We start from the raw sequence: 57,671 nt of genomic DNA, 5'->3' as shown, positions 1-57,671 counted from the left end.
ATAGGACTAGATATCTAGTTGGAAGAAAACAATCCCCTATCAATTCTGGTGGATTTATCATTATGGTGGGGCTGTGGGTTTCATCGTAAACGAACGTTCTTACAAGAAAATCAGGGAAAACTAGAAAAACGGGGGAAATCTAGGTGTCCCCCCGCTTCTAATTCATCATCTAGTTATCCGTTTCTTTATTGCACGCAATATACACAAACGGGCTGATAGAAATATGATCATCTGAATGCCCAAAAATACGGCAATCACCTGCATAGTGGAAAGCGATGCAATCTCCAAAATCTTGTTTCCTATTTCCCCTTCTGACCCCTCGCCTGTAATTAGGGGGATCATGTGCTTTACCGATCGGATTCCGTAGTACACCACGCAGAATGCTAAGAAAACAGCTAGCAGCAAGGGGAAAAAGAAAATATAGGAAATTTGAACTGTGATTGATTTTTGTAAATTTGGTATAGAAAAGCCGATTCGTAGTAAATTATGAAACTGTTGCTGTTGGTCTTCTATATCGGTATAAATGCGAAGCAGTAGGAAGTTACCGGCAATGGTAACAAAGACAAGGCAAATGGTCAGCATGGTGAGCAAACAGGGAAATAGGAACCATTTTAATTTGTCTTTTTGACTACCATCGTGGATTATGTGATCCATTATTCTATTTGTAGGAGTAACCGTTCCGGAATCAGATGGTTCTGTTACCTTGACCAGGGCGCGAAAAATTGGGAAATTCATTCTACCCTGCTTCGATATATAATTAACGTCTCGAAGTTTTAGGATACCGGGATCCTGTAGATCTAATAATTTTGAATACACACTATCTCCCAACACATACATTCCTTGCGCATTACCATCTGCAGAATGTTCCTGTGGGAGAACCGCAGGTACAGGGTGTTTTTCCAGACTTGGGATTGTAACCTTTGCGGCGCCTAACCCCCGCGGTAATGGATTTGAGGCCGCTCCTTGCTTCGATCCTAGTGCTACCGCCTCATTGGGTTTAAGGTGTAGTAGTTCTCCCCCATAGGCTCCCATTATCTTGTTATAGTCGTTTACAGAAACGGCTACGAACTCGGTATGCTCCTCGAGAAAAGATTGATCCCCCCTTGCTAGGGCTTCCCTCTTTTTATCCTGTATCTCCTCATATTTTTCATGCTCCTCAGGCTTCACTGGGGGTTTGATGAGGTCTGTGTTTTCCTTGTCCAAACGTACAACCGGTGTCGAATCAACACGCCTCAGACCGACGTCATTATTTAGGAGAGTCTGATCCATCCACTGCGATCTACTTTGCACCTCAGAACTGATCCTATCTTCTTCCCCTAGGCGATGGATGAGAAGGGGGGCTGGATTCTGTTGCTGATTCTCCATTCCCGTAGTGAACTCGGTAACCCCCTTCACAATGGTTACTACAACACTCACCGAGGTAAAGACGGTGAGCAGAAGCATAGAAAAAAACCAGAAGAAGCGGGAGTTGTCACGCAATCGATGGGCCATGTTCCCCATCCACAACAGACGTATTCCGTGCCAGGAAAAGGACCTATTCCAACGGAACCATTTTGCCAGGGCTACACTCCCCTGGCGATAGAAAAGGTAGGTACCCACAAAAGTCAATAGCACACAAATAGGAAAAATATATTGAATGGAATCTGGGAACTCACCGACACCTATATTCATATCCACAGGTAGGAAGAGACAAATTGCGATAATGATACCTAGGGAAAGAAATGATACCAGGGCACGTAGGGATCCTATCGCCGGTTCTGGTTTATCATCCATTCGTTTTTTGCCTTGAAGTAACTGAATTGCTTTTTGATTCTGTACGAGAAAGGGTATCGCAAGGGCAGCCAAAAGAAAAATAGCTAGGGAGGATGCCGCCGTGATTCCCAAGGATCCGAGGGAAAAGTGAAAATCCAATGCTACATACTCGAAAAGGGACTCCGCAAGGAGTCCAAGGCCCCAATTTAGAACCATACCGAGCAACACCCCGAAAACAACTGAAAAACCACCAATGATCATGGTCTCTAACCATAATATAATCCGCAACTGTTGGTATTTTATACCCATGAGTATAAAGATCCCGAATTGTTTCTGCCGTTCCCTGTAGAGCGTAGCTAGGGAATAGAAAACGGAGAAGAAGGAACAGAACATGAGGATATAAAACATGGTCCGAAAAAGGGATTTCATCAGTTCCTGATATTCCCTTGACGGGGGCAACTGGGGATGGAACATGAAGGATGCAAAAGAAAAGATGACTGCTGAAATGATAATCGAGTTCAACAGCAGACCTATGTAGGCCTGCGGACGACGCCGGATCATACGAGCTACACACGAAAACAATGTCATGATTCTACCGGCCTCCTAATCCTTTCGGCACATCTTCGCCTACATTGTACCATAGCTTTATTTGGTGGCATCTCTTTTTTGACTGTAATCTTCCCTATCCCCCACTACATACATCCCTAGCGGTCTTATCCCATTCCCAATAGGAATCGCAGTTACAGGTCGGTTTTCCAGGATTGGAACTGTAACCCCTGTAGTCCCTAATCCCCGCGGCAATGGATTCAAGTCCGTTTCTTGCCCCGATCCTAATGCTGCTGTCTCATTGGGTGTAAGGGACAGTAGTTTCCCACCATATGCCTCCATGATCCTGTTATAATCATTCACAGAAATGGCTATGAATTCGGCATGCTTCTCGAGAAAAGATCGATCTCCCTTTGCCAGGGCTTCCCCCTTTTTCTCCCAGGGATTTTCATATGCTTCATACTTCTCGGGTTTCGCTTGGGGTTGGACAGAGTAGGGGTTTTCTTTATCCGAACGTACAATCGGTGTTGAATCAATACGTTTTGGACCGCTATCACTATGGGGGAGAATCTGATCCATCTACTATGATCTATTTTGCGCCTCAGGACTGATCCTATCCTCTTCTCCCAGGCGATGGATGAGAAGGGGTGCTGGATTCTGTCGCTGATCCGCCCTTTCTAGGGAGGGCTCGGTGATCTCCTTCATAAAGGTTACTGCACCAATCGCTAAGATAAAAACAGAAAACAAAAGCATAGAAAAAAACCAAAAGAAGCGGGAGTTGTCACGCAACCGGTGGGCCATGTTCCCCATCCATAACAAACGTATGCCGTGCCAGGAAGAGGACCTATTCTAACGGAACCATTTTGCTAGGGCTACGCTCCCATGGCGATAGAAAAAGTAGGCACCCACAAAAGTCAATATCGTACAAATGTCGGTAATATATGGAATTCCTAGACTTATAACCTCTATCGTTGATATGTTTGTAGGTAAGAAGAGACGAATTGCGATAACGATTCCCAAGAGGAGAAATGATACGAGAACACGAAGGGTCTCTACCGATGGTTCTGGTTGATCATCCATCCGCTTTTTGCCCTGAAGTAATTGAATGACTCTTTGATTTTGTATGAGGAAGGATAGCACAAGGGCAACCAAAAGAAAAATGGCTAGGAAGGAGTGATTCCTAGGGCTTCAGGAGAAAGGTGAAAATCCCATACTGCATACCCGAAAAGGGACTCTGTAAGAGGCCCAAGGCCCCAACTCAGAATCATACTACCCAACAACACCCCAGAAACTACCGAAAAACTACCAATGCCTATGGTCCCTAATGATAACATAATCCACAACATAATCCACAACTGTTGGGATTTTATACCTAAGAGTACAAGGGTCCCGAATTGTTTCTGTCGTTCCTTGTAGAGAATAACCATAGAGTAGAAAACGGGGAAGAAGGAACAGAATAATGAAAAATATGGTCCCAACCCCTCCTAACAGGGGCAACCGGGGATGGAACAGGAATGATGCAAAGGCAAAGAGGACGGATGAAGTAATGATCGAGTTCAACAGCAGACCTATATAGGCTTTCGGACGACGTTGGATCATATGATCTATACATGGGAACAATGTCACGATTCTACAGCCAGCCTTCTAACTAAACCTTTCTTGCATACCTTCGTCTATATTGTACCATGACTTCATTTTATGGCTATGGTGTCATTTCGGAAAAGAATGACCTGACACTCCCCGCCTTGAACATCGTCGGGTAGGTTCGGCAATCTCAGCCAACCCTCTCACAGAACCATACGTAATACTCTTGCATTATGCGGTTCTTATGGTCCATAGGGGAAAGATTCATCCAACTAGACGCCAATGCGCAAGCAACTTCCTATGCCTGGAACGGGTACAAGATATCCATCTGCTAGCCCTTTCCTATTACTAAAAATATAATAATTTTTATATTATTTATGGTATTGAATTCCATATATTTATCATATTCCATCATGAGTCTAGAAAGGAATCAAATTCTATAAACGAATATTCTGGAATCATATGGTTGGGCCAATTTTTCCATAGCAGCACCATTCCTGTACGCATATCATCGATTCGTCCTGGAGACCTTGCTATGGTACAATGTGGATCGATCATGCGAAGATATTTGGGGGATATGGAATTCATGACATTTCTTTCGTGTGTAACTCATATGATCCAGCGTCGTCCACAGGCCTATATTGGTTTACTGTTGAATTCAATCATTACTTCATCTGTCCTCTTTGCTTTTGCTTCTTTCATATTTCATCCCCAGCTGGAAATGTTTCGGGAGTTTTCAGAGTCCTCCTTTTGGGGCATGTTTTATATTCTTATGTCCTGTTCCTTTTTCTCCATTTTCTATTCCATGGCTACGCTTTATAGAGGTCGGCAGAGACAGTTTGGAATTTTCCTGCTCTTGGGTATGAGACCTCAACAGTTGCGGGTTTTGTTATCCATAGAAACCATGATTGTTGGTGGTTTTTCGATTGTTTTCGGGGTGCTGTTCGGTGTGGTTCTGAATTTGGGCTTTGTGTCCTTCACCCGGTCTTTTTTTGAGTATGTACCATTGAGTTTTCACTTTTCCTTTGGTTCTTTGGGGATCACAGCGGCATCCTCCCTAGCTATTTTTCTTTTGGCCGCTCTCGTGATGCCTTTTTTCGTACGGAACCAGAAGGTGGTTCAGTTACTCCAGGGCGAAAAACGAGTGGATGATCAACCGGAGCCATTGGTGGGGCTTTTTCGCGTTCTAGTGTCGTTTTTTTCCTTGGGGATCGTTGTCGCAATTTGTCTCTTCTCATCTGTGGATGCGAGTAGGTACTACGAGATTCTAAATATTTTCCTCATTTGTGTTGCATTGACTTTTGTGGGTGTTTACTTTTTCTATCGCCAGGGGAGCGTAGCTTTAGCAAAATGGTTCCGCCGGAATAGGTCCTTTTCCTGGCGCGGCATACGTTTGTTATGGATGGGGAGCATGGCTCATCGGTTGCGTGACAACTCCCGCTTCCTTTGGTTTTTTTCTATGCTCTTGCTCACTGTCTTTATCTTGGTGAGTGTTGTAGTAGCCGTTACTGGGTTCAGTGCGAGGATGGAGGAGAAGCAACGTGATCCAGCCTCTCTTCTCATCCATCGCCTGGGGGAAGAGGATAGGATCAGTCCTGAGGTGCAAAGTAGATCGAGGTGGATGGATCTGATTCTCCTAAACAAGGACAGCGGTCTGAGGCGTGTGGATTCGACACCGGTTGTACGTTTGGATAAGGAAAACACAGACCTCATCAAACCCCCAGTGAAGCCTGAGGAGCATGAAAAATATGAGGAGATACAGGATAAAAAGGTGGAAGCCCTGGCGAAGAGGGACCGATCCTTTCTCGAGGAGCATACCGAGTTCATGGCTGTCTCTGTGAGTGATTACAATAGGATCATGGGAGCATATGGTGGGAAACTACTGTCCCTTGCACCTAGTGAGATGGTGGTAGTAGGACCGAAGCAAGCGGCGGCCTTGAATCCATTACCGCGGGGGTTGGGGGTTGTGAGGGTTACAGTCCCCAACCTGGATCAACAGCCCGCTCTTTTCCCACCGCTAGGTCCTGTAGGGTATGGGCGGATAGGGGCGTATGTACTGGGGGAGGAAGCATATTCGAAACTGCTAGCTTCATGGGATCCTAGCATTCGAAAGTTTCGGGATGCCCATTACGTGTCAAAGCAGGGTGAAATGAACTTCCAGATTTTTCGGGCTCTGGGCCAGGCGAGTTTATTGTATTCCAACGACGAATACACCCCCGACAAAATAGGGAGTCATATCGTCTACGATAGTATGAATAAGTATAGAGGGAAATGGGAATTTTTTTTCCCCCTGTTTACCGTACTGATCCTTTCCCTTGTATTTGTTATCATTACTGGTAACTTCTTGTTGCTTCGTATTTATACTGACGTGGAAGACCAGCGGCAACAATTTCATAATCTGCTACGGATTGGTTTTTCTGTCCGACATCTACAGAAGTCGATCACGGTTCAAATGTCTTATGTTTTCTTTCTCCCTTTTCTGGTGGCTGTTCTTCTAACATTCTGTGCATTGTATTATGGGATCCGGTTTGCAAGGCACTCCTTTCTCGTGGGAAAGGGTAAGGAGATGGGGGATGAGATTTTATCGGTTGCATTGTTCTCTTCCTCGCAGGTGATTGTGGTATTTTTGGGTGTCCAAGCGATTATGTTTTTTCTGGCCCGTTTGTGGGTATTGCGTGCAATGGGGGAACGGAGGACGGGATGATGGGTACGGAAACAGGGAAGGGTTGATTCAAGATTTTTATGTAAATTTTTAGGAGGGGAAGACCCGAGGGATCTCGACATTCTTTATACTATGCTTGTATCCCAAGGAGAGTTCCTTTTATGTCCATTCCTGTTCTTGTGTGCGGAACATCCCTTAGGGGAACCGGGGATATCCATGGTCCCAACAATCCACACTGGGCTCCACGAATCCTTTCCTTTTTGCACTATTGAACCCAATGTGGGTACGGTTTCCGTTCCTGATCCACGTCTGGATGCACTCGCCCTTTCCATCCAGTCTCGATCGGTTGTACCCACTGCGGTGCAATTTGTGGATATAGCAGGATCGTAAAGGGGGCGAGTCGTGGTGAGGGGCTGGGCAACGCTTTCCTAGGGCATATTCGTACGGTGGACACGGTGGTTCAGGTAGTTCGTTGTTTTACGGATGATTCCGTGATTCATGTTTCTGGGAAGGTAGATCCTATTGGGGATGCCCAGACCATTGGGTTAGAATTGGTGCTTGCCGATATTGAGGTTGTGGAGCGGCGGTTTATCCAAGGTGGGTTCCCATGCTAAATCAGGTGATAGGGGGGCACGTCATGAGTTAGCGGTCCTCCACGATGTGGAGGGCACATCTGGAGGAAGGGGAATGGATCCGAACGCTAGATATGCCCCAGGATTCCCTCTCTCTTTTGTCACCGCTCGATTTACTCACTCAGAAGAAAATGATTTATATAGCCAATGTGGGCGAAACGGATATCGGAAATCCGGGGGAGAGCGAGTACGTACAGAGTCTTGTGACCCATGCATCCCGATTGAAAGCACAGGTGGTTCCCCTGTGTGCGCAATTGGAATCAGAAATTGCTTTGCTGGAATCAGAGGAACAGGGAGACTTTCTGCGCGAATTGGGTTTTGTGGAACCAGCGCTCCATTGCCTTGTGCGAACGACGTATGATCTTTTGGGTTACCGTTCCTTCTTTACGGCGGGTGAAAAGGGGGTGCGTGCCTGGACTATAGTCAGCGGTCAAACGGCCGTGGAGGCTGCCGCTAAGATTCATAGTGATATTGCCCGTGGGTTCATAGCTGCTGAGGTTATCCCATGGAAGGAATTGGTGGATTTCGGGGGGTCTTGGGCACGGGCACGCGAGCAGGGGCGTTGCGTTGTCGTTTGGAGGGAAAACAATATGTGGTTCAGGACGGTGATGTGGTGCTCTTCAGGCATAATCAGTAACGATTCACTGTGGGGGATTTTTTGTGCGATGCATTTGGGATGCAATCCCAAATGCGGTATAAATTCCATGGATTAGGTGATTTTGTTATGTAAATTTATTCCTAAGGGTGTAGGGTCAAAAGTATGAGATAGTACCGGCCGATCGTTTATACACGACCACTCCAGTTTTCGTACCTGCTATCGTACAATCATAACATACTGTTTACTAACAAATACATGCAATGGGTATTCTCATTAATAAATAAATATATTCTATTAAAAAATACAAGATAGTTCCTGAAGACTTAAAGAGTCCTGCGGGGGATTTTTGACTCTATGCCCCTAGAAAATCAAAGGAAACAACATCATGATTTCCGCTCCGCCTATCATCTTCACAGTAGAAGATTTTAGTCTTCTCAGGATGCAGTTCCAGCCCGCATTCCGCCATCCTTTGCTGAATTTCTGAGAGAAGATATTCAGCCTGCGTCTTGTTCCGACAGTGAACGATGATATCATCCACATACCTCGCAAAACGTATATCGGGATGCTGCGCGTTTCGATCCACTGATCGAATGCGCAGTGCAGGAACAGATTGGCCAGGAGAGGACTTATGGCTCCACCTTGTGGCGTGTGCCCTTACTCCTCTCCTGACTCAACCCATCAGGTAATAACACCAGTGCCTTGAGCTATCTCTTGCAATAGAGTAACGTTGCTTTATCCGCCCTAAAGTGCTTAAGGGTTGCATCCCAAATTTGGTGTCACCCCCCAGAAAAGTGATTTTAGGTTTCTTGTCCTTGCCCACGAATCGCTCCCCTGGGGATATTTTTTAACCAATAATATTGTTTATAAAAAAATATAAAAGTTGAAATGCACGGAGGCTATGATCCTTAATTGAGTAAATTTTGTAAATATTTTGAATCTATATAGAACGACTGCCCTGATACCCATTTTTGGCATCACCTAAGAAGCTTCGGTTTATATATTCATTAACAAAATATTGTTATATAAATTAGAAATATAAACAATATATAAAAAAATTTATACTATTATAGCCAACCCGTCTTTTGCATGGCTTTTTCCCGTTGTTTCCTGCTGTGTTTTAGGACGCAAAGACCCTCTGTTTGATGAAGGGAACCCGAGGTCGGATGGTAGCGAACCTTTTTTGTGAAACGTTTGATTTCTCCATTCCATCGTTCCGTGATGTTGGTGGTACGACAGGCCACGCGATCGTTTTTATCGTGGCGAAGATGAATTGTAATCTGAGGCAACCCCCTTCGAAAAATCCTCATGGCACGAGGCGCAAGAGAGCGGTATTCATGATCGATCTCCATGGCCGCCTTATGGGCCACTTCCTGGTTGGGGGCTTCCCAAACCTCCTCACGAATTCTTTCCGAGAGAGATCCCTACTCCGCGATAGGGAGATGATCCCTCTTTAGAGCTGCCTTCCGCAGATTTCGGGTCCAATGAGCTATACAACGTTGCCAATCAGACAGAGGGTACTCCTCTTGTATGGCCTGTATGAGGCCGTCGTGGGCATCTGTAGTGATCAGGGGTATTGTATGTAAACCGCGTGAACGGAGGTTTTGAAAGACCTTGCGCCAGGTCTGAATACATTCTGGCTGATCGATCCCATAGTACAAAATGTCTTGAATGCGAACACCATTTCGGTTGCTGAATCCCATGACGATGTATACGGCTACGGATCCCCTACCACGAACATAAGTGTAGGTGGCATCTGCCTGGACAAAGCTATAGCTGTTACCTTGTAGGGAACGTTGATTCCATACACTTAGATGGGAATCATAATAGCGTCTAAACCGGCGAGAAAGAGTGGAGCGCGGGATATCACTATGGCATCATAACAACAGGGATTGTCTCGACAAATCCTGCAGGGATACACAATCAGCACGGAGGGGGTACAATTTCTCCAACCAATAGTGGGTATATCTCTGATAACGCTCCACAAGAACGGATTCGAATCCCCCTTATATTTTGTTACATATTAGATTGAAATAATTAATAAAAAAAATAGATTCAGAGATGGGTCATCAAACGACGCGGGGAGGACAAAAAAGGGCCCTCGCGGGGTCCTGACACCAAATTTGGGATGCAACCTTGAATTCCATATATTTATCATATTCCATCATGAGTCTAGAAAGGAATCAAATTCCATAAACGAATATTCTGAAATCACATGGTTGGGCCAATTTTTCCATAGCAGCACCATCCCTGTACGCATATCATCGATTCGTCCTGAAGACCCCGCTATGGTACAATGTAGATTGATCATGCGAAGATATTTGGAGGATATAGAATTTATGACATTTCTTTCGTGTGTAATTCACATGATCCAACGTCGCCCACAGGCCTATATTAGTTTATTGTTGAATTCGATCATTATTTCGTCCGTCCTCTTTGCTTTTTCTTCCTTTATATTTCATCCTCAATTGGAAATTTTTCGGTTTTTTTCGGAGTTTTCCCTTTTGGTCTTTTGGGTCATGTTTTACATCCTTATGTTCTGTTCCTTCTTCTCCATTTTCTATTCCATGGCTACGCTCTATAGGGGTCGGCAGAGACAGTTTGGGATTTTTCTGCTCCTGGGTATGAGACCCCAACAGTTGCGGGTTTTGTTATCCATAGAAACCATGATTGTTGGTGGTTTTTCGATTGTTTTTGGGGTGCTGTTCGGTGTGGTTCTGAATTTGGGCCTTGTGTCCTTTATTCGGTCTTTTCTTGAGTATGTACCATTGGGTTTTCACTTTTCCTTTGGTTCTTTGGGGATTACGACGGCATCCTCCCTGGCTATTTTTCTTTTGGCCGCTCTTGTGATGCCTTTTTTTGTACGGAGCCAGAAGGTGGTTCAGTTACTCCAGGGCGAAAAACGAGTGGATGATCGACCGGAGCCATTGGTGGGGCTTTTTCGCGTCTTAGCGTCGTTTTTTTCCTTGGGGATCGTTGTCGCAATTTGTCTCTTCTCACCTGTGGATGCGGGGTTCAATGAGTTTCCGAATTCCATTCAATATATTTTCCCTATTTGTGTGATATTGACTTTTGTGGGTGTTTACTTTTTCTATTGCCAGGGAAGCGTAGCTCTAGCAAAATGGTTCCGTTGGAATAGGTCTTTTTCCTGGCGTGGCATGCGTTTGTTATGGATAGGGAACATGGCCTACCGGTTGCGTGACAATTCCCGCTTCCTTTGGTTTTTTTCTATGCTTTTGCTCACTGTCTTTACCTCGGTGAGTGTTGTAGTAGCTGTTGTGAGGGTGTGGATTCCCTATTCTACTGTGGGAGGGGGGAAACAGCAACAGAATCTAGCGTCTCTTCTCATCCATCGTCACCTGGTGGAAGAGGGTCGGATCGGTTCTGAGGCGCAGCGCAGGTCGTGGCGGATGGATCAGATTCTTCTTCATAGTGATAGCGGTCTGAAACGTGTGGATTCGACACCGATTGTACGTTTGGACAAGAAAAACACAGGCCTCATCAAACCCCCAGTGAAGCCTGAAGAGCATGAAAAATATAAGGAGATACAGGATAAAAAGAGGGGAGCCCTAGCAAGGGGGGATCGATCTTTTCTCGAGGAGCATACCGAATTCATAGCCATTTCTGTGAATGATTATAACAGGATCATGGAGGCATATGGTGGAAAACTACTGTCCCTTACACCCAATGAGGCAGCAGCATTGGGATCGAGGCAAGAAAAGAACTTGAATCCATTACCGTGGGGGTTAGGGACTGCGAGGATTACAGTTCCCGATCTGGATCAACAACCCTCGGTTCTTTTTCCACCGCTAGGTTATGGTACACATGGTGAAATGGGGGTGTATGTACTGGGGGAGGGGGTGTATTCGAAATTGCTAGCTTCACGGGATCCTAGCATTCGAAAGTTTTGGGATGCTCATTACGTGTCGAGGCAGGGTGAAATGAACTCCCGAATTTTTAAGGCTTTGGGCCAAGCAGGTTTATTGTATCCTAACGACAAATACCCTCCCGAAAAAATAAGGGGGAGTTCTATCGTTTACAATGGTATGAATAAGCATAGTGATGAATGGATAGTGTTTTTTTCTCTGTCTGCTGTACTGATCCTTTCCCTCGTATTTGTTATCATTGCTGGTAACTTTCTATTGCTTCGTATTTATACTGACGTGGAAGAACAGAGGCAACAATTTCATAATCTACTACGGATTGGTTTTTCTGTCCGACATCTACAGAAGTCGATCACGGTTCAGATGTCTTGTGTTTTCTTTTTTCCTTTGCTGTTGGCTGTTCTCCTAACATCCTGTGCATTGTATTATGGGGTTCGGTTTGCAAGGCACTCCTTTCCCGTGGGAAAGGGTAAGGAAATGGGGGATGAGATTTTATCGGTTGCATTGTTCCCTTCCTTGCAGGTGATTGTGGTATTTTTGGGTGTCCAAGCGATCATGTTTTTTTTAGCCCGTTTGTGGGTATTGCGTGCGATGGGGGAACGGAGGACGGGATGAAGGGTACGGAAACAGGGAATGTTTGTTTTAGAATTTGTATGTAAATTTTTAGAGGAGCAAGGGGATCTGAGGGATCTTGACACCCTTTATACTGTATCTATATCCCAAAGGGAGCCCCTTTTGTGTCCATAATACCCATTTTTGTGCGCGGAAAATTCCATAGGGGAAGGGAATTGGGGGTATCTCCATGGTCACAACACCTCACACTGGTTTTCACGGGTCCCTTCCTTCGGATCCAAGTGTAGGACGATATGGGTTCGTATCGTTCCCCACCCGATTTATGGACCTCTGGGGACCCAGCACGATCCAGGGGGACTATACAGGAAGATGGTAGATGTTCTCTAGATCCAAGGAGGATCGCTGATTTTTGTCTACTGGTAATTCTTCACCCCTGGGGAGCACAGGTTGGGGGTTTGAAATCTGTGATCTACACAACGGGTTCCAGTGGTGGAGCATCCCTCCTCATTCCCTGGCTTTTCCCTTTGTACGGAATCCACCAGGAACGACAAGGGGTGCGGACAAGGGATTGCGGCGGGGGAAGGGACCTGTTACTGCTATACTAGGTGGGCTTTGGCCTATAGGGATCCAACTTTGGGATGAATGGGCGGGGCTTTTTACATGCTGATAGGGGACGATTCCTGTGCCGGTTTGTGCTATGCTAAGGATGGTTTTGTACATGAGATATGGATTAGCCGCAGGCCGTCGAGGGGGCGGTTTTCGGCAGGAGTGATTGCAGGATCCCTTCGGCAATGACTTCTGCCATTCTGGCGATCAACCGTAGGCGTACACGATGCAGGGAGGATAGGGAATTTTCCCCCCTACATTCTCCCACAATGCCTAGAATATGCAGATCACCTACTGCAGGTAGGGATTTATATACCCCTGTCCCAGGGTAGAGGGGCCCTGAGTTTACCTGGATCTGGCCGATTTCGTGTGTTTTCCCCAAACAAGCATCGATAGCTAGTATGTGGGCCTGGGGATGGATGGATACGAGATCCGAGAGTAGGGAAGAGAGGTTCTTGGCATGGATAGGTTGTTGTAGCGTACCGTGGACCCTCAATCCCCGTGAATGGGTGCGCTCTAATAGTGACCCTATGAAGGGGCCCAGGGCATCCCCAAGGATACCGTCGGAACCTATACAGACGCATACAAGCGGGGTCTGCTCGGTCCCTGTCCGTATCCCCTGTCGTTGGGTACGTATATGGTCCCTGATGGAAAGTATGGTCCTCCCATCGTTCATGGGGAGAAGGGCACCTTTTCCGGCACAGTGGGTTGCAGGGGGTACATCCCCTAAGGAGAGTTGTTTCATCAGCGTCCGTATCAGCCTCCCCTTTTCTCCATCCGTATATATCTCCTAGGGATGGTTTTTTTGATCTACTGAGGCCCAGTATAGGCAGCATTTCCCCTATTTATGCCTGTTCTTGTACAAAAGGGGATTCCCGTTTTTGGGGGTGGATGGTCCTGTTATCCTTTGGGGTTTCGCTCATCAGGACGGGATGGCTTTTTTTCCCCCTGTGGGGAATAGGTTTATAGTGGATGGTTTTGTGTTGTTCCTCACGTGTCTTTTTTCTGTTTCATAGGTATTCATGTTTTGGTGGTTTGTGGGTTATGAGAATGAAATGAATCCCCGATTTTTTGGGGGGTTGTGGATGGAATAGCATGATGAATTGAATAGGATTTATGTTGGAAACGGGGTTATGAGTGTGTGGGCAGCTGGCATGATAGGTCTTCCTAATGTGGGAAAATCAACACTATTCAATGCGGTGACACGGGCGGGAGCGGCAGCGGCTAACTATCCCTTCTGTACTATTGAACCCAATGTGGGTACGGTTCCTGTTCCTGATCCACGTTTGGATGCGCTTGCTCGTTCCATCCAGCCCCGATCAGTTGTACCCACTGTGGTGCAATTTGTGGATATAGCAGGGATCGTAAAGGGAGCAAGTCGTGGTGAGGGGCTGGGCAACGCTTTCTTGGGGCATATTCGTACGGTGGACACGGTGGTTCAGGTAGTTCGTTGTTTTACGGATGATTCCGTGATTCATGTTTCTGGAAAGGTGGATCCTGTTGAGGATGTTCGAACCATTGAGTTAGAATTGGTGCTTGCCGATATTGAGGTTGTGGAGCGGCGTTTATCCAAGGTGGGTTCCCATGCTAAATCAGGTGATAGAGGAGCACGTCATGAGTTAGCGGTTCTTCACGATGTGAGGGCACATCTAGAGGAGGGGGAATGGATTCGAACGCTAGATATGCCCTACGATTCCCTCTCCCTTTTGTCACCGCTTGATTTACTTACCCAGAAAAAAATGATTTATATAGCCAATGTGGGCGAAGCGGATATTGGAAATCCGGGGGAGAGCGAGTATGTACAGAGTCTTGTGACCCATGCATCCCGATTGAAAGCACAGGTGGTTCCCCTGTGTGCGCAATTGGAATCAGAAATTGCTTTGCTGGAATCAGACGAACAGGGAGATTTTCTGCGCGAATTGGGTCTTGTAGAACCAGCGCTCCATCGTCTTGTGCGAACGACGTATGATCTTTTGGGTTACCGTTCCTTCTTTACAGCGGGTGAAAAGGAGGTGCGTGCCTGGACTATAGTCAGCGGTCAAACGGCTGTGGAGGCTGCTGCTAAGATTCATAGTGATATTGCCCGCGGGTTCATAGCTGCTGAGGTCATCCCATGGAAGGAATTGGTGGATTTCGGGGGGTCTTGGGCACGGGCACGTGAGCAAGGGCGTTGTCGTTTGGAGGGAAAACAGTATGTGGTTCAGGACGGTGATGTGGTACTCTTCAGGCATAATCAGTAACGATCCACTGTGTTTTTTTGTGCGACGCATTTGGGATGCAATCCCAAATGCGGTGTAAATTCCATAGATTAGGTGATTTTCTTATGTAAATTTCCTTCTGGGGTGTGTTCAACCCATCATAGTACCCATAACGGGCATAATAAGGAAAAATAAACAGGTCGTTGAAGTTCCCTTAATTAAGAGAATTTAATGTTTGTCAATACTTTAAAAATTATGCAAGGTGACTGACCTTCTATTTTCTTTCCGATATCGTTTAAGAATCCTTTTTTGTGTATTTATATAATTTTATTTTATAAAATTATAATTAGGATATATAGGATTGCTATGGTAGTATAGTACAAAACAATGAATCCACCCTTCGTATTGCTCCTTTTTCCGCTGTTTCCTGGTGTGTTCAGGGGTGTCAAGCCCCGTTGTTGGATGGGGAGAATGGATAACGTTTGGATTCCTCCCTTCGATTTTTCTGTGATTTCCGGAGTTCCCAAGAGGAGGACTGGAAATCCCTTCACGGGAATGTGCCTGTCCGTTTTGGGTGCTGTTCGCTCTGCTTCTACCCCTATGGTACGGTTCTAGTATCCATCCATCCGTTCCTGTCTAATGAAAATCCTTGGCAGGTTATGGAACTCGGCCCTTTCTGTCTCTTGGTTATGATCGTTACCGGAACCCTGACTGTGTGGGACCCTCCAATGATTACCTTCCCTGTGGATGAACCATGTTGTCCTTTGGCTACGTCGTCCTCAACAGCAAGTGCTTCCGAATAGTCCAACAAAAGGGTGTACATCTATAGGGTATAGGTGGGGATTGGGTTGGTTTTTGCTCACAATGGCTGTATGGTTGTGGATACGGACATTCTCCCTAATGCTGACGTTAGTGGTTGCAGGATGGGTTACCGTTTCCAAAGGGTAGATCGATCGTGAAAAACGTTGGTGCGGAGAAAGGGGGGGCAGAACAACAAGGATCCATGCTGTAGATCTGCTGATGTTACCCTGTTCTCCTTTGCGTTTGCGTTTGGGTAAAAATATCGATCAAGTATTTGGGTAGGAATAGGGAAGACATAAGCATTCATTTGTGTCCCCTTCTTTGTTTACTCCGATATGCCACCCATTTCCCCCATTTCCTCTGCCCCTTCCTAGGCAAACTAGTCTTTTTCACAGAAATAGGGTATAGTAAGGAATTGTTATGAAAACGGTAAAGGGGATCCATCCATGTTCCTCGGAGGCCTGATTCATTTATGTTGATTTTGGCGGGAGGATGCAATCCATAGGACATTCAGGGGGGAAAATAAAGGGAATTATGGCCATCATCGTTATAGAATTTGGAATTCTGTTGAAGGCCACCCAATGGTAGTTTAGGTCTGGGGTTGGGCCAAGGGCCGGTTTACATACGGATGATGATCGTGGTACAACCGGGCGTGTTCGTTGTTGAGTGACAATTCAAATATATAGACGAAAAGAGATCATATTATAGATTCATTTACTAGTATGAGGGAGGGGTTATAGCATGTCTGATGTGAGAGCGAATAGGGGATCTTTGTTGTCTATCCAACGGTTGCGTTGTGTTCTATACCCTATGGTATATGGTTTTTGCTTATCTGTCGCATTTCTAGAATCTCCTTCTACTGTTTTTGCCTCGGGTGAGCAACCCGAGGGAATCATGCAGGGACGATGGAAAGATTCACAGCCAGAACGGCAACAACAGTTCCAACAACATGAGTCATCGGGCAGGTATGGGTCTATACCTATAACGAAACCCGGGGCGTTGCTGGAAGAAATTTCTCCCAAGGATAGGAGAGTCCATACCTATGGCGACGGACCGCGGCGCCAGCAGCTAGAAGAAGAGCGTCGATGGGTAGAAGGGCTTCAACGACAAGAGCAACAACTGGAGCAACAACAGTGGCAGCAGTGGCAACCGCTGTGGAAACAACAATGGCAGCAGTGGCAACCACTGCAGCAACAATTGCAGCAAAAGCCATGGTATCAGGAGTGGAGGCAATGGGAGGAACGGCGACAACAACTGCATCAACAACTGTTCCGGTTACGAAAGCAAAGGGAGGGAGTGCACCCACTGCGGCAGCAACAGGAGCAACAACTGGATCAACATATGGAAGAATTGAAGCAACAGTCGTGGTACCCAGAGTTTGAACAACTGTGGGAACAAAGTACGCCACAACAGAAAGAACAGTGGGTACAACGGATACAACAACGGGACGAACAGTGGTTACAACTGGCAGAGAAACAGCGCAAACAGTGGTTACAACTGGCGGAGCAACAGTACAAACAGTGGATACAACGGATGCAGTCATAATAGCGGGGGGGATGGACCATTCCCTCTCCGACGGTTGTCTTAGAAAACTGAGCCGCAGTATCTCTATTTCTCTCTTATCACAAGATTGTGGTTTGTCAGATGGCTAAATTTGCTCTCCTTCTGCCTTCTGAACGGGTAAATATTTTTGTAATATGATTATAGGATGGCAGATGGTAACGGAAGCCTATTCTTCATAGGTCCTTTCCCCTCTCTCCGGCGGATGATACAACGGACAAGATGCAACAGAGCTGCTAGAGGTTGGCCTGGACCCTCGAACATCCTTTGGGAAACTAGGGGTTTCGATCTACTCTAGCTTACGTGCGGTTGCAGTAGGTGGATTAGGAGAGCAAACAGAGAGGTGGGGAAGGGCAATAGGATAGGCTTACCATGGGCCCCGGGTCATCCGTTATCCCCAAAAAAGATCAGGGGGAGGATCGTGTCCCTATTCCTGTGGGATGTACTATATAAATTCAATAAAGAATGATATTTGGGGTTGGTTTGGCGTGCGCAAAAGGGGGGAAATAGAAACCAGCTGCCCTTACCCCTCATTGATTTTGGGGGTTCAGAAAAAGGATCGATAGTGATGAATTTTTGGGTGTATCCTTCTATAAAGTGATGATTTTCATCTATAACTTATTTATGCTAGCCCTCTCTACGTAGACTTTTGTATATCATTAATAATGAAAACGTTTACAAAATATATTATTTAATTATAACAATAATATTTTTATATCATTTTCTGTGGTAGCATCTATCATAATGTACTTACAATAGGGTAGGGGTGGTTTTCATAGTATGTCTGATGCAGAAACGAATAGAGGATCCTTGTTGTCTATCCAACGGTTGCGTTGTGTTCTACATTCTACAGTATATGTTTTTTGTTTATCCGTCGTATGTATAGAATTTCCTTCTATCGTTTTTGCTTTGGGTGAACAACCTGGGGGGGAAATACGGGGACCACGGAATGATGCACATCAGTTACAACAACATGAATCACTGGGCAGGTATGGGTTTATACCCATAACGCAACCGGATGCATTGTTGAAGGAAATTTCCTCTGAGGGCGAGAGAGTCTACACCTATGACGAACCGTGGCGCCAACGGCAAGAGGAGGAGCGTCAACTGAAAAAAGGGTTCCGACAACAGAAGTACCAACTGATGCAACAACAGTGGGAACAATGGCAACCACTGTGGAAAAAACAGTGGGAACAGTGGCAACCACTACAGCAACAACTGCAGCAGGAGCCATGGTACCAGGAGTGGAAGCCATGGGAGGAACGACGACAACAACTGTGGCAACAACTGTGGCAACCTCAGTTACGACAGCAAGGGGAAGGAGTGCGACAACTACAACAACAACTGTGGCAGCAACTGATGCAACATTTGGAAGAATCGGAGCAACAGACATGGTACCCACGGTTGGAACAACTATGGGAACAAAGGACGCCAGAACAGAGGGAACAGTGGGACCAACTGGTGCGACAACAGGACGAACAGTGGGACCAACTGGTACGACAACAGGACGAGCAGTGGGACCAATTGGTACGACAACAGGACGAGCAGTGGGACCAATTGGTACGACAATAGGACGAGCAGAGCAGTGGGACCCCATTGATGCGACACAACAGGACGAACGGTGGAACCCAACTGGTGCAATAACAGTGGCATGAAGAGGATGGACAGTGCCCTTCTATTTGTGCTTCCATGAGTATTACGATCCCAAACTCAATGCATGGTCGTTGGCATTTTGTGGTCATATTTATAGATGGTGCTGTTGTGGGAGAGGACGATCGGACAAGTTCCGTTCAGAACATTCGTTCCCGGAATTTGGTTCTCCCCCTAGGCCAGCACTAAAATTCAATAAATACATTAAGATTATTTGATAGTAATGGTCCTTTGATCCATATCCCCCCGGGAATACATCGGCATGATATTGTAATAGACAGTTCATTCACATTATTATGCGTCAATCCATGATGGTTAGTTACCTCTTTTCAAGATCATGGAAGAGGGCTTGGTACTCAGGCCCATAGAATTTAACATGTATAAAAAATATTATATAAAAAATAAAATTAGGCTTTATATCGGATTTGGTTGGCGTGAGCAAAAGAGGGCGGAATTAGGAACTATCTACCCTTATTCCCCCGCTTTTTTGGGGTTTCAATAAAAAATAACCGTGTGGGTACTAAATTTTCACGTGTACTATTCTTGGGAATAAGTAAATTTAAACTATAAATTACTTAACAATATATTTACATAGTTTATTTTTATACTTATTGATATTTTTTCCTGTGGTAGAACCATTCTTATATTGATATTGTTGATTAGTTTTGAGGACATCCTGCCATGATACAATGTGAATATGGATCAATCGTTGAGCAGGGATGGTATCTCAGCTGGCTCTTTCATAGAACCGTATCCAATTCCTATTGTATGGAAGATTGTACCAGGGGAGTAACCCTGATTTTGTATTGTTATGTTCATCCCAATGAAATACATTTATTTTCTATTTATATTATTATGAAATATCAATACCAATAAATAAAGTTTTGGATAGTAATACTTATAGACATAAATGATGGAAGGGGTTTGTTTGCATTACTCATGCGGAATGGGAAAAAGCGATACGAACCTTCCCCATCTCCCATACCGCAGAATAGGAAAAATGAAAATACAGAATTATTTGCATGGCCGGTAACCATGGGGTACAATTTTCATCATCCCCTCTGGAGAAGGAGGATGGTTGGGTAATGAGGGATTCCCCCATACTCTGGTTTTCACCACGAAGGAAAAACGTGGCAATAGGTACCCTGATAAGATTTTTTATATTAGCCTTTTCATTCCAAACCATGATGCTGTTTCACTCCTACCTCTACGGTACGGGCCTAGTATCCATCCGTCTGTTTCTACCTGACGGGAATCCCTGGCAGGTTGTGGAACTTAGCCTTTTTTGTCTCTTATTTGTGATTGTTCTCAGAGTCTTGACTGTATTTGACACATTCCATGATTACCTTCTCTATGTAACGGATCGTGTCCTTTGGCTACATCACTATCGACAGCGGTGTTCCCGAATGGTCCAACAAAAGGGTGTATCCAAATGGAGTTGGGGTGTCTTACGTTGGTTAGGATTGGGTTGGTTTTTGTTTACAATGGCCGTATTTTTGTGGATATGGGAATCTTCTCTGATGCTGACGCTGGGGGTTGCAGGGTGGGTTACCGTTCTTATATGGCAGATCCATTGCGAAAAACGTTGGTGCAGAAAAGAAAGCCAGAATAAAACGGATCCACGTTTCGTAACCGTAGGTCTACTGCTGTTCCTCTGTTATCCTTTACCCTTGCATTTATATCAAATATCGGTTAAATATTTAGGTATGAGTAGTGAAGACGTCAGTTCCTACTTACTTTCCCTTCTTTGTCTGTTTTATATGCAACTAGTCTTCCCCCTTTGGTTTCACCTGCTCCTGGGCAAGCGGGCTCTTTTTACAGAATATGGTATAAGGGATCGTTATCATAAAAACAATAAAGGGTATCAACCTATGTTTCCGGGGGGCTGATCTACTACGATGATTTCGGTGGAATGTTGGAGTCAATAAGACATCCGAAGGGTAAAATCAAGGAAATTATGGTCATGACAGTTATCATAATTTACATTCTGTTTCTTCTTGTGCTAACATTTAGGCAAGTAATAAAATTTAAAATTTTTTCCGAAAAAATATTTTAAAAAAAAACTGTAGATGTCGAGTAGGGCTGGCATCTCAGTCAACCCTCTCATAGAACCATATGTAGTACTTTCGCAATTAATAAGGAGCTTGAGGAAGGTGTGCGCCAAGCTAGGCGCAGAAAAGATGAAGGTAGGTTCTTCAGAACCGACCGATAGATGATGCTGATGGTAAGAGGAGGTCTGAAGACCCATCGAGGGAAGCCGGGGGCCGTGTGGGGCACCAGCTACTTGTTTTGCGATTCGCGAGGAGGATTGACTTTAATTTGTCCAATAAGTTAGAATTTTGCGGATGGTTTATTCCTCCTTCGGGGCGAGGTAAGATTTGATCTTGACCGATACCGACTAGATTTTTGACTCGGGTCCCCTGTCCCCTGTCCCTTGGTAGGATGTCCAGATACTAGTGTGTGAGGGGTGGTTGAGTTTAATGTTTAGCAAAGGTACCTGTATTAGAAAGACGGTTATCACTGTTGCATGTTTTTCTGCTATGCTGGGGTCGTTTACAACAAATGTTGGGCCGGTGTCTGCCGTGGAAGAAACTATCGGTATAGGATCTATGACAGGGGAAAATCGTCAGGAAAACGTTTTGTCGGGTTCTGAACAGCCCTTTACTGGTATATCTGTAGAGAATCCGGAAGAAAAAACGCATAAACACGTTCTAAGCGATTGGTACCATTACTTCTTGTAGGAGCGGCAGTTTCTCTCTGGGTCGCCGGTTGTGAGGGTGAGATAGAGAAGAAAAATCCGGATGGTTCATCCACAAAGTATCGTTTCAAGGGCGAGTATAGCCAGTAATCCTAAAGTCTTCTGAAGAGGGGGCAGTTCCCAAAGCAAAGTGGGAGGCCGTTCATGTAGTTGGGGGGTGCGCCCCCCTCCATCCACATTTGTAAGTGTTATTACCCAAAACTTTGTTTTATTGACGTTTATATTTAGTAATAATATTTATAAAAATAAAATATACATATATTTTATTAGGATGAACATAACAATCCAAAAAACAGGGTACTTTCTTAAATAAAATATTCAATATTCGATTACGACAACCATAGGACGGGATTGTTATATCAACTTTTTTAAATAAAAATTCATCTCTCTGTCGTTAGCCACCCTCTAGTTGTATGGGATTCTTAGAAATGTGGAGCTGTTATCGAAGTAAAGGTAGTGGCCCCGTGATTTTCGTTTATCTTCGGGTTCGCAACATTGATTGTTTCCGCTCTATGCGGTTTATATATCGTTGTTTGGGTCTAGTGCGTCTCTTTGTAGCGTGAGGGATCCATGTAGAATACCATTTCTTTATGATTAGGGGAGCTGTGTGTTGAGTAGTCTGTACAGGCGATGAGGGTCGTAATTGGTTCTTTCTAGGCGTTTATACGAAACCTGGGGATCCGTCGTACGGACACCTGACAACGGCCAGGCGTAATGAAAAAGCCAAAGATAACCGAAGAACATCGTGCACGAAGTCGAATCAGTCCATAGTAGCTGATGGAAACATTGTAATGAGGGTGGAGCGGAGGGGTTGAAGGGTTCGCCTGGACCAGTCAACGCACAATTTGAAATAAAGGGGTGATCGTGGGTTAGACCGAGATCCGACGGGTCTAACTGAGTGCACAATTTGAGATAAGGAGATGATCGTAAGTTGGACCGGGCAATATCGGATTGAAACTCGGTAGGACACAGCAGAGGAAGGTACGGAGAACGTGACACCAGACTGGGGTTCTGAATGGGCAAAATCCTACGGGAAAATAAGAATCGCATGATGCGGTAGTAGTTACGTGTGGTTTTATGAGAGGGTTAGCTGAAATGCTAGCCCTACTCGGCGTAAGGGGATTGGCTGAGATGCCAGTCCTACTCGATACCAGGGCTGAGGACCATTGTGTTTTTTTACCATTTTCTATTTTGGGGGGTCTAGAGACCTGGTCCGAGGTTGAAAAGGGATTAAATTTGGAAGAACTATGCAGAAGGGGGGGAGGTTTGATAATGTCTCAGCATGTTACAATGGTTTTTTTAGGAAAAATGTTGCTTAGGGTGTTACTTGTTTTACTTGTTGTAAGATTTGATCATGTTTACTATCAGCATACAGTGGTGTTGAAAGATAGTTCTCGCAAGGAATTACTTCAAGGCTGGGGTAGGATAGTGGACGCTTTCTTAGCAGTACTGTATGGCGTTTGGGCGGTAGACCATGTATTCAACAAGTTTATACCTGTTGTTGAGAAATGGTAATCACCTGCACATTTTTTCTATTTATCAATATTAGAGCAGATTTCCCTCTGTGGTCTCATGATTCTGTACTCATCATTAGGTATATTTTTTGTGTGGCCCGCGTTTCGATTGTACATCTTATCCAAATTACGACTTGATCCCCGACGATACCTTCATCGCATATTGGTATGGTGGATGTTCTCCTGTTTCATTGGTTTTATATTCTCGAAGTCTTTCCGTCCCAATATCGCATACGAACATTTCAATTGGATGGCGGATGGTTGGGCTGTATTACTTATACATTGTGAAGACATATTGATTGTTGCATTTGCTATAGGTGGTGGTGTTACTCGTAACTGGAAGGAAATGCTAGTTCGATTAGGACTGGACAGGAAACCCACAGTGATAGATTTGGGGTGGGCCTGGATTTCTAATATAGGGTATGATTTTATAAAATCGAATATTATATATAAATTTTTATTTTTATATTTATCCTTATCTGAATCTAGTGATCCCCCGCCTCCACCGTTGGATTGGCCGGCCCGTATGGCAATAATAATGGCACCGTCGATTGGAGAAGAGTTGTTCTTTCGGGGTGCTCTCCAACCACGTGTGGGTATTTGGATTACCAGTATTTTGTTTACTCTGGTACACCCACAGTATGATTGGTATGGTCTTCTCATTATTTTTTTAGATTCACTATTACTTGGATGGATTGCACGTCGTTATTCTATATGGTTGTCTATAGGATTTCATATGCACAATAATTTCATAGTTTCTTTGCAATGATTATAATATTCAGTTGCATCCCCAATCAGGGATGCAACCCACAGGGAATAGATAAAGTATCTATTGTCGTCGAGTAGACCCGGCATTTCAGCCGAGTCCCTCACAGATCCGGACGTGATACTCTCGCATCATCCGGCTCTTCTCATCCCATCCCAATCTTCAGACCCCAGACGTCTAACGGCTGATCATTGCTAGATCGTAAAATTTGGGAGATATCGAGGAGCTCTGCACACAGGGGCGGACTGGTTCGTAGTAGTCATGAAGCCCCGTAATGGGAGTGGAGCAAAGGGACCAGCTCACCTGACTGGGCTCATGCAAAACGAGGATCACACCGGTCCTGCAGTCAACACAATCATCCTAGTGGACATACGTTGTGCGTTGTTGATTTATGTGGGGTGGGAAGAGCCGGATAAGGCATGAGTGTTGAGTCTGGTTCTATGCGGGTCTCGATTGGGATGCCGAGTCTACTAGATAATTTATTTTGTATAATTTCATGCCCAACATATGCTAATTTCTGGAATCACCCCTTACTTTCGACCCTGAAGATCGTGGGAACTTTCTTGGACACGAGCCCATATAGTAATAGCGTTTATTCAATCACAAACCCAGTCGCAAGTCTTCCTTACACCCCATGCTCCCCTAACCCTACTTGGAACAGATTGGGGCGCAGCATCATCAACCCCAATTCGGGCGGCATAGGTAGGTCTGTCGCTGATTCGTAGGTTCCTCCCCAATGGATGAACATATGCTTGAAATTCCTGATGAGGGTTTTCAACAATACCCCTAGACAGATCAATCCGATCGAATACCAATCAGTTGGGTATCTGATCGGTAAACTCTTCGCGGGAAGGGTTTATTGCCTTATGCTTATGGGATTCCCCCCAACGAAATCTTGATTTGCGTTTTTGAAAACAACCCCTTCCCCCTTACTTTCATAAGCCAGGGTATGAGGAGGAGTTTAAGGATGTCGTAACCAGCGAAACGAAACTTATCCCCGATAGAAAATGACGACCCCAATCCCTCATAAAAAACAAAAATATCATCCCCCTTATCCATAATTTATTACATTTTTACCTTCCGGATTTTGCACTAGATTATGTTCAAAATATTTCGATAGTACAAGCGCTTGTTCCTCATAAAATTCCCCTTATCCTAAATCTCCCTAATCTGTGAATTTGGGAGGACGCAACCCAACAGGAGCAGTGTGTGGTGCGGGATGGTGTGGGAATTTCTTTTACAAATTGTATGTTGTATAAAAAATATAGTATAATATAATTTTAGTATAACCAGGGTGGGACAAACTTGTTGTCTCGTGCCCGTTGTGTTACAATGTTCCTACTCTGTGCATTTTGGGGTACTAGGTGGTCGTGTGTCCCGTTTTCTGGAAAAAAATTTTATGGGTGGTATGGGGGATTATGGTTGCAAAGGGGTGAAGATGATTGGGTGAGACAAGTGTGGCAAATCAAAGGGATACCCAGGTGGAATACGAAACCATGTTCATTCTCCGACCCGACCTGAAGGAATCGGATGTCGAAGAGATAAGGACGAGGATTTCTGCTGCGATTACGGGCCATGGTGGGAAGATTGTAGATCTATCCCTTGTGGGGAAGCGTCGTTTTGCCTACGCCATTCACAAGTTTCGTGAGGGTGCTTATTACTTGTGTAGGTTTTATGGTGATGGGGAGACAGTTCGTGAATTGAATCGTTACCTGTCCATTAGTAAGGAGAACGTTTTGCGTCATCTAACCATCAAGGTGGAGAAATAGACGAGTTTCATGGACCGTAGGGAGGGGTTTCAGACCGTGTTGAATCGCGTAGTTCTCATAGGGCGAGTCACGCGCGATCTCGAACTTCGTAGGACCGCTACGGATATAGCGGTGGTACGTTTCACAGTGGCTGTCGATCGACGTTATACTAACGCACAAGGGGAAAGGGAAGCTGATTTCATTTCCGTAACCGCTTGGCGTGGCTTGGCAGAATCATGTGCAAACTACGTGCGCCTGTGCAGGTCTCATCTTGTTGTCCCATGGACACAACGCTCACCTTACCTGTGCCAGGGAAACCTGGCGGGGACCATAGCATGGTGATTCCTTTTTACAAAGGAGAATGTCTTGTGCGATGTGGTCCGCCCTATAGAACATCGACCTCGGCAGGTGTTGCTAGATCCTAAGGCCAAGGCTGAATTGCTTGAACCCTAATTCCGAGGTGGTTCGCACAACCCCTACCCTGGGAGGCGGTGGGTAGGCAAATTCCCCCACGGTGTTTAGGTAGTTGGCTCTGTGGGTACATCCCGCGTAGGATGATGGAGGATTTGGCCAATTGGATGAAGATCCAAGAAAAGGAATGAATGGGGGGCCTAAGGGGTTTGTGAAGGGCAAGTTGAGGCAACGCAGGGATTGTCTACGTCACGATGATTGATTTTGGATCGTTGGGATAGGACAACGGAGTTCCCATAGTAGTCAGAGCGCGGGAAAGCCGCGAACGAGGCAAAGGGGAACAGGTCATCGGGGGGTGTCTTTGTCCGTTGGGCGTGAGGCCTATAGGGGGCAAGGGATCGTTTTCCCCTTTTTTCGCAGGTCCATATTTTGCGGCCCTTGCGGTGATGACTGGCGAGCCGTATATGCTGAAAGGTATCTGTACGGTTCTGGGAAGAGACAATCAGTTCCCATAGCGGGGATGGATTGGGCTTGATTCCACCTGAAGAAGGGATCGTTGGTAGCAGTTGAGGGAAGAATTCAGACAGGGAAATATGAGAAGGATGGAAGAACCGTATACACCACCGATGTGGTGGCCGATGATGTTCGCTTTTTGGATACCCGATCCCAGCGTTCAATGGGTGGGGATGACGAGCGGCGGCAGGGGTCAGAAGGCGTACAGGCGACGCAGGAATCAGCGGCAGTTGCATCGTCGCCAGGTCAGGATCCTTTTAGCGAAGAGGGAAAGCCTGTGACAATTTCGGATGATGACCTGCCCTTCTAAATTTGTGTAACCAGTAGGGGGGATGAAGGAGAAAATGGCAGCAGCGAGGCGAAGGAGTCATAAACGGCGTAAGGTTTGCTATTTTACTGCCAACAAGATTGAAGTGATTGACTACAAGGATGTTGGTTTGTTGAGTAAGTTCATCAGTGACCGTGGTAAGGTTTTGCCACGCCGTGTTACGGGTACCTGTGCCAAGTATCAGCGTAGGCTCACCTGTGCCATTAAGCGGGCGCGGCAAATGGCTTTACTTCCTTATACTACGGATTGAATGTATACTACGGATTGAATGAGATGTATGTTGGATTTCGGCAGGGGGGCTTCGTGGATGCTACGTTGCGCCTCTGTTCTTTACGTTTTCCTCCATGGAGGTTGTGGGCTGAAGGGGATGAGTTGGTGGGGGAGGGGAAAGGGTATTGGGATCGGAACAGAAAAAGGGGTTGTCTAGTTCTTCCCCATGGGTTTTCCTGGCATTTATTGTGGCTATTTTTTCTTGTTTTTTCTCTGTCTTTGTCTTTTTCATTCCCCTCCCTATGTTGATGTTGTCCCTCCGCGCGTCGTGGGGAAGGACCCTGGCGGGTCTGTTTTTGCTTAGTGTTCCTTGCATTCTTTTTTTCCTTCCTCTCTTTCCTTTTTTCCTGTTTCTATGGATGTTGGGTATCATCATGGGCAAATTATACTTGTCTCCCCGTTATCGTTCTATGGACGTACTCTTGGTGAGTTGTGGGATCGCTTGTCTGGGGTGTGTGCTCTTTTTTGTTTGGGCAAGTCAGGCAACATGGTTCATCGATTTTTGGAAGGGGTTGTTATCCCCCTCTCTTTTCCAGTTCCCTGAAGGTTGGGGAAGGCTATTGGGAGTAGATGATCCCCAACAGTTTGCTCGTTTCGTGAACGAATCTCTTCAGAAAGCCATGCAACAGGCCCATCTCTGGGTTCCCGGTTTCGTTGTTCTTTTTTTGTCTCTCGTCGTTCTTATCAATTATCATGTGGCCACCCGTTGGTCCCAAAGGCTTGGTGGTGTGAGTAAACCTCTGCCGCCCTTTCGAACGTGGGTGCTACCGCGTTCCTTTGTAGTGGCTGGTACGATTGTCCCGGCAGCGATTCTGGCGTTGGGGGAGAAGGATTTATTTCTAGGGTTTATTCAAATTTTCCTTCCGCTGATTGTCGTGCAAGGCTTTTCCTTTTTATCCCAGGGTCTCTTTTATGGGATGAAGAGGGGATGGTATCCGGGTGCGTTTCGTTGGTTGGTGATCGTGCCCCTTGCTTTTGCCTGTTTGTTTTGGTGGTCCTTACTTCTCATGATGACGGTCTTGGGTTTTATGGATTGCCTACTGCCGATGATTCGGGATCGGTGGAGGACATAGGACAGTTTGAATTTCCCCCCTGGTGTTCAGAGGTTATAAAGGGGGATTTAGGATCGTTTTTTGTGGTACAATAGGGTTTCTAATGCTAGTGGAATGTATCGTGAAAACCCTGGGGAGATGCGCGGTATGCCGAGATGGGTGGGGAAGCGTTGGCCGGGGTATCGGATGTTGGCAATGGCCGGCTTGTTATCCTCCCTTTTCCTTTTTTTTCTATCGGAACGGATCGGGGTTGTTGTGTTCATTGGGTGCATGTTGTGTGCCTTGGCGGTTGTGCAATATATTTTGGATCGTGTCTTCGAGCGATCGCAGTTCCAGTACATACTATCGTTGGGCGAAAAAGTACGTGAATCAGCTTGTTATGCCCTAGACCATTTGCCGGTGGGTGTTTTGTTGTACAATGAGGATAGGAAGATCATTTGGCACAATTCCTTCCTCCATCAATTGGATAGGGTGAAGGAATCCCATCCCCCAAAAACGGGCGTTTGGTTGGGTAAGCCCATTACGGATCTATTTCCCAATTGGCGGGGGGATGAGCGTCGTATGTTGCTTCGGCGTGGTGATCGTTTGTTCCAGGTGGAAAACGATATCGATCGCCGAATCCTGTTGGTACGCGACCATACCCACCTAGAGAGGTTGAAGCAGCGTTATCGTGATGAGAGGGTGGCGTTGGGCCTGCTTCACATTGATAATTGTGATGAGGCGAAGCAGACGCTTCCGGATCAGGAGAGTGCCCTTTTGCTTACCAGCGTCTTGGGTTCTGTTTCCCAATGGGCGGAGGAAAATGATGTAGTGATCAAGAGTATCGATACCGATCACATGTTCTTTGTCCTCCGGCAGCGTTCCATGCAGCGGTTGATGGCTTCCCGTTTCCATATTCTTGATCAGATACGTGATTTGACCCGTTCCTGTCGAGTTCCCATTACGCTGAGCCTTGGGATTGCCAGCATGGGGAAGACATTGTCGGAGCGTTCCCGTCATGCCAGGGAGGCTCTGGATATGGCCTTGGTACGTGGAGGGGACCAGGTGGCCGTTCAAGTGGGAGAAAAGATGCGTTTTTATGGTGGCCAGAGTAACGCGGTCGAAAAGCGAACGCGTGTACGTGCGCGTACGGTTGCGCGCAGTTTGGCTCATCTTGTCTGTAAAAGCCAGCGTGTCCTTGTGATGGGCCATGTACAGCCGGACCTAGATTCATTGGGGGCTTGCCTAGGGGTGTCACGACTGGCCGAGTTACACGGTCGTAAGGCCCACATTATATCCGATTCCTCCTCACCAGCGGTTCATCGTCTTCAGGGGATGATTGATGACCACGAGGTTCTGTCTAAGCGCTTTGTTGGCGCAAATCAGGCCAGAATCTGGGCACAGGAAGAGGATACCTTGGTACTGTTGGTAGATACTCATCTTCCCAGTCTATCACAGGAACCGGAGGTATTGGCTGCAGCGAAAAGGGTTGTGGTGATTGATCATCATCGGCGGGGAGAGGAGTTTGTATGCGATCCCGTACTTGTTTATCTCGAGCCCTCTGCTTCTTCCACATGTGAGCTTGTGGCGGAGTTGTTGCAGTACCAAAACACCCGATTGTCCCTGGATCCCTTGGAGGCCACGGCTTTGTTGGCAGGTATTGTTATGGACACGCGCCATTTTTCTGTTCGTACCGGTGCCCGTACCTTTGATGCGGCTTCTTTTTTGCGCCGCTATGGTGCTGATTTGGCGCTTGTACAAAGTTTTTTGGAGGAAGATTGGGATCGTTATATACAACGAACTGCCCTGGTTCGGCGGGCCTATTTTTTGCATAAAGATTTGGCTATTGCGGTGGCACCCGAGGACTTTTTTGGGGATCAGGTGGTGATTGCCCAGGTAGCGGATACGCTTTTGTCCATGCATGGCGTTGAGGCCTCTTTTGCTATTGCGCGACGTATGGATGGTGTGGTGTCCATTAGTGCCCGTTCGTCGGGGCGTTACAATGTACAATTGTTTATGGAGGGGATGGGGGGTGGTGGTCATCTTACCCATGCTGCTTGTCAGTTGGAGGATGTTTCATTAGAGGAGGCCCATCAACGGTTGCTTCTTTGTTTGCAGGGAGAGCAATCGTGAGTCTATGGAATTAGGGAAGAAGAGGGAGTGTGGTTGCCGGTGCAACTTATTTTGCTTGATGATGTGAGGGGTCTGGGGAAAAAAGGAGAGGTTAAGGAAGTATCGAATGGGTATGGTCGTAATTTTCTTTTGCCTCGCAAGTTAGCCGCTAAGGCAACGCGGGCCAATTTGGCCATGTTGCGTCAGCGGAAGCAGCGTGAGGAGGAGAGATCCCAAGAGGAAGTTTCCCAGGCCGAGCGTTTGGCAAAGCAACTCGATGGTTCTAAAGTGGAAGTGACCTTGCGAGTGGGTCGGGAGGGGAGAACGTTTGGTTCTATTACAGCGGCTCATATCTGTGAAGCCATCGCGTCCCAATATGGTGTCCAACTCGATAAGAGGGTGGTTCGTTTGAAGGATCCTATTCGCGGTATTGGGAGAAAGGATTTGGTACTGAAGTTGCATCCGGCGTATACAGCAAAGGTGGTTCTGGATGTGGTGGCAGAGAAGGGATAGATTCCTGTTTATGGAGGGGGGTTCGGTCTAGCAGGATGCGGGGGGGTGTCTTTAGACCGGACCTGTCCTTGTGGGTGAAACAGGGGGAATGAGGAAGGGGATATAGGTATGGTCGTAGCTGTGTCCGCACCGGATCGGGTTCCTCCCCATGACGTTGGGGCAGAGCAGGCGGTTTTGGGTTCCATTCTCCTTGATCCCAGTGTGTTTTCGGTTGTAGAAGATCGGTTGAAGTCGGATGATTTTTATGTAAATGCACATAAGGTATTATTCGCGGCCATGGAACGAATGGCAGCTCAGGCAAGGGCTATCGACCCCACCACACTGCTCTCCTGGTTACGGGACCGGGATCAAGTGGAGGAGGCTGGGGGTGTGGAGTACCTCTCCCAGGTGGTTGGTTGCATGCCGACAACAGCACACGTGGATCACTATGCGCGACGTGTCGAGGAGTTGGCGCTGGTTCGTCGTTTGATCGCGACAGGCACGGGGATTGTGAGATCGGCCTACGAGCCCTTTGATGATGCGACCCATTTGTTGGATACAGCCGAGCAGGCAATCATGAATTTGTCACGCCATACGGGTCGTGGGGGATTGGTGCCCCTGCATGAAGTTCTCGTTACGTCCTATGCACAGATCGAGGAGCTCCAGGAGGATCCCATGGGCTTACGTGGGACGCCAACAGGATTCATTGATCTTGATCAAATGGTTTCGGGTCTGAAGGTTTCTGATTTGTTGGTATTGGCAGCGCGACCCAGCATGGGAAAAACGGCATTGGCTCTCAATGTGGCACAGAATGTGGCGGTTCGCTCCGGTAAGACGGTAGCCATTTTTACGTTGGAGATGTCGGCTCCTCAACTGGCTCTCCGAATGTTGTCGGCCGAGGGAACCATTGATGCAGGTGTTTTTCGAACAGGGAAGCTGACGGATGAGGACTGGGTGAAACTGGCGATGGCAATCGGTGTGCTTTCGGAGGCACCCGTATTCATTGATGATACGCCTGGGGTGACGGTTTTCGATATCCGTGCCAAGTTACGTCGTTTGCAGGCAAAGCGTGGTGTCGATTTGGTCATCATCGATTATTTGCAACTCATTACTGGGCGTGGTGGTGATAATCGCCAACAAGAAATTTCTGAGATTTCGCGCTCTTTGAAACTCATGGCGCGGGAATTCAATGTCCCCGTTATGGCACTTTCGCAATTATCGAGGGCGGTGGAGCAACGACAGAATAAGCATCCCATGTTATCTGATTTGCGGGAATCAGGCTCCATCGAGCAGGATGCGGATATTGTGGCTTTTTTATATCGAGAGGACTACTACGATCCCGATACGGAAAGGAAAAATATTGTTGAAATTATCATTGGTAAGCAGCGGAATGGTCCTACGGGGATGATAGAGCTGTTATTTTTAAAAAAATACAATAAATTTCTCAGCTTGGAGACCTCGCATTCCTAGGTGGGTGTCCAGCTGATAAGGATGTGCTTTTTTTGGTGACAACCGTGGCTGTTGTGGGGATGCAGTGGGGTGATGAGGGTAAGGGCAAGATTACGGATTTTCTGGCACAGCATGCGGAGATGGTGGTACGTTGTCAGGGAGGGAACAACGCGGGACATACGGTACATACACCGGATGGTATGTATAAATTACATCTCTTGCCGGCAGGGGTCCTCCATTCCCGTGTGCGGTGTTTGATTGGTAATGGTGTAGTTTTGGACCCGTTGGCTCTTGTGGAGGAAATCATGATTATGGAGGGAGCACTGGGTAAGCCCATCGACAACCTGTTCATTTCGGAACGTGCGCATTTGATTTTGTCTACCCATTGTTGGATGGACAGCGCGGAGGAGAAAATTCGTTCCCAGGATCGGATTGGGACTACAGGGCGGGGTATTGGTCCTGCCTATGGTGATAAGGTGGCTCGGGTTGGATTGCGTGCGGCGGATATGCAAGATGTGGATTCTTTTCTCCAGAAGTTGAGGATAGCCTGGCAGACACACGTGGCAAAGCAGTCCCTGTATGGTTGTTCAGCCCCCCCCCCTGTGTTGGATGATAGGGTGGAAGAGGCGTACCGGCAAGCAGCGCATCGTTTGTCCCCCCATTTGACTGATGTTTCTTGGTTGCTTCACCAGGGGCTCAAGGAGGGGAGGGATATTCTCTTTGAGGGGGCCCAGGGTGCGATGTTGGATTTGGACCATGGTACGTATCCCTTTGTGACCTCATCGCATCCATCCGTCGGTGGTATTTGTGTAGGTGCTGGGGTGGGGCTACAATGCATTCAGCGCGTGTTGGGGGTAGTGAAGGCCTATACCACACGGGTAGGGGACGGGCCCTTTCCTACGGAGCTGCAGGGGGGGATTGCAGAACATATCCGTGAGGTGGGTAAGGAGTATGGGGCCACTACGGGGAGACCACGTCGTGTGGGCTGGTTTGATGCGTTTGCTGCACAACATGCCTGTCGTGTCAATGGTATCACGGATTTGGCCGTTCATTGTTTGGATGTGTTGACAGGTTTGGATGAGATCGGTATTTGTGTGGGTTATGGGCAGAGGGGCCGTTCCCTAGTTTCGTATCCTGCTCGTTGTGAGCAAATTGCGGAGTGTGAGCCTGTTTATGAGATGTGGCCTGGTTGGCATGAACCCATTGATCAGGCTCGTTCACTTGCAGAGTTACCGGTGGCTGCACAGCGCTATTTGGGACGTTTATCGGAGTTGCTACAGGTCCCCTTGACTACGCTGTCAGTGGGTTCGTACCGTGAAGCGACCTTGGTATTGCGTCCCTTATTCTCCTCTATGGATCCCCTATTCTCTCCTGTGGAGGGATGATAGGGGGTTTCTTTTTTTGCCGTTGTTCTGATGGGAGGCGCTACGATGGGCGTAGAAGGGAAGGGATGGAGGTAGGGTACTTCGAACCGACCGGTGGGTGGTGGGGTCTGAACGGTTCTAGCGTGGCTGATGGTAGGAGCATAAGTGGTGAGCGTCTACGGATGTTTTACAATATCGTTTATCAACATGTTACAATGATTCCCATGGTGGTAATTTATTGTTATAAACACCATAGTATATACTATAAAGGGAGTTGTTGTTTGAATGGTGCATAGGTACAGAAAGAATCCGATTTTGAAACTGGTTGTGTTATTTGCTGCAGGTGGTATGACTGTGGTGTCTTCACCTTTTACGTTAGCGGAAGGTGTAGATGGGGGACAGGCAGAACCAGCAGTGGGAGGGAAGCAGCCACAGCAGGTGGCACCCGTAGCAGTAGGGGAGAAGCAGGTGGTACCCTCCTCAGAGGGAGCAGAGCAGCAGCACCATCGGGCGGTACCAGCAGAAGGAGGGCGACAGCAGGCGGCATCGGTGGTAAGAGAACAGAGGGATGGGCAGCGGAGACAGGAGCGGTACCGGGCGGATGAAAATATACGGATATTGCAAGGTTTGAAGGATGAGCTTATGGATGAGGCTAGAAAGAGGGGACCTAAGGGGGTAGGTTTGGGGATTGTTTCTGATGATGATAAAGCTGAAGTACTTTTTCGTTTGATCCGTGAGGTTAAAGATATTAAAAATAGAATGGGAATACCAACCGAGCAATTTGCAGATTTTTGGGATCATGAGATAAAAAAAGCATCAAACGATAAGAGTTCTGAGCGTCTTCGGTCAGTGAATCAAATTGCTGAGAAACTGTTTGCTGAGAAGTCGTTAGGGGCTGGAACATAGGGGGATTAGGAAAAAAGGAGAAGATAGATGGGTAAGAGGATTCTATTGTTCCTTTCCCCGGCAAGAAGACATAGGGGATCGTTCCCTTTTTTCTGTAGGTAGCCTTTGGAATAGTAGGATCTGTCCTTGAAGGGGACAGGTCTTTTATTTTTTTATGAAATAAGGAGTAAGGGACTATTGCAGGGAGACCACGTTGTGTGGGCTGGTTCGATGCGTTTGCCACACAACATGTCTGTCGTGTCCATGGTGTAACGGATTGGGTTGTTCATTATTTGGGAGAGTGGCTAACGACAGGAGGATACATTCGATCAGACCCACTCACTTGCAGAGTTACCGGCCGGTGGTGGTTGTACAGTGCGGAGGGGGCTATTTTCGCACCCCTCATGAGGTAAGGGGGCAGCCGCGGAACGTTTCATCGATATACACACGATCGGATAGGACGAGGCGGAAGGAAAATCTCCGTAAAAAAGGGGTGAGTTGGGTGAGGATGGAAAGATCAATCGGTGCCCTGTTGGCAGGACTACCGATTCATCCACATACCAACCTGGGAAGAATGGCAAAGATAAGATGGTAGCCCACTTCCATGAGGGAACCTGTGAGGGATGCAAATTTGCCGGGTAATGTGCTGCTAAACTCCTAAAGAGAGATGGGGAAGGTTCCCGCGTACCACGGATAAGTCTTATTCAACAGCAAAACAACGGGACAAAACGGGAGTACAAGGGGGAGGGTAATCATCGTGCGGCTGCAGAGGACTGGTTTTTCATATAGAGGAGAATCGTTTTCAGGCTGCCAAGATGAAGGTACGCGGTAAGATAGGGGTGACACGGGCCATGATGGCAAAGGGATCAGCTTATTATTGATCCCAGATCGCTTGTTATCTTGTTATCTGCAGAAGAGGATCTGGGGGAGGATTGAAATAGGAACGATCCACTATGATTGTAGGGGTTCAAAAAAATAGACGATAGTAATAAGGTTTAACATGCTATAGATGTTTACATAGACTTTTTTATATTAATTAACAATGAAATATTTTATTAAACATATTGTTTAATTTTATCTAAATATTATAATTAGTTTTATACTATTTTTCGCGGTAGCATCATGCTTTACCAGGTCATATCCCACTTTCCGCTGTAAGATTCAAGAGCGGGTAGTCTGTGGTCCCTAAAAATTCCCTATTTGCGTCTTTTCGATTAACAATTGTTTTTATGTTTTTAATAAATAGATAGAAATTTATTGTTAAATCATATTGTAAATAGCACAAAAGGCGTTATAGGGGTGCTTTTTCTCGGAATCGTGGTTAGATATATCTTCAGAATAATTTTATTTTAATCAGGGGGTTCCCTCTGGAGGAATCCATAGGTCAGCAAAACGTCCCTCCTACACGAAACGGGAATCTCAGTAGAACCTAAAGCTCTCCCTCCCCCTGTTTTTGGTCTCTGTTTTTGCCTTTAGTCCCTTGATCTTTTGTTTTGATTCCCTTGTGTTTTTGTTCTTTTCCCCTTGCCCCCTGGCCTAGGCCAGGGGGTTTTCGCGCCCCTACCCCTCCTCCCCCCAACTCACCATTGTTGTTTGTGTTGGCCTGGCCCATTGTGTAATGGCGCCTGGCTTCTCCATCGTGGGGGCTCCAGAATGGCGCTGCTGCATGGCCTTCCTTTATCCCTCTCCCTTGTGGGGAAGGGGGGTTCTTCTATGACTGTCGTTGCCCTTATGTAGCCCTATGCGACCCTATAGTCCTTCTCACTTTTACATACGCAATTCCCGCTATTGCCCTTGGGAAACAGTCGATCCTCTACTCAAAAACTCTGTTCCATGATCCCTTCTGGATCCTCCGCGATATGCATGATGATCAACAGGGTTAGGTGAGATAAAAAAGGGAAATACAAGACAAGAGTGGGGAAATGTATAGAGGACAACCGCTTGGTTTCTGAAATGAAAAACTTAATATAGGAAAGGTTGGTTTTATGATTCCAATTGACTTGGATATAGACAGAATGGAAAAAAGGATAGAAGAACGTATACAACATTACGAACAGAAAGGATTATCGCTTCAGGAATCCATCCCCCATGTAGTGGAAGAGATCGAGGAAGATTCTGAATGGGCTCCTGGTCCCATGGGGAGGGCTTATACTTTTATAGCCAATTATCAGTTTAAAAAACAAATTTTAGGTGGCCGGGAGAAACACCAAAGGGGTCCCGATTTCCCAAAAGTAGACCGAAATGGTTATAAAAAACGTAAAAAAAGCACCAGCAAAGGAATTGTGGTTTACTATGACCCCCAGCCAAGGAAAGGGCATTTCCGATCTGCGGTTACTAAACCCTACAAAAAATATACGAAGTCGTGTATAGATATTCTTTCCTCCTTACGTAAGGCCGGTATGTCCATAAAAAAAATATCCGAATTGTCGAATGATATTCTGCGATCAAAAATCTCACGCTCCACTGTGTCAAGATTACTTATGGGACATCTAAAGGAAGAGAATAGAGGATTCAATGAGGAACCCATAAGAAACCCGCATGAAATTAGGACCGTAAAGGTGGATGCTTACTACAAACCCGTTCGTGGATTCGGGAAAGTAGCTGTCTATGTCATAAAAGCGAGTAGGAAAAATACATCAGGGATAAAAACAGATGAGGTTTTATCAAGTTTGGTAAATCCCCCCGAAACAGCTGAAACTTGGTATGAAGCCCTCCAAAATGTTTACGACCGTGGTTTACGGATGGGTCCTGATACCCTTTTCATTGCTGATGGTCATAAGGGAATCAGAAAGGCGCTAAGCCAAGTATATCCCGAAGCAGGTTTTCAAGGGTGTCAATTCCACAAAATGGTGAATCTTTACCAGGCCTTCAGAAAGGATAGACCGAGAAAAAAAGGAGTGAAGTGGGAACCCATCCGAAGCCGGATTTATCAAGACATTTTTCATGTTCTTGACAAAAAAGAAGCCCTTCATGGCTTGATACGCTTTAGTGATGACTATCAATCCAAGTTGCCCAAGCTCGTTGAAGGTCTATGGGCTTCCTTTGATGATGTGACAACGTATCTCGATTACGACCTAGCGGATGCTGTTCAAAATCGTACAACGGGTTCCTTAGAGAGAAATCACAGAGAGGCCAGACGTTATACGAATGGAGTGAGCTGTTATCCTACCCTTGATTCATTCCAAAGGGTGATTGATTCCGTGTATAAAAATTTCAACTTAGAGCAGGCAAAGAAACTTAGTGGGATGGATAATCACTCTGTGTCCGCATGGGGACTGGGAGAATTCGCTATCCCTGCCATGTATCCCCTATCTTCACACTAAAAAAAGAATATTCTTACATTTATTTTCAGGAAAACCAAACTACCCTGGGTATGGGTATGGCTTCCATTTTTTTACATAGTTGCCATTTACAGTAATTTTTTATGTTTTATCATAATTTTTAAATTATTGTGTAATTTTAACTTTTATTATGTATGTCAATGGTTATAATTCATTACGATGATATGATTTCCGAAGGATGGGGAACCCAAGAAAGTCAACCAGGGGGAGATTACAACCGAAAAAGGGATATCACCCTTTACCACCGTTTATCAACATGCTACAATGACTTCGGTGGTGGTAATTTATTGCTATGAACGCAATTTATGTCATACCATCCTGATGGGATGCGCCAGGCTAGGTGCAGAGGGGATAACGTGTTCCGAACTATTCTAGCTCGGTTGGTGATAGGGGTATAGGTCATAGGCAGAGCTATGAATGTTTTGTTATTGTTTATCAACGTGCTATGGTGACCCTCGCAGTGGTAGTTTATTGCTGTAAATACCATAATATATATTTAGATTAGGAGTGTGTATATTTAAAAATGTTGCCTAAATACAGAAAAAACTCAACTTCAAAACTGGCCGTGTTACTTGTTACAGGTGGTATGATTTCGTTGTCTTCACCCCTTGTATCAGTAGCAGAAGAAGCAGAAGAGAGAGGTCAGAAGCAACAGCAGGCGGAACCAGCACCGGAACCGGCACCAGTACTGGCAGGAGGTGGAGCATCAACGTCAGCAGGCGGCGCGGATCTTGTGCCTGCGTTGAGTAGTGCAGCATCGGGTGTGAAAGCACTGTTGGAGGATAAGCAGCAGCAGGTGGCAACCCATGCGGGAGAGCAATCAAAAACAGAAAACCAGGATCTTGTGCCTGCGTTGAGTAGTGCGGCATCGGGTGTGAAAGCACTGTTGGAGGATAAGCAGCAGGTGGCAACCCATGCGGAAGAGCAATCAAAAGCAGAAAATCAGGATCTTGTGCCTGCGTTGAGTAGTGTAGCATCAGGTGTGAAAGCACTGTTGGAGGATAAGCAGCAGCAGGTGGCAACCCATGCGGGAGAGCAATCAAAAACAGAAAACCAGGATCTTGTGCCTGCGTTGAGTAGTGCGGCATCGGGTGTGAAAGCACTGTTGGAGGATAAGCAGCAGGTGGCAACCCATGCGGAAGAGCAATCAAAAGCAGAAAATCAGGATCTTGTGCCTGCGTTGAGTAGTGTAGCATCGGGTGTGAAAGCACTGTTGGAGGATAAGCAGCAGCAGGTGGCAACCCATGCGGGAGAGCAATCAAAAACAGAAAACCAGGATCTTGTGCCTGCGTTGAGTAGTGCGGCATCGGGTGTGAAAGCACTGTTGGAGGATAAGCAGCAGCAGGTGGCAACCCATGCGGGAGAGCAATCAAAAACAGAAAACCAGGATCTTGTGCCTGCGTTGAGTAGTGCGGCATCGGGTGTGAAAGCACTGTTGGAGGATAAGCAGCAGCAGGTGGCAACCCATGCGGGAGAGCAATCAAAAACAGAAAACCAGGATCTTGTGCCTGCGTTGAGTAGTGCGGCATCGGGTGTGAAAGCACTGTTGGAGGATAAGCAGCAGGTGGCAACCCATGCGGAAGAGCAATCAAAAGCAGAAAATCAGGATCTTGTGCCTGCGTTGAGTAGTGTAGCATCGGGTGTGAAAGCACTGTTGGAGGATAAGCAGCAGCAGGTGGCAACCCATGCGGGAGAGCAATCAAAAACAGAAAACCAGGATCTTGTGCCTGCGTTGAGTAGTGTAGCATCGGGTGTGAAAGCACTGTTGGAGGATAAGCAGCAGCAGGTGACAACCCATGCGGGAGAGCAATCAAAAACAGAAAACCAGGATCTTGTGCCTGCGTTGAGTAGTGTAGCATCGGGTGTGAAAGCACTGTTGGAGGATAAGCAGCAGCAGGTGGCAACCCATGCGGGAGAGCAATCAAAAACAGAAAACCAGGATCTTGTGCCTGCGTTGAGTAGTGCGGCATCGGGTGTGAAAGCACTGTTGGAGGATAAGCAGCAGCAGGTGGCAACCCATGCGGAAGAGCAATCAAAAGCAGAAAATCAGGATCTTGTGCCTGCGTTGAGTAGTGCGGCATCGGGTGTGAAAGCACTGTTGGAGGATAAGCAGCAGGTGGCAACCCATGCGGAAGAGCAATCAAAAGCAGAAAATCAGGATCTTGTGCCTGCGTTGAGTAGTGCGGCATCGGGTGTGAAAGCACTGTTGGAGGATAAGCAGCAGGTGGCAACCCATGCGGGAGAGCAATCAAAAACAGAAAATCAGGATCTTGTGCCTGCGTTGAGTAGTGCGGCATCGGGTGTGAAAGCACTGTTGGAGGATAAGCAGCAGGTGGCAACCCATGCGGAAGAGCAATCAAAAGCAGAAAATCAGGATCTTGTGCCTGCGTTGAGTAGTGTAGCATCGGGTGCGAAAGCACTGTTGGAGGATAAGCAGCAGGTGGCAACCCATGCGGGAGAGCAATCAAAAACAGAAGCAGGTGAAGACACGGCAGGACAAAATCTGGGGTATCATCGTCAGCAATGGAGGAAAATGGCATCAGAGATAGTAAGTGAGTTCATTGAGGGGATTAATAAAGATACTGTTGAATATAAAAATCTTTCTAAGAAGGGTCGTTTTGGAGTTTTAGCTGAAAATATGAGTGGTAAAAAGGAAAATGTAATAGAAAAAATACTAAAAAAGTGGGGATATAGTAGTACGAAAGAAATAGATGAGATACTAGAAAGACGAGAACTTTTGGAGGAGCTGAAAGCCAGACTGTCTGAGATTAATGATGCGATACAGAGAAATGAAGAGGCTAAGGCTAGAGGGAGTGCGGTAAATAGAAATGCCGAAAGGGAGAAAGTGCTTTATTTACTTAATGAGGTGAGAGCGATTAATGAAAAGGGGAGGCAAGCTAAGGCATATGAAGATGAGATTAATCAATTTAAAACAGATGGGATATATAATTTAAGAATTCTTCAAATGATAGGTATCATAGGACCTACTGATACTGAGGAAACTGAGGAAGTTAAAGAAACTGAGGAAGTTAAAGAAACTGAGGAGATGGACGAAATGCTACTAGAGGAAATAAAGGAATTGTGGGGTGTTGAAAGTATAGATATATTATTTTCTTCCGTTCCTGGCCGAACCTAACTGATAGATTGGTTGCATCCTAAATTTGGTGTCTGGGCTCCTTCGGGGGCCCTTTGGTTGCGTCCGATCAAGTGCGTAAATTATCCGGGGGGTTGTTTATGTCTAAGATGGGTCTCCGCTTCCATCAACCAATTTCCAATTCTTTACTGCCCAGGAGTCTCTTTAAATTATCAATCTCCTTCTGCAGAAACCGGAAGGACGAGGAATTCATCGGACGATGACCCTTCGAGGAGGAGAATGAGCTGGCTAATACGCCCTCCCTGTCCTCCTTTATCCAACGGTTAATCGTGCTAACAGCAAGGTCGTGCTGTCTAGATACCTGGACAACATGTTGCCCACCCCTGACCTGTTCAATTGCCTTCTGCTTGAATTCCAACGAAAATTTTCTCCGTGCCATTTCCGTGTTCACCCCTTACGGGGAACCAGCTCCCATTATACCCACTTGGACCTATTATAACAGGGGGCTTAATAGTCACAAACCAGTAAGCTTTCTCCAAATGGGACCAAGAGGAAGTATACTCAAAAACCCTTTTTACGAAGGCTCTCACCTGTGAATCCATGGTTTCCCAACAACGGTTTTTCAAGGCCCCACGGATTGCCTGCTTTATTTTTAAAAAACAATTCTTTTTCTTGTTTTTAGGCATATTTTTGTATCCTGATATGAGGTGTTCATACATATTGAGAATATATGATATGCATTCATCAACATCATCTTTAGATAACATAGATTTTTCATACTGTTCCCGAAAACGGGAGCGGGTTTTCTCTATTTTCTCGTATTGGAGTTTGAGGTCAGGAAAGTATTTGAGTAGCTCCTGCAGCGCCAGTTCATCCTGGGGAGGGGGCTGTTCGCACCCCTCATAACGGCAGCTGGTTTCAGCTCAAGCAATTTCGGGTGGAACTCCTTGATATTCTTTTAAAGTTCCTCTTGACTTCTCCCCTTGATCACGGCCAATACGGTCTTATGAATTGGATCATGAAAGAGGGTTACGTACTCATTCCCTTTACGTATGGCGGTATCATCGATGCAAATGATACCATATGTACACAGGGCACAGAGCCGTTTCAGCTCCTGAGGGGATAACACCACACCTCTCCCTTCTTCATCGTACATAATGATATTTTTCTGATTACGATACATCAGCGGGAGTTCGTCCGAACTATCAATTTTATCAAGATCTGTTGATTTTACTATATTTTTGTTCCCTGTCTCGATGATCAAATGCAAAAGTTTTTGCATTTTTTCTGGACTGACTTCCCGGTTTTGATATCTTTTCAGGGCCTCCTCTTCCAGCTTCTGTCCCTGTTCAGGAAGGGATCCCTCAAACAGCATTCCATAAGCCGTCTTCTCTGGGATCCCATGATACCTCGCAGAAGCTTTTGCTGTCGAAACGCTTGCCATATCGGCAACTGATTTTTTACATGCCTTTGTGTACGTGTTCTTAGGTTCAATTATGGAATACACATGGGTAATATCTTCTTTCCCGCACACCGGGCACTCCCATCTCTGTGTACGCATAATCGATAAACAAACCCAGTCATTGATGATTCCGTTTTTTATAATTCTGGGTTTATCCTGAAAACCGGCTTTGTTTACCCGGTATCCCGTTTCCGCCAGACAACACCCGCAGGCAGCACACTTTGTTTCAGGTGAGGGTTGCTTTGCGCGGGATTCAAGTATGGTTAGTGACACCCTCTTCCCAACAGGTCCGTGCTTTTCCGGGAGGTGTGCTTCCACCAAACCTATCACCTCTACCTCGGATATCCCATGAGCGGGGAGGGAAATGCCGGGTTTTGTTATATTGTGATTGAACTCCCTTATTGCTACCGCATCCTTCAAATTTTGGGGCATGGGTCTCATGAGCGGCTTGAGCGCTTATATGGATGCTTTACTATTGTTTATCAACATGCCGTAGTAGTCCTGTGGTTGTGATTTATTGTTTATGAATGCCATTCATAGCTATCCCGACTGGATGCGTCAAGCTAGGCGCAGAAGGGGGGTGGTGTTGTGTTCCGAACTATTCTTTAGTGTGGTTTATGCTAGGGGCATAGGTCGCGTAAGCGGGCTATGGATGTTTTGTTATTGTTGATCAATGTGCTATAGTGACCTTTACAGTGGCAGTTTATTATTGTAAATATCATAAATATAATAGCAAGTCAGGAGTTGTGTATCTAAGATGTTGCCTAAATACAGAATAAATTTAATTTCGAAACTGGCTGTGTTGCTCGTTACAGGTGGTATGATTGCGGTGTCTTCACCCTTCACATTAGCGGAAGACGGAGGAAATACCCTTGGCCAGGGGTCATTAGTAGGCAGTTTAGCTGATGGTGCTTCTTCAGTAGCAGCAGAAGAAGCTAAGCCGGACACAGAGATCTTAGGGAACCCAGTGAGCAGCCATGATCTGTGGATGGAGCAGCAGGAGAAGGAGCAGCAGCGGCTAAGCGAGTGGCAGAGGCAGATGGAGGAACGGCAGCAGCCGAAGTTCCTGTGAAAGTGATTCGATGGCAAAGGCGGGTGACTCATCTAACTAGGGTCAGAAAACCGTAATTTGGTGGGGGGACCTGGAAACAGGTGTAGAGCCCCACGGCCAGAATTTCTGATCATGGTTTTGGGGGCATGAGGGGACGTAAAGCCAAGTTTTTTAATCAGATCGGGATCATGGAAAGGGGTCTTAGTCCTAATCCAATGGGTCCATGGCGATCATTCAAAACGCAGTGTCTTCAGCAGTACAACAAGGACGTTCATTCGTAAAGTGCCTATGGTAAAAGGACCATTTCTCTTGAGGGTGAATAACTCCGAAAAATGTTGCAGAAACAAGGAATGTCATGAACCCGATGGGCTATTATGTATTGATATTTTTTCGATATGAACGTATGGGTTATGTGGTTTCCATTCCCCTGCGGAGGTAAATTAATGAAAAATACAAATGAAATGTTGCATGGATATAAATTTTTTATCTTTGGTTTTTTAGGTTTTTTTTCCATTCTATGATGGTTTTTCACTCCTTTTCTTATATTGCCCTTGAATTAGATTTTTCAAACTTTATTCCAGAAGAAACTATATCGGGTGTAGAAATAGAGTGCGCGTTGATTCTAGGTGTTAGCTTATCCTTGTATTTTTCGTCTTGGTTGGCACCCCGATCTGTACGTTTAAAAAATTTCCAAGAACATGTTCGTTGTTTCAATAAGGATCTTGTGAATTTGCGAACTTATCGAAAAAAATGCAATCAAATTGTACAGGAAAAGGGTATTGCTGCTTGGTTGTGGTATATAGCTCCTTGGTTGGGTATGTGTTGGTTTTTAGTGACTTTGGGTGGGTTTTGGGTGGTGTGGCGATCACCATGGTTGCTGACGCTGGGCATCATAGGTTGGTGTTTCAGTTTTTTGTGGAGAGTATACTGTTTGCAGCGTTGGCGTATGGCAATAGTGTGTACTATGGATACTAAGTTCGTTTGGAGGGTGGTTCTCTGTTTCCTCTCCTCTTATGTGGTTTTGTGTCATGGTTCCTATTTACTTCTTTTGTTTGCGAAAGAGGGAGGTTTTTCTGAAGGATATCAGTCTATATTAATGGCCATAGTCTTAACTCTTTACACTGCGGTTGCGATTGGTCATAGCGTGAGTGCATGGCCAGCATGGGCCCATATTTTGCTAGGTAAACATTTGCCTTATCGAGATCGCAGCGGTAATTCGCTCTATTTTCTTCGGGATATTTTTAAGTTCAAGTATTGTATTGACTACGGTAGTTTTTCTAGTTTTTACTTGTCGTGGTCCCCTGATTTGCGTTGGCAAAAACAGATCCATATGAGGATCTTGATGATATTCATTCCGATGTTTATTATTATGTTTTATTTATATATTAAAATTTTCAGATACTAGTCTCCTTCAGTGGCAGCATCCGAACGGGTATGTGTATTTTCCGGGGGGGATTTTTAGTCCCACTTTTTTGCCTCCTTGGGTGACTTTTTCCTATATTTTTTTAAGCATAATTATCTTATTAATTTGTATAGATAGAAAAATTCGTTCCTGTCCTCTGGTCCCCTCTCGTCCATTTTTATTATGAATCCTATAGGGATTGGGAAAAGTCTATTCTTACTTTACCAAATTTTCGATCTAAATCGCAAAAACACACGATTCCATACTACTTCTGCTTTCTTCCCAATCCCTATGGTTCATGCTGTCTTCTGGTCCGGATCTGTTGGGCATCTGTGGAATCAGATTTTCAAAAATCTTTGTCCATGCGAGGGTTTACCATCCGTTTCCTTGATAGGTTACCGACGCCATTCTAGCCCCAGGATAAGCCATTCGTATGAATTGATCCCGCCCATAATCGCATTCCCATCAGGGCCGTAAGTAGGTCCGTCCCCTTGGTTCATTCCGATGTAGTACATCGGCATCGGTTTGGACGTAGATCTCGTTGATCTCTCTGATTTCCACCAGACACAGAATCATGCCCTGCCTTCCCCCAGCCCGCGCTCACTACCAGGGGCCCTTTTACCCCAGCGGTGCTAGGCAGTTTGAAACCTACCACCTACCAGTCCGTTCCGAAGGGCCCCTATCTCTTGTACAACCCCTTGACATACAGGTACGCGATGGAATGCCACCTGTGGTTCATGGGGGGATATGCTGTTTTCCCCTGTTGGTTCCAGGTACTGATTCCGTGTCCCTATGAATAGAATGTAAGATGAATTCTGTGGTTTCGTTTTACAGTGGAGCAAGCACGCGGGGCGTATGTACGGAATAGGATGCGATGCGAGTCCCCCCGAACCAAGAATCTCGTCGGTGGGAGTTTTGCATCCCATGTATAGGGGCCACCACGGGTGGGACGAATCTGCTCCCCTCTGGTCATAGGAATCTGTATTCGATTGCAGGAAAGGAATGAGGTAGGATGAGGTTTTATACCTTCAAGGTCCCTAGACTGATCGGCGGTCTGATTAGGGCGCTTTTGAGTTCACGGAGGAAAAAGCATTAGTGTTAGAAAAATTCAGTTGTAGTCGCCGGCTGTGCCGAAGGTCTCACATTCAGCACAGACTGGTGTTCTTTTTTATTTCATAATAATCATTAAAAATAACTATTTTTATAAACTTTCTGTATTCATATTTTCTACATAATGGTAGTTTGGGCGGGTATACGAGAGAGGGCCACTATGGTTCCACGTGTTTGTGATCTGGGTAGCCAACCCATTCTATTTTGACTTGGGGTAAACGGAGCATGTATTTTTTATAGTAGGGACAGGGGGCGGGGGAATATCCTTTTAAAAGCAACAGGGTAACAAGCCTGCAAAAAAGGAATGCTATCTCTATCCTAAGGGTGGGTGAGGTAGCATTCCCCTTTTTCGTTTCTTCAGAACTTATCGTGTCTTGGCAGCTTTCTCGATCAGGCCAGATCGGATGGCGCGTGTACTTACCAGAATACGCTTACGGCGCGTACCGTCCCAAACTCGGACTGGTTGTAGATTGACCTTGAAGGTGCGCTTACTCTTTCTGTTGGAGTGACTGATCTTATGGCCCATTCTTTGGCGTTTTCCTGTTACATGACAACGTGCCATGGTTCTCTGCCCCCCTCCTTCTGGAGAATCTCACATTGGTTGATTTGTTGAATCCCATGATTTTTCACCCAACAAAAAACAGGCCCATCCAGTACTGGATTGGGAGTTGTTATAATACATATGCGGAGAATTTCCTGACCCGAACCCCAGACATTGTAGCATAGATCGGTAAGGGGCAACAAGACACGCGATCGAGGGGCCATAATGGTGGAGTGCCTTGCGATTGGTATGTGGATCCCCCCTACAAGTGGTATCGCTCATCATAAGTTGACTTTTCTTCCCAATCGGGCTGGTGTACAATGGAGATAAGCTCGAGTGCGCGTGGAGTTTGGGACGGGGGGTAATCTAGATGAGCCTCGAAGTATCAACCGAATTAGGACGAATCGAAGTGTCTAGTGATGTGATTGCTACCATAGCCGGAGCTGCGGCTATGGATTGCTATGGGTTAGTAGGTATGGCCTCCCTCAGCCATCTCAGGGACGGGATTACGGAGTTGTTGGGTCAGGAAAACCTCAGTAGGGGGATAGAGGTCCGTACAGAGGATGGTGAGCTTTGCGTCAATATGCATGTCATTGTGGGGTATGGGACCAAAATTTCCGAAGTAGCTCATAACATTCAATCCAAGGTGGTATATACACTCGATCAAATGGTAGGCGTAAAGGCAGGTCAGGTCAACATTTATGTACAGGGTGTTCGCCCGGGTCATAATGAGGAGCGCTAGCATGAAGAGAAAGGGGCAAGGGACGAGTGCCTACCGTTGATCAGAAGCTCTTGCTTCGTATGTTGCGTGGGGGGGAGCAGTGTCTTCGTGAAAATGTGGATCAGGTCAATTCGCTCAATGTTTTCCCTGTTCCCGATGGAGACACAGGTACGAATATGCATCTAACTCTGCGTGCAGGGTTGCAGGCGCTGGGGGCTAATTGCTCCGCGACAGTGGGCGGTGTAAGCTCTTCCTTTGCTCGTGGCTTGCTGATGGGGGCGAGGGGGAACTCGGGCGTCATCCTGTCACAGCTCTTTCGTGGTTTTGCCGATGCGGTAAGTGGGAAATTTACGGTCACCGTACGGCAGTTTTCGTCTGCCCTGCAGCGCGGTGTGGGTACGGCCTATCAGGCGGTTCTTAAGCCCGTGGAGGGCACGATGCTCACAGTGGCTAGGGAGTCCGTTCGTGCCGCCATGCAAGTGTCGCACACCGCGGAGGATGTCAAGGTGGTTCTGAGGGCCCTAGTACAGGCTTCTGAGCAATCGGTAGCGAAAACGATTTCTTTGCTTCAGGTGTTGCGCGAGGCTGGTGTGGTGGACGCAGGTGGATATGGTTTGCTTTGCGTTTATAAGGGTATGCTGTCCGCTCTGTTGGATGGGGAGGATGAACTGTCGAAAATTGGACTTTCCCTTCCTGGGATAGGGGAACCAGCCGGGGGTTCATACGGGATCTGTGATCAGAAGGAGTCCCCCTCCCGTGTTGGCAAGTTCAGCTATTGTGTCAATTATTTGATTGATTTGTCAATTCGTCGTCGTTCCTTGAAAAGATTGGATGAGAGGGTATTGCGTCGTGCATTGGAGCAGTGGGGGGACTCCATTGTCGTCGTTCGTGATAGGGATCTACTCAAGGTTCATTTACATACGGAGGAGGTACCAGCCGTTCTCGAGAACTCCCTAGGATATGGGGATCTGGTACATGTAAAAGTCGAGAATATGCGTTTACAGAACCATAAGGTTCGATTGGAGGGTACGTCGCCCCCGTCCTCGCAGGGCGGCGGGAGAACGGGTACCTTACCTCCGCAAGGGGCCCTCTCCCCCCGCGTTGTGGCTCCTATTTCTGCGGCGCATGCTGTAGATAAGCCCTACGCTATTGTAGTGGTAGCAGCTGGGGAGGGCTTGGGACAACTTTTCCGAAGCATAGGCGCTGCTTCTGTGGTGGAGGCAGGACAGACTTGTAACCCTAGTTCCTCAGAGATTGCGGAGGCTATTGATGCAACGCGGGCCTCCTGCGTTTTTGTGCTTCCCAACAATGGAAATGTAGTTCTCCCCGCCCAACAGGCAGCTGAGTTGGCAAAGACTCCCCATGTGGTGGTACTTCCTGTTCGTACCGTACCCCAAGGCTTGGCTGCGGCACTTGCCTTTTCGCCGGATGAGGACCAGGATACCAACAGGCAATATATGATGGCTGCCGCGGCACGTGTGCGATCCGGTGAGGTGGTGCGGGCTGCCAGAGCTACCCATGTCAATGGACGGCGTGTACAACCGGGTGACATGTTGGGAATTTGCGAGAGTAAGATTGTTCGAGTGGGCAGCCAATCGGTGGAAGTTGCGATGGAGTTATTGAGTTATATGCTGGCAATGGGTGGTAGCGTGGTGACGATTCTAACTGGTGCGGATGCGGATCAGAAGGGAACGGAAATTCTACGGCATCATATGAAGGAAAAGCATCCGGATGTGGAGTTGGAAATTCATGAGGGGGGACAACCTCTGTATGAATATACGTTGGCAGTGGAGTGAGTGGATCCAATGGGGGGGGGATCATGGTACTGCATATAGTTACCGATAGCACCGCGGATTTGCCCTTGACCCTGGATCCATCGTTACCTATATCTGTGGTACCCCTGAGCGTCGAATGGGGGGGGGCGGTGCAGGACGATGACGATCGAATGGATCGGGGGGCTTTTTATGCGCAGCTGGTTCAGTCTGATATCATGCCCCGCACCTCACAGCCCTCGCCACAGCGTTTCCAGGATGTATACCGACGGGTTATAGAGCAGGGTGCGACCCAGATTTTGTCGTTGCATTTATCGTCGTCCATGAGCGGTACCTATCGAGCTGCTCATATTGCAAGGGAATCGATCCAGCGGGAATATAGTGAAGCTGTCATTGAAATCGTGGATTCGCGTGTACTTACCTATTCATTGGGACTGGGCGTTCTGTTGGCAGCTCAGGCTGCTCAATCTGGTCATTCCCTATCCCTTTGCCGTTCGTTGGCGCAGCGGGCGTTTTCCACAGCCTCCCTTCTGTTCACTGTCGACGATTTTTCCTATTTGCAGCGGGGGGGGAGAATCGGTAAGGCTTCTTCCATGTTGGGTTCCCTCCTGCGCATTTCCCCCATTCTTTCCGTTGTAGACGGACAAGTGGTAGGATTGGAACGGGTTCGGGGGCGAACTCATTTGGTAGAACGGATGTTGCATCATTTTGAGACTGCTATTCCCAGGAATACTGAGGTGGCCGGGGTCCTATTATCGGGTGGGAATCCCGCCCCGGAGGCGTTGTCCTTTTTTGAGGCGATTCGTTCCCGATATGATTTGGGCAAGGTAGAGCCAATTCTAGTAACACCTTGTGTGGTTGCCCACGTAGGCCCCTCCTCGTGGGGTGCTGTTTTGATGCCAACGAAATGGATACACGAGGAGCGTGTCTACTCTCAGGTACCGTACCGTCTTTGATACGAATAAGGGTCCCTCCATGGCAGATTTTCTTCCGTGTTCGCATGGTGTAGGGACGGTACAGATTCGGAAGTTCTGTACCTGCTTGCTTGTGTCCTTGGGGGTGTATATGCACGGGAGGGTGCATGGATCGTTACCTATCTCAGGGATGCGGGGGAATCCTGCCCTTTGGCACCCTCCTTGGGTTACAGCGGGATGATTCCCGTACCAGGGATGTGTGGGGTTTGGTGGATGGAGAGCGGGGTATTCCGAATTGGGATCTGTGGGTTTATGACCGTTTTTCTTTGGTGGAGAAGGTGCTCTCGAGTGGTGGGAGCACCCTAGGGGGAAGAAATGATCCCTTAGGAAGAGTGAGAAACGCAGAGATTGCATCAGGTAGGTCCACGGACGCTCTCGTAGCGAGGCCCCGCGGATGGGTACGATACTCGTTTTTGGGATGATGAGGGATACGTTGATCGGATGTAAGTACGGGAGAAACTCGGGCTATATGGGGAACCAATGCCCCCTATGGGGTGAGATAGCAGTTGCATCAACGATTGTGGTGTGCGGCATATCCTGTCAGGGGTGTCTCCTTCTCGATTGGGGGTTGTTCCCCTTATCCATGGGTCCACGTTCTTATTGCGGATGCGATAGGTTTTTTGTCTTCAAGCAATGCTTTCATTTCTGATAGGGGTCTATCAAGGCCGAATTGGGTACGGGTAAAGGGACAGGGGGGAGCCAGCAATGTTTGCACAGGCTTTTGCTATTACCTTGAAGGGTTTGTTGGGTTGGGTTTGTGGTCCTATTGCTGGTTGGGTTGTGGTCCCTTGGGTGAATAGGATTGGTTCCTCATGGGCACCTGTTGCGATGGATAGGGCAGAGGTAACGAGAGCCCCTTCGGGTGTGATGGCCGGGGCCATGTACTCCGGGGTTATGCCGGTGTCGTTCCCACGCGGGGTCCCCTCGGATGCCACTTTGCGGACAGGGCGGTGCTTGCGCCGACGAATTTCTGGTGATTTCAGGCAGGGGTGTAAGGGTGCGGATGAGGAATGTTGACGACGGGTCTTCCCCTATCCCCTTTGTCCACCTTTACGATATTGAAACCTTCTGAATTCAAACGTTTGTCTACATTGGGTCTTGAAACGGTAGCCGATCTTTTATTGTATTGTCCTTTACGATATGAGGATCATCGTCCAAGGACTTCCTGTCAATTCCGTGATGGTGAGGTAGTGGCTATACGGGGAAAGGTGGGGGGAACGAGTAGCTTACGTTGGTTCGCCCGGCGTCGTTGTCGGTTGTCTGTCAAGATACAGGTGGACCCTCCCCCCGGGGCCGATGGCGGTGCCGATGAGATGGCGGAACATGTTGTGGAAGCAGTGTGGTTCAATCAGCCCTATTGGGGTAGGAAGTTCTCCAAGGGGCGTTCCATCCAAGTGATAGGACGTTGGAATGCGGAGCGTTCCCAGGTCACGGTGCAGCAGACCGTCTTGGATTGCAAGGAGGGTACGGGAGACCATTTGTTGCCGATTTATTCCTCCACACAGGGTCTTCCCTCAGCCTCCATAGAAAAATTGGTACGTGCGGTTTGGGAACGACACCAGGGGGAGGTGCAGGAGCTTTTGCCGCAAGCTTTGCGGGAAAAGTATAGTTTGTTGCCCCGTGGGCAGTCCATCTCCCAGTTGCATCATCCCAGCACCTCGCAGGAAGCAAGGCACGCACGTCGGCGATTGGCCTATGAAGAGTTGTTGATCCATCAGCTCTGTTTGGCCGCGCGGCGTGCCCAGCGTAGGAAGCAGCCGGGGATTGCACGTGTGTGGGATGAAGGGCTCCTGAAATCTTTTTTTTCTGTCCTCCCTTGGTCTCTGACACCAGGTCAGGAGGAGGCTGTGTCCGTCATTCTAGAGGATCTACGTTCCCCCCATCCTATGCACCGTCTTCTCCAAGGGGATGTAGGTACAGGGAAGACGGTTGTTGCGGCATTTGCTTTATATGCCAATGTGCTCAGCGGTTATCAGGGTGCCTGTATGGTACCGACGGAGATCTTGGCGTGCCAGCATTACAACGCCCTGACGCAGTGGATGGTACCCTTGGGGGTTCGCCTCGTTTTGTTGACCAGTCGGATGTCGGCACGAGCTAAACGTGAGGCACTGGGTCGCCTGGCGGATGGTTCAGCGGATGTAGTGGTGGGGACACATGCTTTGATTCAGGATCATGTGGAATTTACCAAATTGGGGCTTGTAGTGACGGATGAGCAGCATCGTTTTGGTGTCAACCAGCGTGCCGCTTTGTATGCCAAGGGAACCTATCCGGACATGTTGTGTATGACTGCGACACCCATTCCCCGCACCCTGACGGTAACAGCCTTTGGGGAACAGGATATATCCTTGTTACGGGAGCGTCCGAAGGGGAGAAAGCCTGTGGATACCTATTGGGTACGGTCCGCAAAATGGCCGCAGCTTGTCAAACATTTACGGGTTGTATGCGAACGAGGTGAGCAAGCTTACGTAGTTTGTCCGAGGATTGAGGCTATGCATGAGGAGGATGTCAACCATGCAGAGCAGCGGTACCAGAAGTTAAAAAAACAGCTTGTCCCCCACAGGGTGGGCTTATTACATAGTCGCCTGGATCCCTTGCAAAAGGAAGAGGAGATGCAGGCTTTTGTGTCGGGTGATGTACAGGTGATGGTGGCCACGACTGTGATCGAGGTGGGTGTGGATGTTCCCAATGCGACGATGATGATCATTGAAGCGGCTGATTGTTTTGGATTGGCACAGTTGCATCAATTGCGGGGTCGTGTGGGCCGCGGGGAAAGGTCCTCTGTATGTGTACTTGTTGCTGATCCGTCCACGGAGCAGGGTGTGGAGAGAATGGGGATTTTAAAATCCACCCAAGATGGATTTGTGATTGCGGAAAAGGATTTGGAGTTACGGGGACCGGGAGAGTTCTTAGGTGTTCGCCAAAGCGGTCTGCCGCGCTTTCATTTTGCTGATTTGCAGAGGGATAAGCGGATGTTGGAAATGGCGAGAGAGGATGCTATTGGCTTGTTGCCGGAATTGGAGCAAAACAAGGAGTGGGCTCTTGTCGCAGAGATAGTAAGGGGGGAGAGGGAAAGGGTACGGTCCGTATAGGTTATGATTACCTTATTTGTGTAAATAATTTGTATAGTACAGGGGGCGGAAAGCCCCCTTTCCTTTGAGACCCCCCACCCGGGTTCTACAAACTCTGCATGGAAGAGGTTTGGGAAATCCTTCCAGGTCTACTGAACAGTACAATCGGCACAACGGCCTCGTCGTCCTACATGTTCTTTCTTCCCCCCATCCCCTAGACCTTCTTGTACGTTCCCAGATAGTGGGCACTGACGTTCCCCCTCCGTTGTTGCCTCCTGATTCCCCTCAGGACCCACATCCAATACCTTCGAAGAGTTGGCATAGTTCTCCTCCACTTTTCCCTCTAGAGGGGGTGCTCCTGAAGCATCAGCATGAGAAAAGAGGGGTGTGAAAGGGAAATATAAACCCAATATAGTAACACCGATAAAAAATAGGGATCGTAAGAAAAATGATCTTGTTAACATATATAATCAGGTGCTACCGCGGAAAAAGATATCAAAATTATTAGACTATTTTTTCAGGTCAAATGATGTGTTTGGGAAATGTTTATATTGTTAATGAATATAAAAACAGTCTGTTCAAGTATTTCCAGCGTAAGTGCTTGGGGGTGGAAAGGTACCCCTTTTTTGGGGATTGTACCTGAAAATTTCGTGCGATCGGTTATTTTTTTTTGAACCATCGAAATCGCCGTGGGATCATAGGAACCGATTCCTATCTCGCCCCCTTTTGCGCACACCAAAGAAACCGACATAAAGTCGAATTTTATTTTTACTTAAATAGTATTATATATTAAACTCTATGTAGTTATGGGTGATCTTATCCTTCTCTTCCTGATCTTCTTTTGAAGATAACAAACAACCTGGGATAAATTATAAGCAGATCTTTTTGCCATCATGGCCCGTGCCACCCTCATCTTACCACGCACCTTCATTCGGGCGGCCTGAAAACGATTCTTCATAGAAGAACAAACCCCCTCCACAGCTGCATGACGATTCCCCTTCTCTTTGTACCCCGGTTGCTCTATTTTGTCTTGTTGTTCCGCCGTTGAATAGGACTGATCTGTGGTGCGCAGGATCCTTCCCCCCTTTTCAGAGGTTTGGCGGCACATTGCTCGGCAAATTTACATTCCCCGCAGGGTACCCTAGTACATTCTTTAGCCGCCTCCCTTACCTCATGGCAGTTGTACCCTCCGTTCTGGTGCATGGTTGGATCTATAGTCAACTCCGAAATCCTTATCGGAATGAAGTGCCCCTTGGGTATTTACATGGGCGACTAAACTCAATCCCTTCTCCTCATCACGGACCTCGACAAGGTTACAAACATATCCTCTACACAATTACTTACCTTTGATACGACATTGGGCGTTTGGATTAAAGGGGCTTTGCAGACTGCTTGATGGCAAGGTGGAACGCACCATGAGTCTCTTTTGCCCTTCTTGTTCAGCCCTCTCTGTTTGCCCTCTTATCATCCTTTGCAACAGCATATGGACTGGGGTGGATTGAAACTCCTTGTACTGGTTCCCAAAGTGCTCGAGGGCTAGGCAAATCTCTAGCAGTGTTGCTCTCCGTTTCACCTTGTCCGTTAGGTGATTCGCTGGTAGAAGGAGGAGGGAACCAAATTTTGGAAAACAGTGTTCTGGGCGGCAATTGTAAGGTTGTTTCTTTCCGCTACAGCATCCTATGTTTATTTCATAATAGGGTACAAATTTTGGTTCCATTAAATTATATATATTTATTAAATTATATATTATAATTTATTTATTAATTATATACTTCATTCATGATTGCGAACAGGGATGTTGCATAATCAATAGAGTAACAGAAGTTTTCATTTAAGGGGGGCATGGTATCCCAATGGATGTGTGAACCAACGACCAGAGACCTATAATGTTTTCGTATCTCTTTTCTTTGTTATTTTGATATCTGTTCTCACTTCAGATATTCATTTTTCTCATATCTATCCAATCAATGTCCAAGTTTTTTTCAATATTGGAATGTTTCCGATTCGCATTGTAATAGGGTCAAGTATCCATCCGTTGGGCTGGCTTGTTTCGTTGATATCCCTAATTTTTGTATAATATTGCGAATGATATAGAATATGGTCCTCTATCTTTATAAAAAATAAGATAAATTTACAGGTATCTTGGGACTTCACTGGTGTCCTTTGACCCTGTGTTTTCATGGGACATTTCTTAATTTTTTTATAGAAACAATAAGGAAAAAAGGAGGGGGATATCATGAATGAAAAATACAAAAAAATAATAAAATACTTTTCCTTAATTTCAAGTTTATCTATGCTAAGTTTTTCTGCTCTCCCATCATCTACCGAAAGAGTAAAGGCGGAGGCTAATTCGTCGTCTGAAAAACAGGATCCTTCCTCGAACACAATAAAGAAGCTCGTTGAACTATTAACTCAGTTGTTTGGTGGATCATCTGACAAGTCGTCCCGTTTATCAGGTTCACAATCCCATCCTTCCAACGATGGACCGGGACCAGGAAATGATGTGGGAAAGGTCCAACCGGACCAAAGTAATAGGTCGGGGACAGAAGATAATAAAGATAATACCTCGGATGGGAAGACCCTTCTTGCCGCTATCTATGCCACCCCCTCCTATAACCAAGAGAAGGGGAAGGATCGGGCCAATCAATCGATTAAGGATGCAAGTGATATTTTATCCCGGCAAATAGGTTTTAAGGTAAAAATGGTTAGCTATCAAACTTTGGGTGATAATATTACAACAAGCGCAGAATCTCCGGCGGGTCTCCAACGATTCAAAAAAGTCCCTAAAAAGAGTTCTCCCCGTGTACATCTCAGGATCTGTTTTGCAAAGGGTAATAATAACTCGGTGAGTGGGTATTCTGACGATGGAGGAGATCCAAATCGACTACCTTACCATACTATTTTTGCTCCGGGGGGCGGTAGTGGCGGGGCTGTTCTAGCGCACGAAATTGGCCATACTCTCGGACTTGGGCATGTGGAAAATACCACCAATCTGATGAATCATAATCATCGTAGTGGCCCCATGGCTTCTAAAATGTTACCTAGTCAAAAAACAAAGGCCAAGAAGGCAGCAGAAAGGTTTGTTAATAAAATCAAATAAGTATTGGGCGCACGTCGGGAACCCCCTGTCATTATACCCACCTGGACCTATTATACCAAGTGGCCTAATAGTTTGAACGAATGAAGTGGGTTCTGATCCAATGTTTTTTCCTTAAAAATTAACATTTTATTTTAAAATTTATTTATTGATAATTATATTATATTATATTATAATTTTAATATAATTTAATTGATTGATTCATTAACGATAATAAATGAGGGGGGTAATTAATTATGAAGAAAAATATAGAAAACAAAAATATGGTAATAGGTGTTGTTTTTACAAGTGCACTACTCCTCAGCCCCATAGGCACACCACCAGGAAATTTGTTAGCCAACAACGATGGCAATACGGGTGGTAACATGGGCAATAACATGGGCAATAACATGGGCAATAACATGGGCAATAACATGGGCAATAACGTGAGTGGTAACGTGAATGGTAACAGGAATGGTAACAGGAATGGTAACGTAAATGGGATGGGTAATAAATTGGGTGATGTGGTTAATTTCCCGGGTGGTCCGGGTGGTCTAAAATCGGGTTTTAGTGGTTTGCAAAGTGGCCTAAAATCAGGTACTGATAATAAACAAAATGCAAAATCAGGTTTTGGTGGTTTGCAAAGTGGTTCAAAATCGGGTACCGATACTAAACAAAACAACACGAAAAAGGGCAACAGCGATGTAATGGATGGAAATAAACAAAACAACACGAAAAAGAGCAACAGTAATACAGTGGATGGACAAAAAAAATCCGGAAACAAGGGCATCATCGAACAGCTTCCTGGGCCTATTCGGGAAGTCGTGAAAAAGGTGGGGGAGGTGCTTGGAGTAAACCAAGGGGCAAATAGTAAAGATGGAGAAAAGAATTCAACAATAAAAACCGTGCAAGATAAAAACAATGGGGGTAAAGACGGAGAAAAGAATTCAACAACTAAAACCACGCAAGATAAAAACAATGGAGATGGGGAGAATTCAAGCAAAAGTGAGGGGGATAATAAGGTAACGGCAAAGACCGATGAGGGTACAAGCGAAAAGATACAATCCGGGGGAACTGAGGATTCCTGTAAAAAGAGTTGTGGATCAGATGAGGAAACAGTTAAGGCAGATGAACCAGACAACAACAATAATGAGACAAGCACTGACAACAGCACCAAAGATGATTCGAAGGAAAGCAATTCTTCTGGAGGGGGGACAGCAGAAAACAGGTATTATATTGTAAAAAAGTCAGATCTGAACAAGGGTAAAGGTATCACGGTTATAAGGCAAAATGGGCAGAGAGCAACAGCGGATCCAAAATCTCTGAAATCACCAACAACAAAATAATAATTCCTTTTTTCAGAAACGGTTGGTTG

At 46.5% G+C, this 57,671-nt stretch carries 59 protein-coding genes and 1 pseudogene; 41 read left to right on the top strand and 19 right to left on the bottom strand.

The genetic code is table 11. The features are described from left to right. Positions 1-165: 165 nt before the first annotated feature. The 6 genes from PPRES148_RS01210 to PPRES148_RS12175 all read right to left on the bottom strand — a co-directional run bounded on the left by PPRES148_RS01210 (position 166) and on the right by PPRES148_RS12175 (position 3,924). Positions 166-2,340: an FtsX-like permease family protein gene (locus PPRES148_RS01210; RefSeq protein WP_149452864.1), complete on the bottom strand. Its 2,175-nt coding sequence runs from the start codon at positions 2,338-2,340 to the stop codon at positions 166-168. Between the two features lie 57 nt (positions 2,341-2,397). Further along, complete coding sequence (locus PPRES148_RS01205) at positions 2,398-2,877, bottom strand: hypothetical protein (protein WP_149452863.1); 480 nt, start codon at positions 2,875-2,877, stop codon at positions 2,398-2,400. A 3-nt stretch (positions 2,878-2,880) separates the two neighbouring features. Beyond that, positions 2,881-3,099, bottom strand: a complete 219-nt coding sequence (locus PPRES148_RS01200; protein WP_149452862.1) for a hypothetical protein — start codon at positions 3,097-3,099, stop codon at positions 2,881-2,883. A 48-nt stretch (positions 3,100-3,147) separates the two neighbouring features. Further along, positions 3,148-3,378 (bottom strand): hypothetical protein, encoded by a 231-nt coding sequence (locus PPRES148_RS01195; protein ID WP_149452861.1) that lies wholly within the window; start codon positions 3,376-3,378, stop codon positions 3,148-3,150. An 83-nt stretch (positions 3,379-3,461) separates the two neighbouring features. After that, positions 3,462-3,719, bottom strand: a complete 258-nt coding sequence (locus PPRES148_RS13215) for an FtsX-like permease family protein (protein WP_425468256.1) — start codon at positions 3,717-3,719, stop codon at positions 3,462-3,464. Continuing rightward, a complete protein-coding gene (locus PPRES148_RS12175) occupies positions 3,601-3,924 on the bottom strand; it encodes a hypothetical protein (RefSeq protein WP_223127904.1) in 324 nt (107 codons plus the stop codon). Before PPRES148_RS12175 ends, PPRES148_RS13215 begins: the two co-directional genes overlap by 119 nt. A gap of 544 nt (positions 3,925-4,468) precedes the next feature. Here PPRES148_RS12175 and PPRES148_RS01185 point away from each other — a divergent pair. The 4 genes from PPRES148_RS01185 (at position 4,469) to PPRES148_RS01180 (ending at position 7,889) form a co-directional block, all read left to right on the top strand. After that, positions 4,469-6,586 (top strand): ABC transporter permease, encoded by a 2,118-nt coding sequence (locus PPRES148_RS01185; protein ID WP_223127903.1) that lies wholly within the window; start codon positions 4,469-4,471, stop codon positions 6,584-6,586. Between the two features lie 174 nt (positions 6,587-6,760). Then, complete coding sequence (locus tag PPRES148_RS13210; protein ID WP_223127902.1) at positions 6,761-6,934, top strand: hypothetical protein; 174 nt, start codon at positions 6,761-6,763, stop codon at positions 6,932-6,934. A 65-nt stretch (positions 6,935-6,999) separates the two neighbouring features. Next, positions 7,000-7,158, top strand: a complete 159-nt coding sequence (locus PPRES148_RS13205) for a hypothetical protein (protein ID WP_223127901.1) — start codon at positions 7,000-7,002, stop codon at positions 7,156-7,158. A gap of 44 nt (positions 7,159-7,202) precedes the next feature. Continuing rightward, positions 7,203-7,889: a DUF933 domain-containing protein gene (locus tag PPRES148_RS01180; protein WP_149452858.1), complete on the top strand. Its 687-nt coding sequence runs from the start codon at positions 7,203-7,205 to the stop codon at positions 7,887-7,889. A gap of 237 nt (positions 7,890-8,126) precedes the next feature. On the opposite strand, the gene PPRES148_RS01175 is transcribed toward PPRES148_RS01180, so the two are convergent. After that, entirely contained in the window at positions 8,127-8,357 is a 231-nt protein-coding gene (locus tag PPRES148_RS01175) for a reverse transcriptase domain-containing protein (protein ID WP_187820326.1), read from the bottom strand. Positions 8,358-8,838: 481 nt separating this feature from the next. Next, positions 8,839-9,777: pseudogene (locus PPRES148_RS13200) on the bottom strand (IS256 family transposase); the annotation flags it as partial. Positions 9,778-10,110: 333 nt separating this feature from the next. On the opposite strand from PPRES148_RS13200, the gene PPRES148_RS01160 reads away from it, so the two are divergent. Together PPRES148_RS01160 and PPRES148_RS12170 are read left to right on the top strand one after the other, a co-directional pair. Further along, positions 10,111-12,270, top strand: coding sequence for an ABC transporter permease (locus tag PPRES148_RS01160; RefSeq protein ID WP_223127899.1), 2,160 nt, complete (start codon positions 10,111-10,113; stop codon positions 12,268-12,270). 422 nt (positions 12,271-12,692) lie between these two features. Continuing rightward, positions 12,693-12,833: a hypothetical protein gene (locus tag PPRES148_RS12170; protein ID WP_223127898.1), complete on the top strand. Its 141-nt coding sequence runs from the start codon at positions 12,693-12,695 to the stop codon at positions 12,831-12,833. A 125-nt stretch (positions 12,834-12,958) separates the two neighbouring features. Here PPRES148_RS12170 and yyaC read toward each other — a convergent pair whose 3' ends face one another. After that, positions 12,959-13,579, bottom strand: a complete 621-nt coding sequence (yyaC, locus tag PPRES148_RS01155) for a spore protease YyaC (protein ID WP_149452853.1) — start codon at positions 13,577-13,579, stop codon at positions 12,959-12,961. 388 nt (positions 13,580-13,967) lie between these two features. On the opposite strand from yyaC, the gene ychF reads away from it, so the two are divergent. Beyond that, complete coding sequence (gene ychF / locus PPRES148_RS01150) at positions 13,968-15,074, top strand: redox-regulated ATPase YchF (protein WP_149452852.1); 1,107 nt, start codon at positions 13,968-13,970, stop codon at positions 15,072-15,074. 556 nt (positions 15,075-15,630) lie between these two features. On the opposite strand, the gene PPRES148_RS01145 is transcribed toward ychF, so the two are convergent. Next, entirely contained in the window at positions 15,631-15,843 is a 213-nt protein-coding gene (locus tag PPRES148_RS01145; protein WP_149452851.1) for a hypothetical protein, read from the bottom strand. Positions 15,844-16,574: 731 nt separating this feature from the next. Between PPRES148_RS01145 and PPRES148_RS10355 the strand changes: the two genes are divergently transcribed. From PPRES148_RS10355 to PPRES148_RS01125, 4 genes are all read left to right on the top strand, one after another. After that, a complete protein-coding gene (locus PPRES148_RS10355; protein WP_223127897.1) occupies positions 16,575-17,378 on the top strand; it encodes a hypothetical protein in 804 nt (267 codons plus the stop codon). A gap of 795 nt (positions 17,379-18,173) precedes the next feature. Then, positions 18,174-18,965 carry a hypothetical protein gene (locus PPRES148_RS01135; protein WP_149452849.1) on the top strand — a complete coding sequence of 264 codons (792 nt, stop codon included), beginning with the start codon at positions 18,174-18,176 and terminating at the stop codon, positions 18,963-18,965. Positions 18,966-20,128: 1,163 nt separating this feature from the next. Next, the gene (locus tag PPRES148_RS01130) at positions 20,129-20,932 is read left to right on the top strand and encodes a hypothetical protein (protein WP_149452848.1); all 804 of its coding nucleotides are present in this window, start codon (positions 20,129-20,131) and stop codon (positions 20,930-20,932) included. 591 nt (positions 20,933-21,523) lie between these two features. Continuing rightward, positions 21,524-21,784, top strand: a complete 261-nt coding sequence (locus PPRES148_RS01125) for a hypothetical protein (protein WP_149452847.1) — start codon at positions 21,524-21,526, stop codon at positions 21,782-21,784. A 611-nt stretch (positions 21,785-22,395) separates the two neighbouring features. Here the strand turns inward: PPRES148_RS01125 and PPRES148_RS01120 are convergent. Beyond that, a complete protein-coding gene (locus tag PPRES148_RS01120) occupies positions 22,396-22,824 on the bottom strand; it encodes a hypothetical protein (protein ID WP_149452846.1) in 429 nt (142 codons plus the stop codon). 249 nt (positions 22,825-23,073) lie between these two features. On the opposite strand from PPRES148_RS01120, the gene PPRES148_RS12165 reads away from it, so the two are divergent. The 18 genes from PPRES148_RS12165 to PPRES148_RS01040 all read left to right on the top strand — a co-directional run bounded on the left by PPRES148_RS12165 (position 23,074) and on the right by PPRES148_RS01040 (position 41,161). After that, positions 23,074-23,316 (top strand): hypothetical protein, encoded by a 243-nt coding sequence (locus PPRES148_RS12165; RefSeq protein ID WP_149452845.1) that lies wholly within the window; start codon positions 23,074-23,076, stop codon positions 23,314-23,316. A gap of 174 nt (positions 23,317-23,490) precedes the next feature. Continuing rightward, entirely contained in the window at positions 23,491-24,084 is a 594-nt protein-coding gene (locus tag PPRES148_RS01110) for a CPBP family intramembrane glutamic endopeptidase (protein WP_223127896.1), read from the top strand. A 258-nt stretch (positions 24,085-24,342) separates the two neighbouring features. Then, positions 24,343-24,504 (top strand): hypothetical protein, encoded by a 162-nt coding sequence (locus PPRES148_RS10340; RefSeq protein ID WP_187820319.1) that lies wholly within the window; start codon positions 24,343-24,345, stop codon positions 24,502-24,504. Between the two features lie 1,019 nt (positions 24,505-25,523). Then, positions 25,524-25,850, top strand: a complete 327-nt coding sequence (rpsF, locus tag PPRES148_RS01105) for a 30S ribosomal protein S6 (RefSeq protein WP_149452843.1) — start codon at positions 25,524-25,526, stop codon at positions 25,848-25,850. 36 nt (positions 25,851-25,886) lie between these two features. Then, positions 25,887-26,171: a single-stranded DNA-binding protein gene (locus PPRES148_RS01100; RefSeq protein WP_149452842.1), complete on the top strand. Its 285-nt coding sequence runs from the start codon at positions 25,887-25,889 to the stop codon at positions 26,169-26,171. A gap of 430 nt (positions 26,172-26,601) precedes the next feature. Continuing rightward, positions 26,602-26,775, top strand: a complete 174-nt coding sequence (locus PPRES148_RS10335; RefSeq protein ID WP_187820318.1) for a hypothetical protein — start codon at positions 26,602-26,604, stop codon at positions 26,773-26,775. Between the two features lie 21 nt (positions 26,776-26,796). Next, complete coding sequence (locus PPRES148_RS01095) at positions 26,797-27,063, top strand: single stranded DNA-binding domain-containing protein (protein WP_187820317.1); 267 nt, start codon at positions 26,797-26,799, stop codon at positions 27,061-27,063. 34 nt (positions 27,064-27,097) lie between these two features. Then, on the top strand, positions 27,098-27,331 hold the full coding sequence (gene rpsR, locus PPRES148_RS01090; protein ID WP_187820895.1) for a 30S ribosomal protein S18: 234 nt from the start codon (positions 27,098-27,100) through the stop codon (positions 27,329-27,331). 145 nt (positions 27,332-27,476) lie between these two features. Then, entirely contained in the window at positions 27,477-28,424 is a 948-nt protein-coding gene (locus PPRES148_RS01085) for a DUF2232 domain-containing protein (RefSeq protein ID WP_149452839.1), read from the top strand. A gap of 126 nt (positions 28,425-28,550) precedes the next feature. After that, positions 28,551-30,515 (top strand): DHH family phosphoesterase, encoded by a 1,965-nt coding sequence (locus PPRES148_RS01080; protein ID WP_187820315.1) that lies wholly within the window; start codon positions 28,551-28,553, stop codon positions 30,513-30,515. Positions 30,516-30,554: 39 nt separating this feature from the next. Beyond that, on the top strand, positions 30,555-31,007 hold the full coding sequence (gene rplI / locus PPRES148_RS01075) for a 50S ribosomal protein L9 (protein WP_187820314.1): 453 nt from the start codon (positions 30,555-30,557) through the stop codon (positions 31,005-31,007). Positions 31,008-31,115: 108 nt separating this feature from the next. Continuing rightward, a complete protein-coding gene (gene dnaB, locus PPRES148_RS01070) occupies positions 31,116-32,456 on the top strand; it encodes a replicative DNA helicase (protein WP_149452836.1) in 1,341 nt (446 codons plus the stop codon). A gap of 35 nt (positions 32,457-32,491) precedes the next feature. Continuing rightward, positions 32,492-33,820 (top strand): adenylosuccinate synthase, encoded by a 1,329-nt coding sequence (locus PPRES148_RS01065; RefSeq protein ID WP_149452835.1) that lies wholly within the window; start codon positions 32,492-32,494, stop codon positions 33,818-33,820. Positions 33,821-33,885: 65 nt separating this feature from the next. Then, positions 33,886-34,095 carry a hypothetical protein gene (locus PPRES148_RS01060; RefSeq protein WP_149452834.1) on the top strand — a complete coding sequence of 70 codons (210 nt, stop codon included), beginning with the start codon at positions 33,886-33,888 and terminating at the stop codon, positions 34,093-34,095. Continuing rightward, complete coding sequence (locus PPRES148_RS01055; protein ID WP_149452833.1) at positions 34,085-34,705, top strand: hypothetical protein; 621 nt, start codon at positions 34,085-34,087, stop codon at positions 34,703-34,705. Before PPRES148_RS01060 ends, PPRES148_RS01055 begins: the two co-directional genes overlap by 11 nt. A 197-nt stretch (positions 34,706-34,902) precedes the next feature. Continuing rightward, positions 34,903-35,097, top strand: a complete 195-nt coding sequence (locus PPRES148_RS12160) for a hypothetical protein (protein WP_223127894.1) — start codon at positions 34,903-34,905, stop codon at positions 35,095-35,097. Between the two features lie 1,572 nt (positions 35,098-36,669). Continuing rightward, entirely contained in the window at positions 36,670-38,007 is a 1,338-nt protein-coding gene (locus PPRES148_RS01045; RefSeq protein ID WP_149452832.1) for an IS256 family transposase, read from the top strand. A 541-nt stretch (positions 38,008-38,548) separates the two neighbouring features. Next, a complete protein-coding gene (locus PPRES148_RS01040) occupies positions 38,549-41,161 on the top strand; it encodes a hypothetical protein (RefSeq protein ID WP_149452831.1) in 2,613 nt (870 codons plus the stop codon). A 124-nt stretch (positions 41,162-41,285) separates the two neighbouring features. Here PPRES148_RS01040 and PPRES148_RS01035 read toward each other — a convergent pair whose 3' ends face one another. Next, complete coding sequence (locus PPRES148_RS01035; protein ID WP_149452830.1) at positions 41,286-41,558, bottom strand: transposase; 273 nt, start codon at positions 41,556-41,558, stop codon at positions 41,286-41,288. Between the two features lie 519 nt (positions 41,559-42,077). Next, complete coding sequence (locus PPRES148_RS01030) at positions 42,078-43,013, bottom strand: transposase (RefSeq protein ID WP_149452829.1); 936 nt, start codon at positions 43,011-43,013, stop codon at positions 42,078-42,080. Between the two features lie 325 nt (positions 43,014-43,338). On the opposite strand from PPRES148_RS01030, the gene PPRES148_RS01025 reads away from it, so the two are divergent. From PPRES148_RS01025 to PPRES148_RS01020, 3 genes are all read left to right on the top strand, one after another. After that, on the top strand, positions 43,339-43,653 hold the full coding sequence (locus tag PPRES148_RS01025) for a hypothetical protein (protein ID WP_149452828.1): 315 nt from the start codon (positions 43,339-43,341) through the stop codon (positions 43,651-43,653). 125 nt (positions 43,654-43,778) lie between these two features. After that, the gene (locus PPRES148_RS12715) at positions 43,779-43,913 is read left to right on the top strand and encodes a hypothetical protein (RefSeq protein ID WP_281289886.1); all 135 of its coding nucleotides are present in this window, start codon (positions 43,779-43,781) and stop codon (positions 43,911-43,913) included. 359 nt (positions 43,914-44,272) lie between these two features. Continuing rightward, positions 44,273-45,037 carry a hypothetical protein gene (locus PPRES148_RS01020; protein ID WP_223127893.1) on the top strand — a complete coding sequence of 255 codons (765 nt, stop codon included), beginning with the start codon at positions 44,273-44,275 and terminating at the stop codon, positions 45,035-45,037. Positions 45,038-45,666: 629 nt separating this feature from the next. Here the strand turns inward: PPRES148_RS01020 and PPRES148_RS01015 are convergent. Then, positions 45,667-45,960 carry a hypothetical protein gene (locus tag PPRES148_RS01015; RefSeq protein WP_149452826.1) on the bottom strand — a complete coding sequence of 98 codons (294 nt, stop codon included), beginning with the start codon at positions 45,958-45,960 and terminating at the stop codon, positions 45,667-45,669. 86 nt (positions 45,961-46,046) lie between these two features. Between PPRES148_RS01015 and spoVM the strand changes: the two genes are divergently transcribed. Continuing rightward, positions 46,047-46,130, top strand: a complete 84-nt coding sequence (spoVM, locus tag PPRES148_RS13195; RefSeq protein WP_149454172.1) for a stage V sporulation protein SpoVM — start codon at positions 46,047-46,049, stop codon at positions 46,128-46,130. A gap of 378 nt (positions 46,131-46,508) precedes the next feature. On the opposite strand, the gene rpmB is transcribed toward spoVM, so the two are convergent. Next, a complete protein-coding gene (gene rpmB / locus PPRES148_RS01005; RefSeq protein WP_149452825.1) occupies positions 46,509-46,706 on the bottom strand; it encodes a 50S ribosomal protein L28 in 198 nt (65 codons plus the stop codon). A gap of 349 nt (positions 46,707-47,055) precedes the next feature. Between rpmB and PPRES148_RS01000 the strand changes: the two genes are divergently transcribed. The 6 genes from PPRES148_RS01000 to recG all read left to right on the top strand — a co-directional run bounded on the left by PPRES148_RS01000 (position 47,056) and on the right by recG (position 53,241). After that, a complete protein-coding gene (locus PPRES148_RS01000; protein WP_149452824.1) occupies positions 47,056-47,427 on the top strand; it encodes an Asp23/Gls24 family envelope stress response protein in 372 nt (123 codons plus the stop codon). A 26-nt stretch (positions 47,428-47,453) separates the two neighbouring features. After that, complete coding sequence (locus PPRES148_RS00995) at positions 47,454-49,202, top strand: DAK2 domain-containing protein (RefSeq protein WP_149452823.1); 1,749 nt, start codon at positions 47,454-47,456, stop codon at positions 49,200-49,202. 23 nt (positions 49,203-49,225) lie between these two features. Beyond that, positions 49,226-50,134: a DegV family protein gene (locus PPRES148_RS00990; RefSeq protein WP_149452822.1), complete on the top strand. Its 909-nt coding sequence runs from the start codon at positions 49,226-49,228 to the stop codon at positions 50,132-50,134. Positions 50,135-50,259: 125 nt separating this feature from the next. Beyond that, positions 50,260-50,574, top strand: a complete 315-nt coding sequence (locus PPRES148_RS00985; RefSeq protein WP_149452821.1) for a hypothetical protein — start codon at positions 50,260-50,262, stop codon at positions 50,572-50,574. A 283-nt stretch (positions 50,575-50,857) separates the two neighbouring features. Further along, on the top strand, positions 50,858-51,169 hold the full coding sequence (locus PPRES148_RS00980; protein WP_149452820.1) for a hypothetical protein: 312 nt from the start codon (positions 50,858-50,860) through the stop codon (positions 51,167-51,169). Continuing rightward, positions 51,163-53,241 (top strand): ATP-dependent DNA helicase RecG, encoded by a 2,079-nt coding sequence (gene recG / locus PPRES148_RS00975; RefSeq protein WP_149452819.1) that lies wholly within the window; start codon positions 51,163-51,165, stop codon positions 53,239-53,241. Before PPRES148_RS00980 ends, recG begins: the two co-directional genes overlap by 7 nt. A gap of 128 nt (positions 53,242-53,369) precedes the next feature. Here the strand turns inward: recG and PPRES148_RS00970 are convergent, their stop codons facing one another. The 4 genes from PPRES148_RS00970 to PPRES148_RS00960 all read right to left on the bottom strand — a co-directional run bounded on the left by PPRES148_RS00970 (position 53,370) and on the right by PPRES148_RS00960 (position 54,793). Next, positions 53,370-53,684 carry a hypothetical protein gene (locus tag PPRES148_RS00970; RefSeq protein WP_149452818.1) on the bottom strand — a complete coding sequence of 105 codons (315 nt, stop codon included), beginning with the start codon at positions 53,682-53,684 and terminating at the stop codon, positions 53,370-53,372. Positions 53,685-54,016: 332 nt separating this feature from the next. Continuing rightward, positions 54,017-54,328 (bottom strand): transposase, encoded by a 312-nt coding sequence (locus tag PPRES148_RS00965; protein ID WP_149452817.1) that lies wholly within the window; start codon positions 54,326-54,328, stop codon positions 54,017-54,019. Between the two features lie 63 nt (positions 54,329-54,391). Further along, positions 54,392-54,556, bottom strand: coding sequence for a hypothetical protein (locus PPRES148_RS10325; protein ID WP_187820312.1), 165 nt, complete (start codon positions 54,554-54,556; stop codon positions 54,392-54,394). Next, entirely contained in the window at positions 54,557-54,793 is a 237-nt protein-coding gene (locus tag PPRES148_RS00960; RefSeq protein WP_149452816.1) for a hypothetical protein, read from the bottom strand. A gap of 663 nt (positions 54,794-55,456) precedes the next feature. On the opposite strand from PPRES148_RS00960, the gene PPRES148_RS00955 reads away from it, so the two are divergent. Beyond that, a complete protein-coding gene (locus tag PPRES148_RS00955; RefSeq protein ID WP_149452815.1) occupies positions 55,457-56,320 on the top strand; it encodes a M10 family metallopeptidase domain-containing protein in 864 nt (287 codons plus the stop codon). Positions 56,321-56,553: 233 nt separating this feature from the next. Beyond that, positions 56,554-57,642: a hypothetical protein gene (locus tag PPRES148_RS00950; protein ID WP_149452814.1), complete on the top strand. Its 1,089-nt coding sequence runs from the start codon at positions 56,554-56,556 to the stop codon at positions 57,640-57,642. Positions 57,643-57,671 lie beyond the last annotated feature (29 nt).

This window comes from Pasteuria penetrans, assembly GCF_900538055.1.
GTDB classification, from domain to species: domain Bacteria; phylum Bacillota; class Bacilli; order Thermoactinomycetales; family Thermoactinomycetaceae; genus Pasteuria; species Pasteuria penetrans.
The sequence above is the reverse complement of the archived record's forward strand: the minus strand, read 5'-3'. Positions and strand labels throughout refer to the sequence as shown.

Bases quoted from the DNA above. Each gene is read 5' to 3' on its own strand.
- PPRES148_RS01210 (WP_149452864.1), bottom strand. From the start codon at position 2,340: ATGACATTGTTTTCGTGTGTAGCTCGTATGATCCGGCGTCGTCCGCAG.
- PPRES148_RS01205 (WP_149452863.1), bottom strand. From the start codon at position 2,877: ATGGATCAGATTCTCCCCCATAGTGATAGCGGTCCAAAACGTATTGAT.
- PPRES148_RS01200 (WP_149452862.1), bottom strand. From the start codon at position 3,099: ATGGCCCACCGGTTGCGTGACAACTCCCGCTTCTTTTGGTTTTTTTCT.
- PPRES148_RS01195 (WP_149452861.1), bottom strand. From the start codon at position 3,378: ATGGATGATCAACCAGAACCATCGGTAGAGACCCTTCGTGTTCTCGTA.
- PPRES148_RS01185 (WP_223127903.1), top strand. From the start codon at position 4,469: ATGACATTTCTTTCGTGTGTAACTCATATGATCCAGCGTCGTCCACAG.
- PPRES148_RS13210 (WP_223127902.1), top strand. From the start codon at position 6,761: ATGGTCCCAACAATCCACACTGGGCTCCACGAATCCTTTCCTTTTTGC.
- PPRES148_RS01180 (WP_149452858.1), top strand. From the start codon at position 7,203: ATGTGGAGGGCACATCTGGAGGAAGGGGAATGGATCCGAACGCTAGAT.
- PPRES148_RS01160 (WP_223127899.1), top strand. From the start codon at position 10,111: ATGACATTTCTTTCGTGTGTAATTCACATGATCCAACGTCGCCCACAG.
- yyaC (WP_149452853.1), bottom strand. From the start codon at position 13,579: ATGAAACAACTCTCCTTAGGGGATGTACCCCCTGCAACCCACTGTGCC.
- ychF (WP_149452852.1), top strand. From the start codon at position 13,968: ATGAGTGTGTGGGCAGCTGGCATGATAGGTCTTCCTAATGTGGGAAAA.
- PPRES148_RS10355 (WP_223127897.1), top strand. From the start codon at position 16,575: ATGTCTGATGTGAGAGCGAATAGGGGATCTTTGTTGTCTATCCAACGG.
- PPRES148_RS01135 (WP_149452849.1), top strand. From the start codon at position 18,174: ATGTCTGATGCAGAAACGAATAGAGGATCCTTGTTGTCTATCCAACGG.
- PPRES148_RS01130 (WP_149452848.1), top strand. From the start codon at position 20,129: ATGAGGGATTCCCCCATACTCTGGTTTTCACCACGAAGGAAAAACGTG.
- PPRES148_RS01125 (WP_149452847.1), top strand. From the start codon at position 21,524: ATGTTTAGCAAAGGTACCTGTATTAGAAAGACGGTTATCACTGTTGCA.
- PPRES148_RS12165 (WP_149452845.1), top strand. From the start codon at position 23,074: ATGTCTCAGCATGTTACAATGGTTTTTTTAGGAAAAATGTTGCTTAGG.
- PPRES148_RS01110 (WP_223127896.1), top strand. From the start codon at position 23,491: ATGTTCTCCTGTTTCATTGGTTTTATATTCTCGAAGTCTTTCCGTCCC.
- PPRES148_RS10340 (WP_187820319.1), top strand. From the start codon at position 24,343: ATGAAGCCCCGTAATGGGAGTGGAGCAAAGGGACCAGCTCACCTGACT.
- rpsR (WP_187820895.1), top strand. From the start codon at position 27,098: ATGGCAGCAGCGAGGCGAAGGAGTCATAAACGGCGTAAGGTTTGCTAT.
- PPRES148_RS01080 (WP_187820315.1), top strand. From the start codon at position 28,551: ATGCCGAGATGGGTGGGGAAGCGTTGGCCGGGGTATCGGATGTTGGCA.
- dnaB (WP_149452836.1), top strand. From the start codon at position 31,116: ATGGTCGTAGCTGTGTCCGCACCGGATCGGGTTCCTCCCCATGACGTT.
- PPRES148_RS01060 (WP_149452834.1), top strand. From the start codon at position 33,886: ATGGAGGTAGGGTACTTCGAACCGACCGGTGGGTGGTGGGGTCTGAAC.
- PPRES148_RS01055 (WP_149452833.1), top strand. From the start codon at position 34,085: ATGGTGCATAGGTACAGAAAGAATCCGATTTTGAAACTGGTTGTGTTA.
- PPRES148_RS01045 (WP_149452832.1), top strand. From the start codon at position 36,670: ATGATTCCAATTGACTTGGATATAGACAGAATGGAAAAAAGGATAGAA.
- PPRES148_RS01040 (WP_149452831.1), top strand. From the start codon at position 38,549: ATGTTGCCTAAATACAGAAAAAACTCAACTTCAAAACTGGCCGTGTTA.
- PPRES148_RS01035 (WP_149452830.1), bottom strand. From the start codon at position 41,558: ATGGCACGGAGAAAATTTTCGTTGGAATTCAAGCAGAAGGCAATTGAA.
- PPRES148_RS01030 (WP_149452829.1), bottom strand. From the start codon at position 43,013: ATGCCCCAAAATTTGAAGGATGCGGTAGCAATAAGGGAGTTCAATCAC.
- PPRES148_RS01025 (WP_149452828.1), top strand. From the start codon at position 43,339: ATGTTGCCTAAATACAGAATAAATTTAATTTCGAAACTGGCTGTGTTG.
- PPRES148_RS12715 (WP_281289886.1), top strand. From the start codon at position 43,779: ATGAGGGGACGTAAAGCCAAGTTTTTTAATCAGATCGGGATCATGGAA.
- PPRES148_RS01015 (WP_149452826.1), bottom strand. From the start codon at position 45,960: ATGGGATGCAAAACTCCCACCGACGAGATTCTTGGTTCGGGGGGACTC.
- spoVM (WP_149454172.1), top strand. From the start codon at position 46,047: ATGAGGTTTTATACCTTCAAGGTCCCTAGACTGATCGGCGGTCTGATT.
- rpmB (WP_149452825.1), bottom strand. From the start codon at position 46,706: ATGGCACGTTGTCATGTAACAGGAAAACGCCAAAGAATGGGCCATAAG.
- PPRES148_RS01000 (WP_149452824.1), top strand. From the start codon at position 47,056: ATGAGCCTCGAAGTATCAACCGAATTAGGACGAATCGAAGTGTCTAGT.
- PPRES148_RS00990 (WP_149452822.1), top strand. From the start codon at position 49,226: ATGGTACTGCATATAGTTACCGATAGCACCGCGGATTTGCCCTTGACC.
- PPRES148_RS00985 (WP_149452821.1), top strand. From the start codon at position 50,260: ATGGATCGTTACCTATCTCAGGGATGCGGGGGAATCCTGCCCTTTGGC.
- PPRES148_RS00980 (WP_149452820.1), top strand. From the start codon at position 50,858: ATGTTTGCACAGGCTTTTGCTATTACCTTGAAGGGTTTGTTGGGTTGG.
- recG (WP_149452819.1), top strand. From the start codon at position 51,163: ATGTTGACGACGGGTCTTCCCCTATCCCCTTTGTCCACCTTTACGATA.
- PPRES148_RS00970 (WP_149452818.1), bottom strand. From the start codon at position 53,684: ATGTTAACAAGATCATTTTTCTTACGATCCCTATTTTTTATCGGTGTT.
- PPRES148_RS00965 (WP_149452817.1), bottom strand. From the start codon at position 54,328: ATGTGCCGCCAAACCTCTGAAAAGGGGGGAAGGATCCTGCGCACCACA.
- PPRES148_RS00955 (WP_149452815.1), top strand. From the start codon at position 55,457: ATGAATGAAAAATACAAAAAAATAATAAAATACTTTTCCTTAATTTCA.
- PPRES148_RS00950 (WP_149452814.1), top strand. From the start codon at position 56,554: ATGAAGAAAAATATAGAAAACAAAAATATGGTAATAGGTGTTGTTTTT.